Source organism: Mucilaginibacter koreensis (assembly GCF_054783355.1).
Window position 1 is genome coordinate 115,344 of the sequence record NZ_BAAGQS010000001.1, and the last position, 57,671, is coordinate 173,014.

Here is a 57,671-nt window from a genome sequence, read left to right on the forward strand (position 1 = left end):
GAAGCCCTGTACTTCAAGTTCAGGTATAACCTCCAATAGTGGTTTTCTAAACGTTTCTTCGGAGGTACGGCCCCAGTATTGCAGCATGCGGTCATTGGCCAATTCAATTACGTGGTTGGTGCCACGGTAAATGGCAATAGCCACCGGTGCATCAGTGAGCAGATTACGCAATTGGCGCTCAGCATAGCTGCGGGCCTGGGTAATTTTAATTTGTGTGCCAATTTTTGTTAATAATTCGGCAGCCGAAAATGGTTTTACCAAATAATCATCGGCACCGGCCTGCAGGCCGTCAATCCGGGCCTCTTCACCGGCGCGGGCAGACAGGAAAATGACAGGCAGCTGAGCCGTATCGGCAGTGTTCCTGATGCGTTGCAGCATAGTTTTTCCATCCATCACCGGCATCATCATATCACTCAATACCAGGTTGGGTTGGTGCAGGTTAATTTTTTCAAGTGCCGCTTGCCCGTTAACAGCCACTTCAATGGTATAATATGGCTCTAAAAGTCTTTTCAGGTAAGCCGTCATATCGGCGTTATCATCAACAATCAGAATAGTGATTGATCGATCAGCAATGATATTTTGGTCAGATACGGTTTCACTGTTAACAGATGATGCTGTGCTTTGCGCATCAACGCTTTCATTTTGCAATAAGCTGATGGCTTCTTGTATAAATGCACCTTTTAACGCCGTAGAGTCTGTAACCCGCTCTGCTTCCAAAAGGTGTTCTTGTGGCAAATGGGCTTTACCAACAGGTATTTTAACGGTAAACATACTGCCTTTACCTTCTGTGCTTTCCACCGAAATTTCACCTGTATGCAGGTGTACCAGTTCGTGTACCAGCGAAAGGCCAATGCCTGTACCCTCGTGCGTGCGTCCGGCCGAATTTTCAACGCGGTGAAAACGCTCGAACATATACGGTAATTCATGTTCAGGGATGCCTACACCTGTATCCTGTACTTTGAGTACCGCAAATCTTCCCTGTTGGTTCAGGCTCACTGTTATGCTGCCCTGCAGGGTGTATTTAAAAGCGTTTGAAAGCAGGTTAAGGACAATTTTTTCCCACATCTGCCGGTCAACGTAGGTGGCATCAGGCAAAGTATGGCATTCCACCTGCAGTTCCATGCCGGCTTTTTCAATAATGGAGCGGAAACTGCTGGCCAGATCAACAGTGAGTTCACATAAATCCACTGGCTGATAAGCGGCCTGTACTCGGCCGGCTTCAACACGGCTGTAATCCAACAAATTATTTACCAGTTTCAACAAGCGAAGTGCATTGCGATGGGTAGCCTCCAGCGGTTCTTTAATATCATTTACCAAAGTTTCACGCTGCAGCAAATCTTCCAACGGGCCCAGCATTAAGGTAAGGGGGGTACGAAACTCGTGGCTTACGTTGCTAAAGAAGGCGGTTTTTGAACGGTCTATTTCGGCCAGTGCCTGTGCACGTTTTTGCTCCTGCTCGTAAGCGTACACATTTGATACGGCTGTATTGTAAGTGTTAGCCAGCAGATCATAAAAGTTGAGGTAGGCTGTGTCAATAGCCCGGCGGGCGCTTACCCCTGCAACCATAAAACCAAAAGGCGTTTCCTGTCCCCAAATACGTACCGGCAACAGCATAGCCGACTGTGGTGTTTCAGGGTAAGGCTCGCAACTGAATGCCCCAAAGCGGGTGGTTAGGTGATCCACTTCTTCCATTAAGCCGGATTGCAGCACTTTATGCAAGGGCCAGGTTTGAGGATCTTCCTCATTCAAATCTATTTCTGCTGGGGTAAGTGTTGTACCCAATGGCAAACCTGCCGAACTGATGAGATGTGCTTTCCCGGTTTCTGCATTCAGCTGATAAAACAGCATAAAGGGTACATCCAGCACATAATCCTGATATTTCTCTTCCGTGGTGCGGCCAATTTCCTGAACCGATTTTGCTTTGCCAATAGCCGCGCCCAAATCACGCAGGGCTTGCGTGCGGCGGGCACTCAGCATCTTGTCGGTGGTTTCGGTAATGGGGTGGAAGATGCCGCCTACGTTGCCAGATTCATCACGGATCGGGGCGAAGGAGAATGTCATAAATGCTTCTTCCAGGTAACCGTATCTTTCCAGAAACATGCGTTGATCCTGTATATAGGTGCCCTCACCCTGCTGCCCCCGGGTAAATTTATCACCAACCACCTCCAGTGCCGACTCCCAGCATTCACGAAAGTTCATACCCATGGATTGTGGGTGCATCTCGCCACAAATAGGGCGATAGCTGTCGTTATAAATCTGTATGGTTTCCGGTCCCCAGGCAATCAGGATAGGAAAGGTAGAGGAAAGGCATAAGCTGACAGAGGTGCGCAAACTTTGCGGCCATTGTTCGATAGGGCCTAAAGGAGTGGTTGACCAATCCATGCTGCGAATGAGCTTGCCCATTTCGCCACCGCCGGATAAAAATTGTTCAGTACTTTCGGACTGGGTGAATTGCATATGTATACATGAATCCCTTAGTAAAAAGGGTTGCTGTTGTTAAAATATCAGTTAGGAGAGGTGGTAAATTTAGTAAATATATAAACATAACCTGCATTTAAACAACCATTGCTTTGTATGATTGATAATGGGTTGAACACTGAAAGCGAAAAGGAATATTCTTTAAATATAGCCAGGTGTTCACGTTCACGTGTCGTGAACACTCGTGAACGCTTTTTATGACTTTTAAGTAAGTGAAAATTAACTGAAGAAATTTGAAATTGACTATAAAAATTTAATAATCAATTACATAAATATAATTTTAGCCTTTTATTTATAGTTAACAAGAATTAGCGTGAACGCTCGTGAACAGGCGTGAACACCCGTGAACGTTCATGAACACCTTGCGCTGTGAACACCGAGGCGAAAAGATTTAAAAGCAGTGGAAGTTATAAAGGAAACATTTAATAAAACACACTCATTGTTGAAATATTTTTACAAGAATGTAAATTGATAATATTGCCAAGCCTACAGACATGTATTGCTTGAAAGAGGGAGAGTGAACAAAGTGTTTAAATTTGCTATGGGGAATGAAGGATAACAACGTATACACAAGTTGATAACTTACATAAGTGCAAATTACTGGTAAAGCAAATATGATAGCGTGGCCTAACATAATTTTATAGCATTACAACTCTTAAAAACTATTTTTCAAAAATCTTATCACCTTGTTATTAGTATTTATTTTCCGCTCAAACGTCCGCGCTCGAGCGGAAATAAACCTGCATTATTGTGCTTGCAACAAGCGCATATACCCTAATTTTAGCAACTCAACGGCATGGGCCTTGTCCCGGCTGGTGATAATATAAAAGCTAATCCAGCCCGAGTTTTTAAAAGAGTGATGGTCTTGTATCCGGCCATCAGGCATCAGTTCCTGTTTTAAGCGGCGGCTCAACAGCATATCCAGCAGGCCATTGCTATGGATGTGGCCGATTTCGCGCCGGCCCAAATTGAATTGCAGGCCACCATATTTATGGGTTTGCATGCTCACACCGGGCCATGTCAGCACTTGCTGCTCTATATCATCTATCCAATCCAGCAAATGCGGCCGGGTAAGGTAGGTGTAAAATTTCAGGTAATAGTCAAACAGCCAGGCGAGGCCGTACACATGCTTTAAAAAACCAAAATAACGGATGGTGAACAGAAACATATTTACTGCGGGGTTTCGCTCAGTTCTTTAATATAATCCATTACACGCAGGTGCACATTACGGGTTACACTCTTAGCCCATATATCATAATACCATACCGGAAATACATGCAACTCGTACCAACTGTTACCAATTAAGGTGGTGGTTTGGTTGCCGTTATCTTTCAAAATAAATTGTCCGCGCAAAATATCAATATGACCCATAATTTCCGGGTCACGGGGTTGGCTGGTGATGTCAAACGTAAGGTTAACGTTGGGTTGGTAGATAACAATTTTTTCATCAAACACATAACCGTTGCTGAAAATACACTTGCGGTTGGCACCTACGTGTAAGCCATCAGCCGTAGACTGTACCGGGCTGGGCATACCCATCTGAAACAGCCAGTATTTATTGGGGTGCGTATTCTTTTTATAGGCGGTTACGTGTTTCCATACTTCGCTTACCGGTGCATTAATGACCACCTCGTCTGATACTTTATTCACATAACGATGATTGGAAACGGAATCAGCAATAAAAACAACTACCAGTAGGGATACAATGCTGATATTTAGATTTTGATTATTGCGCTTAAACATATTGCGACCCATAAACGCCCCTGCCAATATGAAAGCAACAAGCAGCGGCGATACGATAACAAGGCAGACGATACCCTCACGCAAAAAAAATGTACTCATTAAAATGGCAATAACGGTGTTGGTTAAAGAATATCCAACCAACTGACTGCTGCTTAATTCCAGTTTGCGCCAAAACCAGGCACTGATGATACCCATCAACATAGGAATAATTACAAACTCGGAAAATACCAGTACGCCTGCATCCGGTTTAAACATAGCAGTAATACCAATAATTATAAAAGCAGTAAAGTTGCTAACAACGTAGCCCAATAATTTAGAAGTGAGCAGGCGGTTCATGATAGGTGACAATTTTAATGGTGAATGATATAGATTATGAATATCACAAATGTATAGTATGTTTTGAATTTTCAAAAATAAATGAAAATTAAATTTGATGAAGGGTTATTGTTGATCATATTTGATATCGGGATTTTTGATTTGGTTTTGTAACAAGAAGTGAGTGGTAATATCCAATATTTATAACAGTATAGGCGCGCAACCTTTAATTGAAAAGCCTCGTCTTTCTGCTTTGTCAACACTATACTTTACATGAAATTAAAATCGCTAACCTCATTTTTTCTTTTTCAATTGGGCTTACTGGCTACAGCCGCTCATGCGCAGCAATTATCAACTTCTGACAGCATTGATACTTTCATCAAAACCAAAATGCAGCAGCGCCATATACCGGCTTTGCAGGTTGCGGTGGTGCGTGGCGGCAAAATAGTTAAAGATACCACCTTTGGTACTGCCAACCTGGAATACAACATTAAAGCCACTAACCAAACCATATTTTCTGTTAATTCTATTACCAAGGCATTTGTAGGCGTGGCGGTCATGCAGCTTGTTGAAGAGCATAAGCTTAAAATTACCGACCCCTTATCCCGCTATCTGGACAGCCTGCCCGATGCCTGGAAAAACATCACTCTGCAGCAGGTGCTCACTCATGTTTCCGGTCTGCCGGATATGATTGATGCCGAAGAGCAGGTGATGGGCCACAATGACGAACAGGAAGCCATGCGTACTGTAAAGGCATTACCCATTGAATTTAAACCGGGCGACAAATTTCGTTACAATCAAACGGGCTATGTACTCATCGGGCAAATTATTACCAAACTTAGCGGCATGCACTTTACCCGGTTTATTGAAGAGCGGCAGTTTAAGGTGGCAGGTATGACTTTAACCCGCTTTGGCGACTCTTACGATGTCATCCCCAATTATGCAGGGGCATATACCATGACCCGCCAGGTAGGCAGCAGCTTTGTACGAAACCCCACACCCGGCCAGGCATATATGCAATTCCCGGTATTTTTCAGAACAGCGGCCGGTATTCAATCTACCGCTACTGACATGGCAAACTGGGTGATTGCATTAAAAAGCGGCAAGCTGCTCAAGCAACCGTCAAGTATTGATTTGCTGTGGAAGCCGGCTGTATTAAATAATGGTAAAATAGGCGGTTTTAACCGGCTTACCAACGGCTATGCACTGGGCTGGCCAACCATAACCCGCGAGGAGCATCCGGCAGTTGGCCCGGTGGGCGGCGGCAGATCAGCTTTATTTGTTTACTTGAAAGATGATCTATCTATTATTGTTCTTACTAATTTGCTGCAAGGAAATCCTGATCAGTTTATTGATGAGATTGCAGGCTATTACATTCCTGCTATGCATGAGGCTAACGGTTTTGGCTTGCCCAAAAGTTTGAAGCTGTTAAGAGCGGAACTACTTAAGCAGGGTTTTGACCAGGCCATACCTGTTGCCGCTCGTTTAAAAAAGAAAGAACCCGCTTTCAGCCTCACCGAAAACGAACTGAATGGCTGGGGCTACCAGCTTTTGAGTCAAAAAAATATACTGGCAGCTGTATCTGTTTTTAAACTAAATGTAAGTCTGTATCCTAAAAGTGCCAATGCTTATGATAGCTTGGCCGAAGCACTGGAGGTTGCGGATAACCGTTCGGAGGCACTTGAAAACTACCGGAAAACGTTGATTTTAGAGCCAGGTAATAAGCATGCTGCTGATAGGGCAGAGGCATTGAAGGTGAAGTAGTTCTTATTAAGGTCTGTTGGAAACATTCAAATACAATTAACGTATCTTTCCGGCAACGTATTAAATTGATAATGATGAAATATTTTTTCCTGGTTTTCTTTCCTGTACTATTGGTTACAAAGGCTAACGCCCAGGTTACATCGTTTACGCTTGATGATAGCAAATTTGACAAACCATTAATGGCCATCCTCGACAGTATCAATCAGCTCGATCAGCAGCCTCGTTATGCATTAATGGATGCAATGAAAAAAAAGGCCGAACCGCACATGATTGACAGCCTGAAACAAATTGTCAAAAAAAATGATGCTGAAAATCTGGTCAAAGTTACTTCGCTTATTGACCGTTATGGTTGGCTTGGGCCGCAAAGAGTGGGAATGCAGGGAAGCCAGGCTTTATTTTTAGTCATACAACATGCGGCTTTACCGGTACAGCAAAAGTATCTGCCATTGATAAAGTCGGCCGAGCAACGTGGCGAAATACTGTCAAGCAATGTTGCCTTATTGGAGGACCGGATAAATATGAGAACAGGTAAAAAGCAGATTTATGGTAGTCAGGCTTTTACAGACAACAAAACCGGACAAACCTATTTGTATCCGATTGCTGATATTAAAACATTAGATGAAAGGCGTAAAAAAATGGGTCTGGAACCTATAAAAGATTACGCGAAACGGCTGGGTATCGAATGGGATGCTGTAGCCTACGAAGCGATACTGCCACAAATAGAAGCCATAGCTGCCGCGCGCAAATTTTAAAATAAATTGAATAAGTATATTTAGATTTTAACACGCTCAATCATCAAAATAACAGCATAGTTACGGCCAAAACAATGTGATATCAGCGATGTTGATATTGTTTTTGACCAATATATTATTGCTGATACTTATGATATTAAGAAACAACAAGCGTGCTAAAATCAGCACGCTTTCTTCTTTATGCTATATCAGAGCTGTAGGGCTGGTATGTAATATTGTATGCCTTTACTCTTGGCAAAAAGTTAACTGTTTGGTTGTTGCTGATTAACAGGTGCGATTTAGCTTAGATGGATATGGCATCAACTACACAGCCGGTAATCAGTAAACATATTACACGTTCTTTACTGGCCCTCAACTTTTTCATGGCCGATATGCAGGCAGGCATAGGCCCCTTCCTGGGCATATATCTGTTGGCACATCACTGGCAAAGCGGCCTCATTGGTTCTGTAATGACCATTGGTGGCGTTGCCGGAATGTTGATGACTGCCCCTGCCGGAGCGCTGATAGATGCAACCCGCCATAAAAAATGGTTTGTAGTTATTCCGGGTATATTTACGGTAGCCGCTTCGGGCATTGTGCTGTTGTCTCAAAACTTCTGGGTGGTATCGGTATCGCAGGTGGCTACGGCTATTGCAGGGGCGGCCATAGTACCGGCAGTAACCGGTATTACTTTGGGGATATTCAAACAAAAAGGCTTTAACAAGCAAAATGGCCGCAATCAGGCATTCAATCATGCCGGCAATGTGGTTGGCGCTGCATTATCCGGCTTTTTAGCTATGAAATTTGGGATGATGGCCGTGTTTATTCTGGCGGCCTGTTTTGGCATATTGGCTATTGCCTCAGCCTTATTCATACCGGCAAATGCCATTGATGACAAGGCAGCCCGCGGCCTGAAGGGTGATGAAGGTACCGATGAGCAAGCCAGTGGCTGGAAAGTGCTGCTGCAATGCCGACCGCTGCTCATTTTATCGGCGGCACTCGCCTGTTTTCATTTAGGTAACGGCGCTTTGTTGCCCATGTATGGTATGGCTGCTTCGGCAAAAGGCAATGTTAACCCTGCTATGTTTGTAGCGCTTACTATTGTAATTGCCCAGCTGGTGATGGTGGTAGCCTCATTAGCAGCGCTAAAAATAGCCGATAAAAAAGGATATTGGCTGGTGATGCTCATCTCATTTTTGGCACTGCCGCTGCGGGGCTTTATAGCTGCGCACATGATTGGCCCGATAGGTTTATACCCGGTGCAAATTTTGGATGGTGTAGGGGCAGGGCTGCAAAGTGTTGCCGTGCCTGCATTGGTAGCTCATATTTTAAATGGAACGGGCCGCATTAACGTAGGCCAGGGCGCAGTAATGACGGTGCAGGGGCTCGGTGCAGCATTAAGCCCTGCCATTGGCGGCTGGCTGGCGCAGGGTATGGGCTATAATACATCTTTTTTGATATTGGGCAGTTTTGCAACCATATCTGTATTATTATGGCTCATTTATGCAAAACCTATGAAAGATGCCTGTAATCACCACAAAACTCAATTGGCTTAAATTTTACTATTAGTTTTAATGACACACTATTTGATATGGATTATATCAGCCCTGGCTATTGCAGGTGTTATCATTCGGCCTTTTAAAATAATGGAGGCTATATGGGCGGTGGCAGGCGCTGTATTGATTTTGCTGTTTGGCTTAATTACTCCGGCAGCGGGCTGGGCCGGTGTGGCTAAAGGGACTGATGTTTACCTTTTTTTGACAGGGATGATGCTTCTGGCTGAAACCGCCCGTGAGCATGGGCTTTTTGACTATTTTGCTGCCCGGGCCACACGCGCAGCTGATGGCTCAGGCATAAAACTTTTTGCGCTTATTTACCTGGTGGGTGTGGTGGTTACTATATTTTTATCAAATGATGCTACCGCGGTGGTGCTTACCCCGGCAGTAGCAGCTGCTGTTAAAGCAGCTAAAGTAGAAAAGCCTCTGCCTTATCTGCTTATTTGTGCCTTTGTGGCCAATGCCGCATCTTTTGTGTTGCCTATATCCAACCCGGCTAACCTGGTTATTTATGGCAGCCACATGCCTGCCTTGCTGCACTGGCTGAGTTTATACCTTCTACCTTCATTTGTTGCTGTTTTGTCTACCTATTTGCTACTATTTTTTCTACAGCGTAAACATTTGCACAAGCGTATTGAAAGCGATATTGAAGTGCCCCAGCTTTCAAAAGGTGGGCGCCTGGCTTTGGGAGGTATTGTATTCACAGCTGTAGTTTTACTGAGTGCGTCGTTTTTAAAATGGGATTTGGGTTTGCCTACAGCGATAACCGGAATTTTGACCATGCTGATAGTTGTACTGTCTACCCACAGTTCGCCTTTGCCTTTAATCAAAAAAGTATCCTGGTCAGTATTGCCTTTGGTGGCAGGTTTATTTGTGATTGTGGAGGCGCTGAATAGTACCGGACTTACCCGTTTACTGAGTAATGTATTGCAGCATCAGGTTTCACAATCTGCAGATGGGGCCGTATGGCTGAGCGGATTGGGTGTGGCTTATATTTGTAATCTGGTAAATAATCTGCCTGCCGGCTTAATTGCAGGTAATGTGGTTCAGGTGAGCCATATTTCAGAAAGCGTAAGGAGCGCCATATTAACCGGTATTGATTTGGGGCCAAACCTATCGGTAACAGGTTCGCTGGCCACCATATTATGGCTGATTGCCTTACGCCGTGAAGCGCAGAGCTGCACGGCATGGCAGTTTTTCAAATTAGGAATAGTAATCATGAGCGGTGCATTATTGCTTACACTGGCAAGTTTAATTTTGGTACATCCACATAGCTAAAAACAAATATTTCCGGGTGGTCATAAACAGAAATGGGCGCTGTATTTGCACAGCGCCCATTCATGTTTAATAAAATAACTTAAATTACGAGTTCTGCATCTCCGGGAACATTTGCTCCATCTCATCAGCGCTGGGGCCGTAGCTGCCAGGTATCGGGATGTTCAGCAGGCGCAGAAATACACTTAATTGTGCCCGGTGGTGTATGAGCTGATTAAACGACATACGGATAGAGTCATATTTGCTCAAAGTATCAATCACATAATCGCCGGCACGCATGCTCCAGGTTTCATTCAGTAATACTTCGTCGGTAGTGTTCTCAAGCTCAGGAACGCTTTTTTGATAGTAGTTTTCCAATGCTTCAAGCGCTTCGGCTTTGCTGTTTACCAAAACAGGTTGGTGCGGATTGTTGGCAAAATCTATTTCAGCAGTTGTCAGTACAATAAATGGCCAGCCCGGTATTTCGGTAATGTGGGTAACCAGTTGCTGTATGGTCATGCTTTTGGTGTGGGGCTTCCAGCCAAATTGATCATCAGGCAGGCATTGCAGCATTTTGCGGGTAATTTCGGTTTCCAGTTTCAGCTCTTTCAGCAGTAATGTAGTTAGCATAAGTGTTGGGATATTTGATTTACAATTCAAATATCCCACCCGGTAATGACAACCCTATGTCAGCAGGAAAAATCAGGAATGAAATTTTTTTAAAGATTCGCTCAGTATGTGATAAATGCGCTCGCGCAAACTGGCGGGCTCCACAATTTGGGCATAATCAGCGAATGATATAAACCAGCGCACAAAACCCTCAGTATGATTCGAAGTTAAAAAAGTCATTTCCATACCTTCGGGTGTTTCGGTTTCATCAATGTAGCCGTGATAATACCGCTGTTCGCCCAAATGCAAGGCTGCTTTCTTATCCACACAAATAACAATTTTTTGCAGGTTGCGTTCCTGGTACTGGCCGTCTAAGTAAATTTTTAGGGTAGGGTGCCGATCTTCAAATTCAGCTGAGGCCAGATGAATATTGGTCATTCGGTCAAAACGGAAATCGCGGTAAGCCTGCCGACTGCGGCACCAGGCTACCAAGTGCCAATAGTTGTCTAAAAAGAATACGCCTACCGGTTCTACCTCCCGCTGAGTTTGCTGCTGGCGGTAATAACTGAAATAATGAAGGCTGATCACTTTCTTTTCGGCAATGCCTGCCAATATGGTTTGCAGCGGATTGATACCGGCCCGCAAATGCGGCCTGCGCCTGGCTTGCAGCACTTCAATGCGGCTTTCCATGGCCGAGAGATAGTCCTTCTCCGTATTTTTAAGCACGGCCTTTACCTTATACATAGCCGATTGGTAGCTGGCGCCATTCAGTTCATCCGTTAGCTGGCCTACCAGTTTTTCGGCAGTAATAAATGCCATGGCTTCATCGCGGGTAAAGGTTACCGGGGGCAGGCGGTAACCATCGGGCAGGGAGTAACCCTGCCCGGCTTCGCCAATTAGCGGGATGCCGCCTTCTTCGAGGGCTTTCATATCACGGTACACCGTACGCAGGCTGATATCAAAGCGGTCGGCAATATCCTGAGCTTTCACCACCCGGCGCGATTGCAGCTGAATCAAAATAGCCGAAAGGCGGTCAACACGGTTCATAAAAAAGAAAAACTTGCTGTATTTGAAACACAGCAAGTTTAGCAATTTAACCGTAAACAACGAGTTCCTTAATCGGCTTTATTCTCCTTTAGTAACTGGTAAGCCTCTTTGGCATCTAAACGGCCAATGGTATCAAAGACCTTACCGGCCTGCTCATTATAATTTTCAAAAAAGTATTCAATCTGGCTCATGATGCCTTGGGGCAAATCTTCTATCGATTTTGTTTCGCTAAACTGTTGTGAAACCTCGGGAACGCCTAAAAAGCGGTCATTACGCACAGTCTCACCATTTTCTTCGGTTTGGTTGGCTTTAATGGCGCCAATAATGCGGCAATCCATACAACAGCCGGAGAATGTTTTAATTTCCGAAATCACGATGATATCGAGCGGGTCGCCATCCTCACCTTTGGTGCCCGGAATAAAACCGAAGTCGAAGGGAAATACCAGTCCGGCCGGCATAATTTTAGTCAGCTTGAAGCAGTTCATTTCCGGTATGTAATTATACTTATGCCCGCTGCCTTTAGGTGATTCTATGATTGTGGTAATGAGTTCCATACTGATTGATTATTTAAAATATGAGTGGATAGCCACAAACGGCTATCAGGTGAAAAGTGAATAAATGAAAGGAACTGCTAACACAATAGCACCTGCCTGCGGCATTATACACGCAGGCAGGTAACTTGCTTGTTTTATTTACGGGATGGGTTTTTCCCGGTAGATATCTGAATTGGAAGAGGAGTCATCGCTATGCGGATGCTGGCTTTCGGGCAGCAGGTGGTCATTAGCTACAGTGTCGGTTTGCGGCTGGTAGCGGCGGCCGTAAAAGCGATTTTGATTAAAGTGCTCATGCTCATAAAAGTCGGCGCCTTTAATTACCTCAGGCTGCGGCACTGCAAAAGCATTGCGGATGGCCAGCTCGCGGTCATGAGTCAGTGGTTTGCCGGTTTCATAGGCTGGCAATGAGGTTAAATGTACCGCTGTTACTTCGGGCAGCAGTACTTCATCATCGTGCTCATGCAACTCAGCAACACCTACCGGAATAGCAATTTTGCGTGAGGCAAGGTTGAAATCATTTTTCCTTAAATCAACTACCATGTAGCGCACGCGGCGAGATGCAGGGTTAAACAGTAGCTCATCAACTTCGCCAATTTTGCGGCGGTTAATATCATATACATCCCAACCTTTAATGTTGGGCTGCCCGTCGGCCATTTCATAATCACTGCCGCCCAAAGCTTCCAGGCGGTTGGTGTCGGTATAATCGTGTTCGGTAGACATTGTTAATCGTTGTTAAGTTTACACATCTTAATTTTATTGTGCGGCACTGCTATCGCGCATGGCCACAATCTGTACGCTTCGATTTTGCTGGCGGCCCGCTGCGGTACCGTTAGTAGCAATAGGCTGCTCTTCGCCCAGGGCCTGTACCGAAATATGGTTTGAAGCAAGTCCTCCGTTGCGTACCAGCCAGTTTTTAACCTCTTCTGCACGCTGCTGAGCTAATTGTTTATTTTTGCTGGCATCACCGGTTGAGTCGGTATGGCCAAAAACGCCTATGCGCGCATCCTTATAACGCTGGTTTAAAGAGGCGGCTATTTGCTTCAGCTTGGCATCGGCGCTGCCTTGTAAGTTACTTTGGTCTTTGCTAAACAAAATGTTTTCGCCTAGGCTGTATACGGCATATTCGCTGTTTTCGCCCACCTGGATATCCCGATCGGTTACTTCCTGGTATTTTGCCGCAGGAGCATTAAAGTTGGCGGTATGCCATTCGGGCTGGCTCACCTGCATAGCCGTTGTAGTTGTGGTAGTACTATCGGTAACAGTGGTAGTATTATTGGTAGCGCCTAACTGGTCGCGGCCTTTCCAAAAATAATAAGCAATGCCCAGTATCAGCAGTAATAGCAGCAGCCATAGCCACCAGGGCGTACGTTTTTTAGGTTGAACAAATAATTCTGCCATAATTTTTTTATTGTTTGAGTGATAAAAATTTTACTTAGGAGAAATGCGTAAACACTTCAATAAGTTTTAAAATGTTTTAAATAGGCTTGGGTGAACTGTGATTAGAAGTAAACTGTAATTGCTTCAAACACTAAGCTAAGCCCGCTTGTTACACTACCTATACAAAACAAAAAAGGCATGAGCAACATCGACGAAAAAGAATCAGGTAACCCTATTGTACCTTTACTGGTAGGCGCAGCAGCAGGTGCCGCCATTGCTTATCTGTTTGCAACCGAAAGCAGCAAAGAAGGTAGCAAACTTTCTGAAACGCTGAATAAAGGTTGGGAAACGCTAAAAGAAAAAGTGCCTTTTATAGAGGATGAAATCAATTCTTTTAAAGAAAAAATAATGGATACCGTTAAATCGAACCTGAAAGCCGAAACTGATCATCCGGTGGATGAAATCAAAGAAGCATAACAAGGTGACGGTAAAACCCTTGACATAACAGAGCATGCAGTTTAATAAACTGCATGCTTTTTTTATTTTGCACCGATACTTAATGGCTGGTACAGCCTATAAATTTTCAGATGACTGCCGAAGAATTACGCCTACAACAACATTATACCCAAACGCACAATTGGCTGAAGTGGGGGCCTTACCTGGCCGAGCGCCAGTGGGGAACCGTGCGGGAAGATTACAGCGCCAATGGCGATGCCTGGAATTACATAACACATGATATGGCCCGCAGCAAAGCCTACCGCTGGGGAGAGGATGGTATAGGCGGCTTTAGTGATGATGGGCAGCACCTGTGCTTTAGCCTGGCTTTATGGAACGGTAACGACCATATATTAAAGGAGCGCATGTTTGGGCTTACCAACAGTGAGGGCAACCACGGTGAAGATGTAAAGGAGCTGTATTATTACCTGGATAGCACACCTACACACAGCTATTGTAAAATGCTGTACAAATATCCGCAGGCTGCTTTCCCTTATGAGCAATTGCTTCAGGAGAATGTCCGCCGGGGCAAGCTCGACCCGGAATATGAATTGATAGATACCGGCGTTTTTGATAACGACCAGTATTTCGATGTATTTATTGAGTATGCTAAGGCAGCCGAAGATGATATTTACATTCGTTACACCGTATTTAATCGTGGTAGCAAAACGGCTCAACTGCACCTGCTGCCGCAAATATGGTTTCGTAATACGTGGGACTGGACAGACGGCACTGCCCGCCCGCAGTTGTATGATCAGGGCAACAACCAGGTAATGCTCAAATCGGCCGAGTTGGGCGATTATTATCTTTATGCCGATGGAAACCCGGAGTTGTTATTCACGGAAAATGAAAGCAATAACCAGCATTTATACAATAGCGCTAACATTACCGCTTATGTAAAAGATGGTATCAATAACCGTGTAGTTAACAATGACAAAAAAGCAGTAAATGCAAAACGCGAGGGGACCAAAGCCGCTGCCTGGTATCAGTTAAATATAAAAGCCAAAAGCAGTGCCGAAATTTACCTGCGTTTAACCAGGGCCAAAAGTACAGATGCTTTCGCTAATGCGGCCCACCTGTTTGATACCCGTATTGCTGAGGCAGATGAGTTTTACAAAACCAAACAAAAGCCGCATGCTATAGACGATGAAAAGCTGATACAGCGCCAGGCTTGGGCCGGTTTGCTTTGGAGCAAGCAGTTTTATACTTATAAAGTAAAGCGCTGGCTGGATGGTGATCCGGGAGAACCAACGCCTCCGGCAGAACGACGGTATCATCGTAACAATCACTGGCAGCATTTCTTGGCGCAAAACATCATGTCGATGCCAGATACCTGGGAGTACCCCTGGTTTGCGGCTTGGGATTTGGCTTTTCATTGTATTGCTTTTGCACCCATTGATGTAAATTTTGCCAAACAGCAGCTATGCCTGTTAGTTAACGCCGACTTTATGCACCCCAACGGCCAGTTACCGGCATATGAATGGGATTTTGGCGATGCCAACCCACCGGTACATGCTTTGGCCGCCTGGAAGGTGTACAAGGCAGAGCGCAAAAGTACAGGACAGGGCGATGTGCAGTTCTTAGAAGAAATTTTTCAAAAGCTACTCATCAATTTCACCTGGTGGGTAAACCGTAAGGATAGCGAAGGCAATAATATTTTTGAAGGCGGCTTTTTAGGGTTAGATAACATCGGAGTGTTTAACCGCAGCGCACCTATACCCGGCGGAGGTTTGCTGGAGCAGGCAGATGGTACCAGTTGGATGGCTATGTACGCCCTCAACATGATGCGCATTGCCATGGAACTGGCCATGCATAATTCGGTTTATGAGAGTATGGCCGTAAAATTTGGCGAGCATTTTCTCTACATCGCAGGCTCTATTGCCGCTACCGGCCCCGATAGCAACGGCCTTTGGGATGACGAAGATGGTTTTTATTATGATTTGCTGAAAAAGCCCGACGGTAGTTTCGACCGTTTGCGCCTGCGTACTATTGTAGGTTTAATACCCATGTTTGCATCCATTGTATGGCAGCAATCCAAATGGGAGAACCTGCCCAAACTGGCAGCCCGGTTGGATTGGTTTATGCAGCAGCGCCCTGATTTGGTGCAACTGGTAAGCCGCTGGAAAGATACGCAGGGCGGAGAGGAGCATTTGTTTTCCCTGCTGCGTGGGCACCGCATGAAAATGCTGCTGCGACGTATGCTCGATCCCAATGAGTTTTTATCAGATTATGGCATTCGTTCCTTATCTAAAGTGTATGAGCAGCACCCATTCGACTATAAGCTGGATGGCGCAGATTACCGCGTGGATTATGCACCTGCCGAAAGCGATACAGGAATGTTTGGCGGTAACAGCAACTGGCGCGGTCCTATATGGATGCCGATCAATTACCTGTTGATAGATTCGCTCTACCGTTTTCATGATTACTATTCGGATGATTTTAAAGTAGAATATCCTACCGGTTCGGGGCAGTACAGCACGCTGCGGCAAATTGGCGAAGCACTGGGGCAGCGCTTAAAACGCATTTTCTTGCGTGATGAAAATGGCGAACGTCCGGTGTTTGGCGGTCATCCTAAGCTAAACCATGATGAGCACTTTAAAGATTATATCTTGTTTCACGAATATTTTAACGGAGATAATGGCAAAGGTTTAGGGGCCAGCCATCAAACCGGATGGACAGCGTTAATCGCCGTTATTTAATGATAAGCCGTTAATGTCATCATCTAATAAAACTTTGCTGCGTTTATGCTTGTCGGAATTTATAGGCACGGCATTATTGCTTTCCATCGGCCTCAGCGTGGTCATATTTGACTGGGGCAATGGTTCGCCGGTTGCTGAATGGGTTCCTGATGTACCTTCAAGGCGCCTGCTTACCGGCTTTCTGTTTGGCTGTACTGGCTGTTTGGTCACGCTTTCGCCGGTAGGTAAAATTAGTGGGGCGCACATCAACCCTGCAGTTAGCATTGCTTTCTGGCTGCGGGGTAAAATGAAAACGCATGCCATGCTGGCCTATGTAGGTAGTCAGATGTTAGGCGCAGTAGTGGGTTGCCTGCCGCTATTGTTTTGGGGCCAACAAGGCAAAAGTGTAGGCTATGGTAATACCGTACCCGGCGATGCCGGCATGATCGCTGCATTTATTGGCGAAGCTATCACCACTGCCTGCTTAATTACGGTGATATTCAGTTTTGTAGGCAGCCCTAAGTTGCGCAATTATACACCTTATACTATGCCTTTTTTGTACAGTTTTATGGTATGGGCCGAGAGTGCCTTGTCCGGTTGCAGCACTAATCCTGCCCGTAGTTTCGGGCCGGCGGTGATAAGCGGTGTGTACACAGGGTACTGGCTTTTTTGGGCAGGGCCATTGGTTGGAGTGGTGGTAGTTGTAGCCTTGTTCAGGTGGCTGCGTTTGCACCATTATTATCAAATAGAAGCAGCAAGGGTAAGCTACCATAATCATCATTCGCCACCAAGTATAAAAACTTCAAATTGATAAAACCTACAGCGAGATAACTGTTATAGTAGTAAAAATAAAAATTGAACAACATGGGCAGATTTGATAATAAGGTAGCGTTGATAACCGGCAGTAACCAGGGCATAGGCGCAGCATGCGCTATCCGTTTAGCCAGCGAAGGTGCTAACATCATACTAAACGGACACAAGTATGATGAGCGGGCCGAGGATATGATTAAGCAGATAACAGACCTGGGCCGTGAAGCCAAGTTTATAGGTTCAGATATCAGCCAGGCACAAAATGTGGCGCAATTGGTAAAAGACGCCATTGCCGCCTTTGGCAGCCTCGATATTTTGGTGAATAATGCCGGCGTAGAACGTAACCATAACTTTTGGGAAGTAACTGAAGAAGAATACGACCTGGTGATGAATACCAATTTTAAAGGGGTATTTTTTGGTACCCAGGCTTTTGTCAATTATGTAAAAGATAATAACCGCAGCGGCGTAATTGTGAACATGAGTTCGGTGCACGAAGAAATTATATTCCCGCATTTTGCGGCCTATTGCGCCAGTAAGGGGGCATTAAAAATGTTTACCCGCAACCTGGCTACTGAGCTGGCTCCGCTTAATATTCGTATCAATAACGTTTGCCCCGGCGCTATTGCTACGCCTATCAATAAAAAGCTATTAAATACGCCCGACCAGTTGGAAAAAGTAACCAAAAATATACCCATGGGCAAATTTGGTGAGCCGGAAGATGTGGCTGCCGTAGTAGCCTTCCTGGCTTCTGATGATGCCAAATATGTAACCGGTTCCAGCTATTTTGTAGATGGCGGTTTAACTTACCATTACGAGGAGCAATAAGTAAGGCTCACTACAATTTAAATAACTTTTCCCTTTTGTCATTTCGACCGTAGGGAGAAATCTTCTTCATCAAGCTGGTCTGCTTTATAAATACCGCACAAAGAAGATTTCTCCCTACGGTCGAAATGACAGTTTAGTGAAGAGTAGTCTTAATTTCTAAGAAAGCAGGTGTAATTTCATCGCCTCAGTATATAACATTTATGAATTTAGCAACTTCCAACTCAAAATAAATCCTATTTTAGCACATATTTCGAATATATGTCAGCTAAACATTTTTTCCTCTTCGCTTTTGTTTTTGCGCTGGGTTTGCAAAAATCAGTTGCGCAAAATCCAATTATCCCGGGTTGGTACGCCGACCCTGAAGGTATAATTTATGGAAAGACTTACTGGGTGTTTCCTACCTATTCTGCCAAATATAAAGAGCAGGTACACTTTGATGCTTTCTCCTCAAAAGATTTGCGCACCTGGACTAAACATGCCAATATTTTAGATACTTCGGCTATTAAGTGGGCACATATGGCCATGTGGGCACCTGCCGTGCTCGAAAAACAAGGTAAGTATTATCTGTTTTTTGGCGCTAACGATGTGCATCCTAACGAGGTTGGGGGTATTGGTGTTGCTGTTGCCAATAAGCCCGAAGGCCCATATAAAGATTTATTAGGCAAGCCACTGATTAACGAAATTGTAAACGGTGCACAACCTATTGATCAGTTTGTGTTTAAAAACTCAGATGGTAGTTATTATATGTACTATGGTGGCTGGGGCCATTGTAATGTGGTAAAACTCAAATCGGATTTTACCGGCATTGAACCCATGGCCGATGGTACCTTATACAAAGAAATTACCCCCGAAAATTATGTAGAAGGTCCATGCATGTTCAAAAAAGACGGTAAATATTATTTTATGTGGAGTGAAGGCGGCTGGACCGGCCCCGGTTACCATGTAGCCTATGCCATTGCCGATTCTCCTTTCGGTCCGTTTAAACGCCTGGGCGTGATTTTGGAGCAGGATCCGAAAATTGCTTCAGGTGCCGGTCATCATTCTGTTATCCATGATCCTAAAACAGGCAAGTGGTTTATTGTTTATCACCGCCGTCCGCTGGGCGAAACTGATGCCAACCACCGGGTAACTTGTATTGATGAAATGCACTTTGATAAACAAGGGCATATCCTGCCGGTGAAGATGACATTTACCGGAGTAAGTAAATAAATCAAAACATGTCATTGCGAGGAGGGACGACGTGGCAATCGCACGGAGGCATTAGCGTCTCTGTACAGCAAGCGGTTGCCACGCTGCCGCTCGCAATGACAAAAGTTAAAATTTGATTTTTCCCATTCCCCGCGCATTTTCGTTAATATTGCTTCAGTCATGAAGCGCTTACTCTCCAATCTCACCTTTCAGGTTATCCTTGCCATTATTTTAGGCGTTATCGTAGGCATCTACTTCCCCAAATTTGCGCCCACGGCTGAATTGATCAGTAAAACGTTTATCAAACTGATTACAATGCTGATTGCCCCCATCATATTTTTTACCATCGTATTGGGCATAGCCGGTATGGATGATATGAAGAAGGTAGGCCGGGTAGGAGGTAAGGCCATCCTGTATTTCGAGGTGGTAACTACCTTCTCATTAATATTAGGTGTTGGTTTGGCTAACCTGTTAAAACCGGGCGACGGTATGGTAGTAACCGCAGCGAAAGATACCGCAAAACTGGCCACTTACCAGCATGCCGCTTCAAAAATGAACTGGACTGAGTTCTTTACCCATATCATCCCCGGCAACGTATTCGATGCCTTTGCTAAAGGCGACATTCTGCAAATCCTGTTTTTCGCCATCTTGTTCGGTTATGGTTTAAGCAAAATGGGCGAAACCGGTAAATCCTTAACGGTGGCATTTGATAAACTGTCGAAAGTGTTCTTCAACATTATGGGTGTAGTAATGCGGGTAGCACCCATTGGGGCGTTCGGCGGTATGGCCTTTACGGTGGGTAAGTATGGTATCAGCAGTTTGCGCCCCATGCTTAACCTGCTGGGTGCGGTTTACCTGGCTATGTTTCTGTTTATTTTTGTGGTGCTGAATGTCATCTGTCACTTGGCGAAATTCAGCCTGCTTAAATACCTTAAATATATTAAAGAAGAAATACTGATTGTATTCGGCACTTCATCATCAGAGCCTGTATTGCCCAGCATGATGGAAAAGATGGAGCGGTTGGGTTGTGCCCGTTCGGTGGTGGGCCTGGTTATCCCTACGGGTTACTCCTTTAACCTGGATGGAACAACCATTTACCTGTCCATGTCGGTTATATTTCTGGCACAGGCATTTCATATTCCGTTGACGTGGGAGCAGCAGTTGACCATTATTGGTATTCTGATGGTCACCTCAAAAGGGGCTGCGGGTGTAACCGGGAGCGGTTTTATCGTATTAACTTCTACTTTATCGGCTATAAAAGTTATCCCGGTAGAAAGCGTTGCTATTTTATTGGGAGTGGACCGCTTTATGTCATTAGCCCGGGCACTAACCAATGTTATTGGCAACGGCGTAGCCACTATTGTAGTGGCCGAAAGTGAAAATGCATTTGATAAGGAGAAATACCGGCAGGCTACCGAAGTTCCGGTTTTGTAAACCTCTCATTCTAATTACTTAAATCATTTTTTGTTGCAGGGTGTTCTTTAGCCATACATCAATGATTTAAGCTTATGAAACTTTTCAATACCTCATTAACTAAACTAACCGGCGCAAAGGCCATAGGGGCTGAAAGTAAGGGGGCAACCGCGGTTGGCGCTTCGGCCATTGGTGCGGCGGCTGTAGGGGCTACTGCTATCGGGGCTTCGGCTTTAGGGGCGTTCGCACTGGGTGCGCTTTCTGTGGGGGCAATAGCTATAGGTGCTTTGGCCATCGGCAGGGTAGCCATCAAAAAGATGATCATTAAAGATTTGCAGGTAGGTACGCTTACGGTTGACAAACTGGTGGTGCGGGAGAAAGAAGAGCAAGCCTTGACTGGTGATGTCGGCAATTAAATTGTTTACGTGTTCAAGTTATACACGGCAAAAAATAATTTGACAATACCCGCAATAACTTTAGCTTTGCCGTACTAAAGCAAAAACCATGAGTGTTCTCGTAAATAAAGATTCAAAAGTAATTGTTCAGGGTTTTACAGGTAACGAGGGTACCTATCATGCTTCGCAGATGATAGCCTACGGTACCCAGGTTGTGGGTGGTGTTACGCCGGGCAAAGGCGGGCAGCAGCACCTGGAGCGCCCCGTGTTTAATACCGTAAAAGATGCGGTAGACCAAACCGGTGCCGATGTATCTATCATCTTCGTACCTCCTGCATTTGCAGCTGATGCCATTATGGAAGCTGCCGAAGCCGGTATTAAAGTAATTGTATGTATTACCGAAGGTATCCCAACCAAGGATATGATTGCGGTAAAAGAATATTTGGTGGGTAAAGAGTCGCGCCTGATTGGCCCGAACTGCCCTGGTATCATCACTGCTGATGAAGCTAAAATTGGTATTATGCCTGGCTTTATCTTCAAAAAAGGTAACGTAGGTGTGGTGTCAAAATCAGGTACTTTAACTTATGAGGCTGTTGACCAGGTGGTGAAAGCCGGTTACGGTATCACTACTGCTATTGGTATTGGTGGAGACCCAATTATCGGTACCACTACCAAGCAAGCAGTTGAGCTGTTGATGAACGATCCTGAAACTCATGGTATCATCATGATTGGTGAAATTGGCGGTGGTATGGAAGCCGAAGCTGCCCATTGGGTAAAAGAGTATGGCACCAAACCAGTAGTAGGCTTTATTGCCGGCCAAACTGCGCCTCCGGGCCGCCGTATGGGCCATGCCGGTGCCATTGTAGGTGGTGCTGATGACACCGCTGCTGCCAAAATGAAAATTATGGCTGAGTGCGGTATCCGCGTGGTTGAATCACCAGCCGAAATTGGTGCTGCCATGGCAGAAGAATTAAGCAAATAATTTGATTTCGGAAATCGGATTTTCGATTTCGGATTTGATAAATATCATGAAAGGTTCTGGTTGAAAAATCAGGACCTTTCATGTTTATAAAGGTTAACTAAGTGGGGATAAACGGTATATTTGAAAAGGTGCCTTAAGTACCCTCTCAACATGACGTTACCCTTTCCGTTCATACACAAAAATATTTGGCTTACTGCTCTTATGGCTCTTGTCATAATAAGTATAGCATTTTTCTTGTTGCACCATGTTTCTGCCGCGCACTTAGATGCAGTGGCTAATGGTTTGCTCGCCGATATGGTGGTTACTTTTCCGCTTGCTTATTATTTTCTGATTGTTCGGCCGCTTCGGGTAAGAAGGTGGAGTATGATGCTGGTATTCAGTTGCTGTTGCTTGGTGGCTTACCTCATTTTGCCGGCGCACCAGCAAGCCTATATTCTGCAACTGCGTAAGCTATCAATGCTGGCCGAGCTTGGATTGGTTGTTTATTGCATAAGTAAGTTTAAAAAAATTAAGGCTGTTTACCGCGATTTGCAGGCTGAGTATTCCGATCCTGCTTATCATCTTTATCAAAGTATGACGACAGTGCTCGGCAATCATGCAGGGATAAAGTTTCTGGCAACAGAGCTCAGCATGCTTCGCTTTGGTTTGTTATTCTGGAAAAAGCAAAAGCAACCAGCGCCGGTATTAAGTATGTGTAGTGTGCATAAAGAATCAGGTTATGGCGCTTTCTTCGGTGTAATTTTAGGTGTATGTATTATTGAGTTGATTGGTATGCACCTGCTGCTGATGCGTTACAGCCCAACATCGGCTTGGGTATTAACTGCATTTAGTATCTATGGAACATTATTTTTAATAGGTGATTACTCAGCCATTGTGAAAAACAGGGTATTGTTAATGGATAATTGCATATTGCTGCGTACAGGCCTGCGATGGCGTGCAATGGTAGGCAGGAACAGTATTATATCTATAACACCCATGGGTTACAACTACCAGTTGGCTGATAACTGTTTTAAAGGCGGTGCAATAAAAGATAATGTGAATGTGCTGATCACTTTTAAAGAACCTGTAAGTATAGAGCGGCTTTACCGGAAGCCGGTTATGGCTAGCCAAATTGCAATGTGTATAGATGATGCAGGCGGTTTTGCTCAAGTGGTGCTTAACAAAAATTAAGCTTAAACTGCCGATATGGCCTGAAACTATCTGTTGGAACGCATTTTGTAAACTGATAATTATGGAATATAATAAGCTTACACCCGAAGAAGAGCGGGTGATTTTATATAAAGGTACCGAGCGCCCATTCACCGGCGCCCTGCTGAATAATAAAGTTGAAGGCGTTTACCTGTGCAAGCGCTGCAATAACCCGCTTTATAAATCAGAAGATAAATTTGAATCGTTTTGCGGCTGGCCCAGTTTCGACGACGAGATACCAAATGCCGTTCGCCGTGAAACCGACGCCGACGGTAGCCGTACCGAAATTTTATGTAATAATTGTGGTGCGCACCTGGGGCACGTATTTATTGGTGAACGTTTTACCGCTAAAAACACCCGTCATTGTGTGAATTCGGTTTCTATGAACTTTGTGTCATTAGATGAATTGGATAAACAAGTAGAGGAGCAGCAGCGCCAGCGAGGGTAAAACATTCTTTGAAGTTTGTACAGAAGTCCGCTGAGTTGCGGGCTTCTTTTTTTTGCTGCTATCCGCTGGTTTGGGTTTGTGCTTTATTGTCGTCTGTTTACTTTTTGCTTGATCAAAAAGTAACAAAAAATCAAGGCAGAAACAACCCTTCCCCGCGCAAGGCCAACGCATGGCCCGGGCGGTTTCTGCCAGCCCACCACGCCTGGGTGAAGGTGCATCTGTTTTAACACGTCATTTCAATGCAGGTCATTGCGAGGAACGGGCGCCATCTCTCTGCTCAGTGCCTTTACTTGACGTATAGGGATTGCTTCGTACCTCGCAATGACGTTTTGGTGGTATGTGCGTACCAGTTGTTTCTTGGCTCTTGATTCTCCTTTCCCCGTCAGCCCCTCAGCTTTGGGCGAAAGGCGGGCAGCACATGGTGGCCCTGCGCGCAGGGTAAAGGCCTTTTAGTGTTTGCACTAACACTCAATAAAGCACAACCCGCACATACGCAAACACTAAAAGGCCTGTGGTGCTGCTCGCCTTTGCAGCAAGGGCCCTGCGCGGCAAAAAGCCTAACAGGGCTGTACTTGATTTTTTGGTTCTTTTGTATCAAGACAAAGGAACACTAACAAAAACAGAACACTAACCCCACAACGCGGATAGCACCAAAATAAAAAAACATATTCGCAAAATCTGTCCCAAATACCATATACACTGCCCACAATTTTTAACACTCCTGTATCATACACCTTACATTAACATACAAAAAGCGGCAATCCATTTGCGTTAACATTGCCTTAACCCTGAGATGCCAAACCTCACAATAATGTCAAACACAGGCGGTAATTTATTTAACTCCTTGTTTAAGAATTTTATCCACTTTCTCCACATTGTTGACAAAGTTGGCAGTAATCGACTGTGAAACAGCGAGTATATATGTGGATAACTTTTTCGATAAAAATTTTACTGACAAGAATGTTAATAACTATTCGGCGAGGGTGGAAAACTCAGAGTTTTCCACCGCTTATCCGGCTATCTTATTGATGTACATTTGTTACATAAGTTCTTTCAAAAGTGAAAATGATGATGTCTTCGAAACAAATACATTGCTAATTATATTAGTAAAATAATGTATCATTGTCGGGAAGAATAGTGCAGGCCGGATTAACAAAAATCTGCTAACATATTGTAGCTCAATAACACTATTATGAGGCTGAGTAAAACTCGGCAGTGGACATCGTCGGCGGTAAACGGAAAAAGAGATTTGTAAAAGATATAAAGGTAAAGTGTCATGAATCAGGAAGAAGAAGTATTATTAAGAGAAAACAAGGACCGCTTTGTGATCCTGCCGATTAACTATCCCACCATTTGGGAAATGTATAAAAAGCATGAAGCCAGCTTTTGGACCGCCGAGGAAATTGACTTGTCGGACGATCAAAAACACTGGGACAACATGAATGATGGCGAGCGTCACTTTGTAAGTCATGTGCTGGCCTTCTTTGCAGCCAGCGATGGTATTGTGAACGAAAACCTGGCCGTAAACTTCATGAGCGAGGTACAGGTACCTGAAGCCCGTTGCTTCTACGGTTTCCAGATCATGATGGAAAACATACACTCCGAAACCTATGCTTTACTGATTGATACTTATATTAAAGATGCGGTAGAAAAAGACCGTTTGTTCCATGCCATTGACACTGTACCATGTGTAAAGAAAAAAGCAGAATGGGCACTACGCTGGATTGATAACGGCAGCTTCGCGGAGCGCCTGGTGGCTTTCGCTGCTGTAGAGGGTATCTTCTTCTCTGGCAGCTTCTGTTCTATCTTCTGGCTTAAAAAACGCGGCCTGATGCCGGGCTTAACCTTTAGCAATGAGCTGATTTCGCGCGATGAAGGTTTGCATTGCGAGTTTGCCTGCTTGCTGTATAGTATGCTGAAAAATAAGCTGCCTCAAGAGCAGGTAACCAGCATCATCACTGATGCAGTAGCCATTGAAAAAGAGTTTGTAACCGATGCATTGCCGGTAAACCTGATTGGTATGAACGCCAAACTGATGAGCCAATATATCGAGTTTGTGGCCGACCGCTGGTTAGTAGAGTTAGGCTGCGATAAGTATTACAATGCCAGCAATCCGTTCGACTTTATGGAAATGATTTCATTGCAGGGCAAAACCAACTTCTTTGAGAAACGTGTAGGCGATTATCAAAAAAGTGGCGTATTAAACTCTCAGCCAGCCAGTCAGGCATTTTCATTAGACGAAGACTTTTAATTTAATCAACTAATTCAACCATACAATATATACATCAACCATGAGCTCTCCTTTACAGGGGGAGTAAGGAGGAAGCCAAAATGTTCGTAATAAAAAGAGACGGAAGAACTGAGTCGGTAAAATTTGATAAAATTACCGCACGTATCGAGAAGTTGTGCTATGGTTTGAACCCGCATTTAGTGGATTCTATCGACGTAGCCAAAAAAGTAATTGAAGGTTTGTATGATGGGGTAACCACATCAGAGCTGGATAACCTGGCAGCGGAAACTGCAGCCTCGTTAACCACCAAGCACCCGGATTATGCACTGCTGGCTTCCCGCATTGCGGTATCTAACCTGCATAAAAATACCATCAAGTCTTTCTCTGAAACCATGCGCAAGCTGCATCAGTATAAAGACCCCAAAAATGGCCGCTCTGCACCATTGATTGCCGATGATGTATGGGACGTAATTGAAGCTAATGCCGAGTTACTGGATAGCACCATTATTTACGACCGCGATTTTGGTTTCGATTACTTTGGTTTCAAAACGCTGGAAAAATCATACCTGCTGAAACTGGATGGCCGTATTGCCGAGCGTCCGCAGCATTTATTTATGCGCGTAGCCGTAGGCATTCATAAACAAGATGTAGAAAGCGCTATTGAAACTTACAACCTGATGAGCGAGCGCTGGTTCACACACGCTACACCTACCTTGTTCAACGCCGGTACACCAAAACCACAAATGTCATCTTGCTTCTTGTTAACCATGAAGGAAGACAGCATTGAAGGTATTTATGATACCCTGAAACAAACTGCGCAGATTTCGCAAAGCGCTGGTGGTATTGGTTTAAGCATTCACAATATCCGCGCTACCGGTTCATACATTGGCGGTACCAATGGTACCAGCAATGGTATTATCCCAATGCTGCGTGTGTTTAATGATACTGCCCGTTATGTAGACCAGGGCGGCGGTAAGCGTAAAGGTGCCTTCGCTATTTATTTAGAGCCTTGGCATGCCGATATCTTCGAATTCCTGGATCTGCGCAAGAACCATGGTAAAGAAGAAATGCGTGCCCGCGATTTGTTCTATGCCCTGTGGGTGTCAGATTTGTTTATGAAACGTGTGGAAGATAACGGTAACTGGAGCCTGTTCTGTCCGCACGAAGCGCCGGGTTTAGCTGATTGCTGGGGTGCCGAATTCGAAGCGCTGTATGAGCGTTACGAGAAAGAAGGCCGTGCCCGCCGTACCGTAAAAGCACAGGACTTGTGGTTTGCCGTACTGGATGCACAGGTAGAAACCGGTACACCGTACCTGCTGTATAAAGATGCTGCCAACAGCAAATCAAACCAGCAAAACCTGGGTACCATTAAAAGCTCTAACCTGTGTACCGAGATTATGGAGTACACTGATAAAAACGAGGTAGCGGTATGTAACCTGGCTTCATTGGCTCTGCCACGCTTTGTGAAAGAAGGTACTTTTGATCACCAAAAATTATACGAAGTCACTTATCAGGCTACGCTGAACCTGAACAAGATTATTGATAATAACTATTATCCGGTACCCGAAGCAGAGTATTCAAACCTGCGCCACCGCCCAATTGGTTTAGGTGTGCAAGGCTTGGCTGATACCTTCATCTGCCTGCGTATGCCATTCGAAAGCGAGGAGGCCCGTCAGTTAAACAAAGAGATATTTGAAACCATCTACTTTGCTTCCATGACGGCTTCTAAAGATCTGGCCATTAAAGATGGTGCTTACGAAACTTTCAAAGGCTCTCCGCTTTCACAAGGTAAGTTCCAGTTTGATTTGTGGGGTGTAACTCCGGAAAGCGGCCGTTGGGATTGGGATAACCTGCGCCTGGATGTAATGAACCATGGTGTGCGTAACTCACTGCTGGTAGCGCCGATGCCAACTGCATCTACTTCACAAATTTTGGGTAACAACGAGTGCTTTGAGCCTTATACCTCTAACATTTACACCCGCCGTGTACTGAGCGGAGAGTTTGTAATTGTGAACAAACACCTGCTGCGCGATTTGGTAGAATTAGGTTTATGGAACAGCCAGATGAAAAATCAAATCATCAGCGCTAACGGTTCTATTCAGGATATCGCCGAAATTCCGCAAGATATTAAGGATCTGTACAAAACCGTTTGGGAAATTAAGATGCGCAGCATTATTGATATGGCAGCCGACCGTGGCGCTTACATTTGCCAGTCGCAATCGCTTAACTTGTTTATCAATTCGCCAAACGCCTCTAAACTGACCTCGATGCACTTCTATGCCTGGAAGAAGGGTTTGAAAACCGGTATGTATTATCTGCGTACCCAAGCCGCCTCACAAGCTGTGAAGTTTACCATCGAAAATCAGGGTGGCAAAAACATGGACCCGGTAATTCCAGCCGAAGTAGCACAAATGCAGGATGACGTAAACGCCGGCCCAAGCTGCTCAATGGAAGAGGGCTGTGTTACCTGCTCTGCCTAAATAAGCAACCTTTCTAATACAATAAATCTCTGAGCCCTGAAGTTGATATACTTCAGGGCTTTTTATCTTTGTATCTCATATGAGCACCCTATATACCAAGCACGAAATTGTTTTTTGCGACCGCTGCCAATCCCGCTTTGAGTGCAAGGCCAATGCCTACACCAAATGCCAGTGCAGCACCGTACATCTCACCATTAACGAAGTGCAGTACGTAAGTGAGTTGTATGAGGGATGCTTGTGTGCCAAGTGTTTATTGGAGTTGCGGCAGGAGTATAGAGAGGAAATGGGATTGTAGGTATTATTTTTGTCTTTTGGTGTTTCATGAGGACAAGATTGTCGTTTATGAAAGTCAGTGGATGTTCTTTTTCTTTTTCCGCAAAAGAAAAAGAACCAAAAAGAAAACTCGTGGCTGCGTCTTTTTCTTTGAGGTGTGCAATGAGTGGGCGGCCGGTAGTAGTGGCCGAAAAAGCCAAGGCCACAAGGGGGGGTATGTGTGTACAGTGGTTGCAGTTGCCTGAATCAAAATTTACAGAATTTAAGAATGAGCAGAATGCGTTGTGACGCTTAGTTCATCCCACACGTCATTGCGAGGTACGAAGCAATCTCTATGCACCTTGTCTTAGTCGGGCGTTGAGAGATTGCTTCGTACCTCGCAATGACGTGATTGTGATAGGCGTGATATCAGTTGAGTTGTTTCTTGATTCTTTGCTCTTGCTTCTTTCTTCCTCCTCTTGTCAGCCCCTCAGCTTTGGGTGAAAGGCGGGCAGCACATGGTGGCCCCGAGCACAAGGGAGAGGCCTTTTAGTGTTTGCACCAACACTCAATAAAACACTGTCTGTTCATACGCAAACACTAAACAGCTTGTGGTGCTGCCCGCCTTTGCAGGGCGGGCCTCGTGCGGCAAAAAAGCCTAAGCGGGCTGCACTTGATTTTTTGGTTCTTTTGTATCAAGACAAAAGAACACTAACGAAAACAGAGCACTAACCCACAAAGCGGATAGCAGCACAATAACTTAACAGAAAAAAAACCAGCCTACCCTTTTACATACACTTCACCTTTATAAGGATGTATGGTAGAATAAAAAGTATACCCTGCTACATGCAGCAGATAATACGTCATGATATCGCACCAGCAAATTTCATCATGAAACATGGGAACTTTGGGGAATTTTCCTTCCTGGCGGCTTTCTTCTTTGTTGTAATTGTACTCACCTTCGTGCTGACGTATCCACTCCCGAAAGCGGTCAAACTCATTGGGATCTGAAAAAACGATTTTGAAATGAGTTTCTTCCTTCACCGACTTTAAGTCGTCATTTAAGTAATGATGAAACTTATGGCGATGGCGTATAATTTTTGCGGTAAACATAGCTTTGGGTCTGTAATATGCTTAACCGTAACAAAAAAATGCAGAGGGCGTTTTAAATTGATGACGGAATTCAATAATTGGATGGTTTTTTTATTTAACTTATCAATTATTTTTAAACCTAATGTCAGCTGTCTTAATTATTGCCATTGCTTTATGGACATACCCAATACTCGCTTGGCTGTCAATTAGACTTACTAAAGACAATCTTCTATGGCGTAAGCGGATATTATTAACTCCGTTGGTATTAAGTGGCCTTGTGATATTATGCGCAACACTAAACGTTAGTATGATTTCAGAAAATGCTAATTTTTTAGCATGTACGATAATTTATTTTTCCGCTGCTCAATTATTACTGCTACTATTCACATTTAAAAGCGTAATTCTAAAAATTCTTTCTGGGTTATTAATGTTTTGCGTTTTTGGGGCGGGATATATAACATCAACCGTTGGTTTATTAGGCTTGATGTTTATGATAGGGGATATGCAAGCTGTTAAAACTGTAAAATTGAGTGATAATTTGGTTTACAAGCAATACAATATAGGAAACGCCTTATCTGATTATAGAAATATTGAAATAGAAATTTATCGAAGATCAAAATGGATTCCGGTTTTTGAAAAGAGAATTTTCGCAAAACGATATAATTTGCTGTTTACTAATGGTCATAAATTGCCAGTAGTTGAAAATTATCCGGTATTACATGCTTACAACTTTGCAGTTAAGTACCTGAGTGAACAACAACAAATGGTCTTAATGGATACAGTAAAGAAAGATACCATTAATCTAAAACCAATCACTTCCGCCCGCTAATCACCGCCCACATCACATTCTTCCAAATCACATCCACATCCTTAAACCCGGTGGCTTGCAACTGCTGTAAGTGCCATAATACCGGCGTGTGGTAATCATGTGCATCCTGATGGGCCATCCATATTTGCCAGTCGGCTTCGGTAGAGCCTAATTTAAAAGCTTCCTGCTGCCAGCGGGCAATGTGCTTTTGATAAATTTCTTCGGTAGCGCCCCGGGTTTGGTCGGCAAAAGTAAATACGCCGCCGGGTTTGAGCAAATTGTGAATTTGCCCGTACAATTCGGCCTTCTCGGCATCAGGTATATGGTGAATGGCAATGCTGGAAATCACCAAATCAAAGCTTTCGGGTGCAAATTGCAACCGGCTGAAATCTTGCTGGTGATAATAAATGTTGGTATGCCCGGCAAAGCGCTGGCGGCATTCTTCTAAAATATCAGCAGATAAATCGAGCGCATGAATTTCAGCGTTCGAAAAGTAATGTAAAGCGGCTGCCGTCAAATTACCTGTACCGCACCCTAAATCTAAAATTTGTTTAGGCTGTAAATTATGCGGTAGGTAGTGAAACAAGTTGTAAAACATTTCCTCATACCGGGGCACACAGCGGCTAATCATTTCGGTATACCGGCCGCTCAGTTCATCATAAAAGCTTTCAACACTTTGCATTGGGCTAAGATAGTTCATTGGTTCATTAGTTCATTGGGCTTTCAAGTGATGATATTTATCTAATAATTCACCAATGAACTATTGAACCAATGAACCAACCAAACAATTTTCTTATCTTCACGCCGCTAAAAACAAAGCCCGAGAAACGGAATGAAACTGTTAGAAGGAAAAACCGCGCTGATTACCGGTGCATCAAAAGGAATAGGCCGCACTATAGCGGCAAAGTTTGTGGAGCATGGCGCTAATGTGGCTTTCACATATCTGTCATCAGTAGAAAAAGGCCAGGCCCTGGAGCAGGAACTGCAGGCCGCCGGTACCAAAGTAAAAGGTTACCGCTCTGATGCTTCTAAATTTGCAGAAGCCGAACAACTGATCACCGACATATTAGCCGATTTTGGTACGTTGGATATTGTGGTGAACAATGCCGGTATCACCAAAGATGGTTTATTGATCCGCATGACGGAGGAGAACTGGGACGATGTATTGGAAGTAAACCTGAAATCTATCTTTAACGTTACTAAAGCTGCTTCAAAACCTATGATGAAGGCCCGTGCCGGTGTATTCATCAATATGAGTTCGGTGGTAGGTGTAAAGGGTAACCCAGGTCAGGCCAATTATGCCGCTTCAAAAGCAGGTATCATTGGTTTTACCAAATCTATCGCCAAAGAGTTGGGTTCACGTAACATCCGTGCCAACGTAGTGGCTCCGGGTTTTATTAAAACCGAAATGACCGAAGTGCTGGATCCGAAAGTGGTGGAAGGCTGGACACAAGACATCCCATTGAAACGCGCTGGCGAAACCGAAGATGTAGCTAATGCCTGTATCTTCCTGGCTTCTGATATGGCTGCGTACATCACCGGTCAGGTAATTCCGGTAGATGGCGGGATGCTGTAGGGAAGTCAAAATTCAAAAATAACTTCTTGTCATTTCGCCGTAGGGATAAATCTTCTTTGACAGACAAGTCTACTGCAGACTGGCTTGGTAAAAAAGATTTCTCTTATGGTCGAGATGACATTTTTGTTTATACTATGTTCTCATTTGTATGGATAAAGCCACAATCCAAAACCGCATCCTGCAAATGGCCACCGAGCGCGGCACCGATAAAACCATTTGCCCGTCAGAAGTAGCACGGGCACTGTTTCCGGTAAACTGGCGTAATCATATGGATGAGATCAGGGATGCTGCTTTTGAGCTGAGGGATACCAAGCAGGTAATGATTACTCAAAAAGGAGAAGTTCAAACCAACAATAACCTAAAAGGCCCTATCCGGATAAGAATCATTAACCGGTAACAGAAAGACATAAAGCATGTGAGAAGTCTGTACGGCTTTCACTTAAAAACAGCATATTTGGTTTACCATATGCTGTTTTTGTTTTCTATAAGCTGGGGCGCTGTCTCCGGGTGGTGGTCGCTGCTTTGCCTGGCCCTGGGTGCACTGTATGCCTGGGTGTTCTACCGCAGTCCGGTGTATGTGAATAACCCCGTTCGTATAGCGCTGGCAATTATAAGAGGAGTAACCGTTAGTCTGATTAGCTTACTGGTGGTAGCCCCCTTGGTTAAAACCACAGCCTACCGGCCGCAAAAGCCGCTTATCTTAATTGCACAGGATAACTCCTCATCCATCACAGCTTTTCATCCGGCAGGCTTTCAAACCACAAAATTTGTACAAAGCTTAGCGGCTCTTCAGCAGCAATTGGGCAGCGATTATGAAGTGCAATTATTTCATTTTGATAAACGCCTGTCTGCTGGCTTGTCTGACCGTTTCGGTGGCAAGCAGACTGATATATCCTCTGCCCTGCAGCAATTGAATGAGCGCTATGTAAACCAGAATGTGGGTGCAATAGTGCTGGCTACTGATGGTGTTTATAACACCGGTGCAGACCCTGAGGCCCAGTTACAGCAATTAAAAACCACTTTGTATACCATAGCCTTAGGTGATACTACGCAACGGCGCGATGCACTCATCAACAACGTTAACTATAACAGAACTGCGCTTTTAGGAAATGATTTTATTATTGAAGTGCTGGTCGAGGCCTTGCAATGTAACGGGCAAACACTGCGGTTAAATGTTAGTGAAGACGGCCGGCCTGTACATACACAAAGCTTGCCGGTGAATACCAGCAATTACCGCAAAACGGTTTCACTTAAACTCAATGCTGATAGTAAGGGGTTACACCGTTTTTCTATCAATATCTCGCCGGTAGCCAATGAAGTAACTACGGCCAATAATAGCCAAACTATTTATATCGAAGTGCTGGATGCCCGCAAAAAGGTGCTGTTGGTGTACCAAAGTCCGCATCCTGATATAAGTGTAATTAAACAGGATATTGAGCAAAATAAAAACTATGAGGTAAAAGCAGTATCTGCAACGCAGTTAAATACGATAAAACCGGCCGACTATCAATTACTGATTTTACACCAGCTTACAGCGGCTAATATATCTGCTTTGCAACCGCTGATGAGTAAGCGTTTGCCGGTGTGGTACATGCTGGGGGCGCAGAGTAATTTAAATGAGTTTAACCACGAGCAACAGTTATTGCAGGTAAATGCCGGTCAGCAAGCCTTGCAGGAGGTGTTTGCCATGCCGGTTACCGGTTTTAGTGCATTTACGTTGTCTGACTCTACGCTTAAAAAGCTAAGCAGCAATTTGCCGCCTTTAATGGCTCCCTTCGGTAATTACCGCGCCGGGGCAGGAGCACAGGAGCTGTTTAAGCAAAAAATAGGTACCGTAAATACCAGCTACCCTTTACTGCTGTTTAGTAAAACCGATAACCGCCCTTTGGCCGTGCTGGCAGGGGAGGGTTTATGGCGATGGCAGCTGGCAGAGTTTGCCATTTACGGCAACCACCATGCTATGGAAGAATTGCTCACGCAAAGTGTACAATACTTAACAGCTAATGCCAACCGGCAGCGTTTTCGGGTGTACACCGCCAAAGCCATTTTTGACGAAAGCGAAGATGTGCTATTGAATGCGGAATTGTACAATGAGGCTTTAGAATTGGTAAATACGCCCGAAGTAAGCCTCACCTTAAAAAATAAACAAGGCAAAGTATACAGTTATCAGTTCAGTCGTGACGGGCAAAGTTATCAGTTAAATGCCGGAGTTTTGCCTGCAGGAGATTATACTTACACCAGTACCACCAAGCTGGGCAGTACGCCGTTTTCGGCAAGCGGACAGTTCAGTATACAGGCTTTAAATTTAGAAAGCCGCCAAAGTAAGGCAGACCATGCTTTACTTAACCGCATGGCTAAGCAAACAGGAGGCAAAATGGTAATGCCATCGCAACTCAATCAATTGGCTGACTTGATTAGGCATAATGACAACATTAAAACCATTGAATATGCCGATGAGCATTACGCTGAAGCTATTGACATTAAATGGTTATTAGGGTTAGTCTTAGCACTGCTATCTACTGAATGGATTGTGCGCAAGCGCGAGGGAGAGTTTTAATATTGTTAATTACCGCGTGCATCTAAGTTATTGTCATTGCCATGCTATCGCTCGCTATAACAATAATTTTGAGTAAAGAATAGGCTTACACTTCTGCCGGTTTTCGTTTCAACAATTTCAATACTATCAGTCTGGTCTCTTGAAAACCCAGTTTATAGATGCTGAAGAATGAGAATTTATAATATTTATTCAAGGTATAGTACCCCATAATTACACCCACCAATACCGGGAAGATAGTAGCGAAGGCTACACCATATACGTTATGGGTAATGTAAATGCCAATTAAATCGGTAATTACATTGGCGGCCAGCATGGCCAGTATTTTATAAAGGTTAATGCGGGGCATATTAATGGAATCAATCGTGACACCAAAAAAGCGGTCGGCAGGGTAAAGCAGGGCAAAAGTCATGAACAGGCGGAATACATTGGCCGCCTCAGTATGCACGTATTTACCACCGCCAATCAATTGTATGCCAAAATCGGCCAGCCCAACCGCAATCAGCACCATTGGGATCAATGTGATGGTGAGTAAGCCTACATATTTCTTCATGGTGTAAATTACCTGTGCTTTGTCGCTTTGGTTATAAGCTTCAGACAAGGCAGGCATACCTGTAGCCACAAAGCTGCGCAGCGGGATTTCTACTACCTGCATCAGGCTTTGCCCTAAGTTGTAAATAGCAATAGCCGCCGGCCCGGCTGCACCCAGTGCAAAGTTGATGATGTATACATCTGATACTTTGAACAAGTTAGCACTCAGGGTAGAGGTAACGCTGAATTTGCCAAAATCGAAAATCTCCTTAATGGTGGCCTTGCTGCGTTTATTAAAGGTTTCAATGTGGGTCCAGCCCATTAGCAGGCAGTAAATACTGGCAAACAGGTTAGAACCTAAAAAGGTATACATCAGTGTTTGCAGGGTAAGCTTATGCATTACTACCAACACAATGATAGCCACCAGCATGGTACCCTGAGTAGCAATGCGGATATACAAAATACGATCGAACCGTTGCTTGCCTTGCTGCACACAAGCCGCCAGGAAGGCAGGAAGCGTAATCAGGTAGGTAATGCCAAACCACTTTAAAAAGAAATCGATACTGACATCATTGATCAATTTCAAAACAAAAAATAAGGGCACATTAATTAGGGCAAAGCCGATGGTGATTAAAGTAGCGATATACCAGGTAGAACCTGTTACCTCATCGGCCCGTTGCTGATCGGTGCCGGCATAGTATTTAATGAAAGGTACAATCAGGAACCCGGAGCGGAAGGTATCTACCAATACAAAAGAGGCTTGAAAGAAAACATAAATACCTACTGTGCTTTTGGGCAAAATGTGCATCACAATGGCCATAGTTACCATAGCCACTACCGCCATTATACCATTACCGGCTAAGGATAGAAAATGCTTGTTTTGTATAGCGGCAATGATTTTTGAAAACATAGAGGCAAATAAAGCAGCCCGAAATGGTTCAAGGCTGATAGTTTACAATTTTACAAGTTTAATCACCATTTGGTGAAGGTGATTCAATGTTTACGATAAATATAGAACAATGTTCAGCAGCTTTTACGATCAACCGGCTGCCAGGCCGGGTTTAACTACGGTAAAGGCTTCATAAATAGCTTTTACGCTGTTTTCCCAGCTATGCGTGTTGGCAAAAGCTATACGCTCTTGCTGCAGTTGGGGTGTATTTTCTTTTAAAGCTTTGTCAATCAATTCAACATAATCATCCCCGGTTATAGCCAAATAGGTATGATTTTCAAAAATGCGCATGCCCTCGGTACGGGTTGCTACTACGGGTTTGCCCATAGCCAGGTATTCATCTATTTTGCGCGGATAGTTACCGATGGTAACCTGATTCAGTACCTGCGGGTTCAGGCACACATCAAAGCTGCTGATGTAGGCCGGTACCTCGGTGCCGGGTTTGGCACCCAAAAACTTTACATTTTCTATCTGGTGCAGTTGGCTGGCCTTAAATACATCATCTTCGGGGCCTACCAAGGCAATTGTCCATTCAGGCTTTTGGCGGGCAATATAAGCCAGTAAATCAATATCCAGCCGTATGCTTTGCAAAGCGCCTACATAACCTATAATCGGACCTTTTGAAGCAGCTATATCTGCCGGCAAGGCAATGGTTTGGTCATAGTTGGTAAATACCTCCAAATCGCAGCCCTGGCCTACATAGTAGGATTGTGGGTTATGCTTTCTGCAATAATCGGCCAGATACGTGGAGTTTGCCGTACATACATCACTTTTGGCAATCAGGGCCGGCTCCAGTACAGCGCCATGAAACTTCCAGTAATCTACGGTCAGCAAGTAATCGCGCGAGTAATACATACAGGCTGCAGGCTTCAGTAATTCAGGCAGGTAAAAACTTTTGAAAATATCACTATCGTTAAACAGCAGGTAATCTTTAAAACCTAAAGCACTGATTGCCTTTTGTATTGATTTTGCAAAGCGCCGGTTATTTATCTTGTTGAAAAAGTTAAACAAGCCGTGCTGATGTATCCAATTGATCGATTCTAATAGCGTATCCGGATAGTAAGTCCACAGGTTATCATGCACCTTGATTAAGCCATTTTGCCGGCGGCTGATTACCTCCTTCCTGAACTTTACACGTTCATCATGGCTACGTTTAAAGCGGGTAATGCGGTCTAAAGCCGAATTTACATATAACACTCGGTTGTGCTTGCTAAACTCTTCGGCAATGTTTTTGCAGTTACTGCCAATCTCCACATCCCAGGGTTGCTGGCCTACAATAATAATATCTTTATTTCTGATGATGGGCTCGGTACTCATGCTTCAACAAGTTGAGGTAGTGTATTCTCCGGTAAACGGCTGCTGTTGCGTTTTGCTATCTGCTCTTTATCTAAACGGTAAGTGATATTAATTAAGGCCAATAACAGGTAAAATATAATGTTCGAAGGAAATTGTACGATGGCCTCCTGCGGAAAGTTACCAATGTTATAGGCAAATACCATGAGCAAACAAGCCAGGCAGTAACTCTTTAGTTCAGGATCTTTAATTTTATAATAATTATTGATGCCAGTTTTCATGGTAATAAACATGAGGCTGCAAAAGGCAATTAACCCCAGCCAGCCCAGCTCTACCGCCACGCGGATATAGCCACTATCGGGCGGAAAACTGGCCAGGAATGAACCCGGCGAGAACCGCTGCCCCCACACACCTGTAGCACCCAAACCGCCACCCATGGGGTGGGTAAGTATATAAGGCTGTATGCGCTTTTGGTTACGTTTACGCACAATGTACGAAGCATCGTTATTTGGTTTAAACGTACTTTGGAAACGGACAATAGTTTGATTGCCGGTAGGAATAAATATTAGTATCACAAAGAACACGGCAAACACAATAGCTGCTGCCAGTATCTTTTTATTGAACTTTAAAATAGCCAGCATAAACATGGCTACCGGCAACAGTACGTTTGCCCCGCGGGTACCCGAATACAACATACAGTTCAGGAAAAACAAGGTCATGATGCCGAGTACAATCACCTTCCAGCGCTTGAGATTACCTGTCATCAAACCGATGCACAGGGTGCTGGAAATAACAGCGTTGTAAGAATAAGACACCGGATCGGAATAGATAGAAAATTTACGCCAGTGGCCGCCAATGAAGAGGAGTTCGCGAAGAATAGGAGCCGAATTGAGGTAAGCTTCTTCGGTGGTTGAAAAGCCGAAATACTCTTGTTTAAAGGCATACAGCGCAGCAAATAAACTAATACCAATCCATGTTTTTATCAGCAACCGAATGAACTTAACCGAACGTATCTGGTACATAAATATAAAATACGTTAAGGCTACAATTGCTACCGCGCGTACGGTATACAACCAGGCCAGGCGCGAATCGGCTGAGGGGTTGCCCACTTGCAACAGGTTATAGCCAATCCAGATGAGCACTATAGTTGAAATCGGGCTTTTAAACAACTCCCACTCGTATTGCTTGGTTATCTTTTGCCTGATGAGCACTCCTATAATTAGCAAGGCCTGTAAGCCGTCCATCAGTGTACCGAAAGGGCCGGAAATACCAAGCCGGGCAATGAAAAATAGGGAATGAGCAGAAAAGAACAACACAAGCATGCCAAACTGCGGGTACATTACAGTGGCGTAAATTGCCGGTAAGCCAAACAGCACCACTAAAAATAAAATACCGAACAACGTGCCGCCGTAAGCCATACCTACGCCAATAAACACGGCTACTGCGGTGAGTAGCGTAATGCCTGCAGGGTTAAGCAGCTTTTCGGTAATAAATATTTTTTTTAGTGATTTGGCCACTATAAAAACAGAATTTTAATAATAAAAAAGTAAGTGCTTACAAAGGCCACGGCAATGGCTACTTTACGGGTAATTTTATCTATGCGCGCCTGCTCGGCCGGGTCAATCCGGTTGTTGCGCAGGGCTTTTTCTGTAGGGTTAATTCTCATGGCGGTTAACGTTTTAAGGTTTCGTTATTACTGCTGTTGTACGAGTGAGTGGTAGCCACCGAATGCTGGTTAGCCTTACGCACTTTTAGCAGCGAGAGTACCTGATAAAAGATAAATTTCGGAATATTTACCAGCGACTGATAAATGCGCCTGTCGGTAGGTGATTTGGCCAGTGAAATATAGAAACCTAAAGTGAATAAAATAAAGCCCAGTAGCCACACCAGTACTGCCGGTAAGCTGATAAAGAAATTTGCCAGCATACAAACCACAGCCAGCAACAAAAAGATAAACAGCGGCGGGCGCAGCAAAATTAAACCGAACAAAAACTGGTTGCGGTTAAAACGGCTCATACCTTTAAAGAACAAGGCAAAGCCATACTTGAAATACTTAAACCAGGTATTGATCCAGCGGGAACGTTGCTTCACCAACTGATCAGAATGGGTGGTTTTCTCGTCATATACCACCGCTTTACCTGCAAAAGCAATGCGCTCGTTGCGGTTGAGGATGGCATTTTGAAGTACTTTATCAAAACCGGCACCGGTTACATCCAAATGCTCCAGGCAATCGCGATACAGTTGCACTGTAAAGGCCATGCCCGAGCCCGACAGAGTAGCTGATGAACCCAGGTTAAACAGCAATTTACCATCATAATAATGGTAGTAAATATCACGTGCTGCATCCAGGCAGGCATAGGTGGTATTCAGATTTTTAGCTTCGCGGATACCTTGTACGGCTTTAAAGCCTAAATTGAAATAAACATCCAGCTGCTTTAAATAATCCGGCTCTACCAGGTTATCACTATCAATAATAGTAAGGCGTTCGTGCGGGCGCTTAAAGCGGTGGATGGCGTAAAAGTGCGAACGGGTATTGCTGGCCAGCGTTTCCTCGGGGCGTAAAACAATTACACGCTCATCTTCAAAGTGCAGGCTGCTGATGTCGCATTTATCGGCTACAACGTAAATCAGGTAGTTGCTGTAATCCAGTTTCAATAGCGAATCTACCACATCGGGTATACCTGTTACCTGCTGATAAGCGGTTACAATGATAGCATAATCGGCTTCGGCGGGTGGGGTAGTGTTAGCCGTCAGGTAAGCTTTAGGCCGCTTAAGGCTATACCATACAAAAAGTAAAAAGGGTAAAAATAAATTATACCCGATAATTACCTGAAATGCTATCCATATCACTTTAATAATTGCCATGCGCTACACTTTTAAATGGTGAATTATTCGCGTACATCGGCTACCTGCTGGTCTTGTTCTACTTCATTGAGTATCCAGCCGGCAAAGCGCTTGTTTAATGATTTTAAATATCTCAGGTTTGGTTTTTGTGTATCTTTTATACTGTTGCCGGCTTTAAATACGGTAAAAACCTTATCGGCAAACAATGTCCACTCTTTTGATTTATTGAGCGTATTTAAGGCTGATGACTCAATAATAATCACATCAAACATTTCTTTCAGGCGGTTCAGGCGCTCTTTAATGCGCTTTTCATCGCTTACTTCCAATATTGAGATGTCGCCGTTCTTATTGCCCAAAATGGTAATTTTTGAGTTGGTAACCAGGCTGGTATCAGGTAAGGTGCCTTTCAAATAATCTTCGATAAACAAACGGGCATTTACCGTGCGGGTAATACCCGTGTTGGCAAAATTACCATCAATCAGCAACACGCGTTTGTTAATTAATGAATAAGCATAAGCCAGGTTCATGGCCAAAAAGGTTTTCCCCTCACTCTGACTTAAACTATTAATCAATACCACCTTGCGGCCTGCCAGGATATTGTCTATCTCGAAACGGATAGATTGCAGCAGGTTACGGAAAAGTCTCATTTCGCCATCGGTATCGGTGTCATTCCAAACTTTACGTAAATCAACTGTAGAGCCGCCCAGCCTGTACAAATAGCCTACCACCGGTACTTTGGTGCTGTTGGCCAGTTCGCGCGGAGAGTGTACACTTTTATCCAGCAAGAACAAGCCAAATAAAATCACTACCCCAAATATGAAAGTGACAATACCACTGATAATGACCAGCAGCATTTTTTTAGAAGGCTGGGCCTGTCCCGGCATACCGGTTTGTATCTGGCGCAGCTGAATGGCAAAATCAGCCTCCATACGGGTTTGATTGTAACGGGCCAAAATGTTGGTGTACTCTTCGCGGGCTAAAGCAATAGAGCTTTCGTAAGCTTGAATTACAGCTTCATTGGGTACCAGTACAGTCAGCTTTTTGTTAAGCTTGGTTAACTCGTTATTGATGGCTCCAATACTGTTGCGCGATAAATCATACTGCACCTGCAGGTTCAGCTTTTGCTGAATTAAATTGGCTTTGGTATTTAATGGGTTAACAATATACTTATCGCCAGACTGATTGATTTGGTTGGCGATAACACGGGTAAGTGAATCGATACGCGGGCGGTAGCTTTCTTCAAAACCGCTCTCAATATATTGCTGGTTTAATGCTTCGAGCTGTGTACGACTGTTTAAAATCTGCTGGTTAATACGGGTTAATGAAGCCTCCAGGTAGCGGCGGTCATTAGGGCGAAACTGCTTGTCAATGCTATTCATGGCCGCATAGTTAGAAACGGATTCGCGTTTGGCTTGCGCTAAACGGGTTTCAAAATCAGCAATCTGGCCATACAGGGTACGGGCCTCTTCTTCCAGGTTCAGTACCTGGTTACGAATTTTATAATTTTTCAGCGCCTCGGTGCGGTGGTTCAGGGTATCCATTTTGGTTTGTACCTCTTTACCCAAAAAGGTGACGGCCCGTACCTGGTTGTTTTTAACTAACGAGGTGTAATAGTTAATAAACTCATTGGTTAAAGTATTTACCGTTAAAGCAGAAAGCTGCGGGTTTTCTGATTCGTATTCAATATTGATAAAGTCGCTGGCGTCAGCACGGTAAACGCTCAGTTTCTTTTTCAACGATTCTCCATCGTAACCCATTGAAGCTAAAACTTTTTGCAGTCCGCTTTCATCAGAACTGAACAGCGAAAGCGGCTCACGTTTGTTATACTTATCAGTATATACGTCAATGGCATGGTCGCGCGCATCCTCGTTTAACTGGAGCAGCAATTTGCTGGGTTTGCGGAAAGGGTGATCGCTTTTTAAATCATGCAGCATCAACTGGTATGATACCTGATCCAGCATTTTTTTAGATTGGATAATCTGGATCAGGTTGCTGAACTCCTGCGATACCTGCGAATCCTGGATGAGGTCGGTGGCATCGCTGATGGTGCTGCCGCTTTGTTTTTGGGTTTGGTCAACTATACCGGTAGCAATCTGCGATTGCGACATATAGGTATCTGCCTGGTTACGCACCAAAAAAAAGGTAATGATGACTGCCACAACCGGCACAATTACAAGCGTTAGCTTGTGCTTATAAAGCAGCTTGAAAAAGTTACGCAGTTCCATTACTTAATGTTTTCAATCTTATCGCCTAACAATGACTCTAACTGGGCTTTTGCGATCAGTAAATTGGCTTCACCCTGATATTTCAGATCAAGCTGGGTAGCAAAGGTGTTTTGTGCCCGGTTATAATTGTCAAAAGTATCTTCGCCTTTTTGATAGCGGTTTTTGATCTCTTGAACCGAGTTGCTGGCGTCAATTACCGCCTGTGTTAAATTTCTGAGGCCCACCAGCAGGCGGATATAGGTATAATAACGGGTGCGTACTTCGGTAGAAAGGGTAATCAGGTATTCGTCGCGGTCGCGGTTGGCTACCACCAGTTCTTCTTTGCTTTGGCGAATTTGATAGGGCTTTTGCAATATGGTACCCAAATTTAAAAATAAACCTGCCTGTATACCGTTAAAATAACTGTAAGCCGGCTGCTGCGGATTTACCACCGTGGTTTGGCTGGGCTGGTACAGGTATGAAAATGTAAAGGAATCAAACCAGGATATTTTGGCTTTGCCGATGTTGTTACGGGCAATGTTTACGCGGGCCGTGTTTGCTTTTACACGCGGATAATAAGCCTGTGCAACAGCAACCAACCGGTCAATATACTCTTCTGATATATTAGGAATAATGGAGGTTTGCGCAGTGGTAATCTGCGCAGATGCGGTTTGCGAAATAAAAAACCCGGATAGCAACAGTAAAAAAAGCGGGGTATAAAGTTTATTCATCTAAGTCTACAATCTACTTAATTCAGGCTAACTGATAATTCGGTTATCTGTTTTGGCACTGCTTTTTATCTGCATACGAAATAAGGCGCCTTTTTGGTTTCCTTAATTTATACAGTACCGTGCTAAAATAACGATTAGTATATCAAATTATGAATAATTGTTGGTAAATTATGTGAAACGTGCTGTAAACGGATTGAATTTAAAGCAGGAGTTAACTCATACTTTTAAAGCTGGTCAAGCAAATCGAAAATTTCGCCCTCACCATCCGGAATGAACTTACGGCCGAATAAATCTGCAGAATTTTTAAGGGCATCGTAATCCTCAATGCCTAATGTTTTGGGGTGCCCGCCCCCGGCCGACCAGTCAATGTAGCGGCAATCATCGTTCACAATCTCGTTTTTATAAGGCGAGTTGAGCAGCAGGGTTTGAAAAACAATTTCATCACCACCCCAAGTAAAAGTAAAAAATCGCCACAGCTTTCTGCTGTTTTCAACTTTTCTGAGTACATATTCGGCTTTGTCAGGCGTCAGCATCCAGAACATGCTTTTGCCATAAGGTTTCATGCCGAAAGGTATTTTACGATCGGGTAAAACAGCATTAACAATACGTTGCATTAAATGCTTCCCCGGAATATTAAAATTGGCAAAATCATACTGCCGCAGCCTGATTTTGGCTTCAATCCAGTCTTTATCAATATCCGAGTATTCGATATATTGCTTTCCGTAATTGCTCCTTAAATAATCAACTATATACGCTGAAGATTTAATAGGATAATCCTGCCCGCTCAATAAATTGAAGTAATCGTATTTTTTGCCGCTTTCCAGTGCTTCCTTTACACAGCTGAACACAGCCCTGGTGGTATTAAAGCCTGCCCAGCGCACATCAATGCGCTTTGATACTAAAAAAACATTGGGGTATTTGGTAAGATAGCGGTAAGTTTCAATGTCCTTTTTCTTATCTACGTGTATGTAGTAATCAAAATGTTCGTGGCCCAATCTTTCAATCAACCGTTCGGTAAGCCGGGGATTGGTATACGTAACAATAAGGTTGGCAACTTTCATTGATATATATCTTCGGGCAAGGTTAACGAAGGTAGCAGTAATCTCTTAGTATCGGTTCATGGATTAAACCATAAACAAAAAAACAGATAATTTACAGGTTTCAATATAAAGCTATTAAAGTGATAATCAGTATATCTTTACTTCATGATAAATGAATTGTAATAAAAATGTTACTTTATAATAATCTATTAAGTACCATTTTTAGGCTGTTTAAATCGTAAAAAAGCGTGAATTAATATTAATGGTATTGTTGAATTTGTGTACAGGTGCTAAAAAGTGATAAAATTTCTGCACAACCTTGTACCAATTATTGTTACTAACGAATGAAGTTGAAAACACTATGGTATTACCTGTCATCAGTAATAGTGGTAACGCTCGTTATACTTATTACTTCTGCAACATTTAATACTCATCCTCAGCGCAACCAAAAGCGTACCGCCGGCATTGTAAAGTTTAATAAAGCTTTGGCTGAGGCAGGGATGGTATACACTCCGGTTGCAGGTTTTAAAGAAGCAGGCAATTACGCACAGGGAAATAGTGATTTTGATTACGGACTTACCTTACCCGGACAGGATTTTGAAATTTGGTTTCAGTTAACACCATTGAAGCAAAGCTGGCAATCTTATGAGCGCGCACAAGCCGAAAATAAACAGCCGGGCATCAACCCCGATTCGGCTTACCTTAAAGCGGGCAAATTTAAAGCAGAGGCCCTGAGTGCCGACGGTACTTATTTTGAGCGGAACCTGCGGCCCAACACCCTGGATGAATATAACGCAGATGCCGGTAAAACTTATTTAGTGGACATAAAGGACTCGCCTGCAACCAAGCACTACAGCTATGCTTTGTTAATTACCCTGCAAAAAAACCATGTGGGTAATGTGTTGGTCATGTGCCTCACCAATGACCGCGGCCCTGCATTTTTCAGAAACATTAACCGGCTTAAAAACTGTCTTAAATTTAAATAATACTAATATATTTAGTATATTTGAGTGGTGTGAAATTGAGCAGAAAGCACTACTTTTGGCAGTTGGTGCCTTTTAGCTCACTGCATCCCTTAATTATAAAATTGATTTATGGCAGAGAATATAAATTACAGTGAAGACAGTATCCGCTCGCTCGACTGGAAGGAGCACATCCGCCTGCGGCCGGGGATGTACATTGGTAAACTGGGCGATGGCTCAGCTTATGATGATGGTATTTATGTATTGCTGAAGGAGATTGTAGATAACTGTATTGATGAGTTTGTAATGGGGGCCGGCCGCACCATTGAAATTAACCTGAGCGACCATAAAGTAAGCGTGCGCGATTATGGTCGTGGTATTCCGCTGGGCAAAGTAATTGATTGTGTATCTAAAATTAATACCGGCGGTAAATATGACAGCAAAGCTTTCCAGAAATCAGTAGGCTTAAATGGTGTAGGTACTAAGGCCGTAAATGCACTATCTACCCAATTTGTGGTACAATCGTACCGTGATGGCCGTACGAAGGTGGCCGAGTTTGCCAAAGGTGAGATTGTGCGCGATGAACCTGAAAAGGAAACTACGCAGCGCAACGGTACGGCAATTCAGTTCTATCCGGACGATTCTATTTTCCGTAACTACCGGTTTATCCCTGAGTTTGTGCAGAACATGATTTGGAATTATGTGTTCCTAAACGCCGGTTTAACCATTAATTTCAACGGGCAGAAATTTTTCTCTGAAAACGGTTTAAAAGACCTTTTGCTGCGCCATACCGATGCCGAAAACCTGCGTTATCCAATTATCCACCTGAAAGGGGAGGATATTGAAATAGCCATGACGCACGGTCAGCAATACGGCGAGGAATATTACTCATTTGTAAACGGGCAGCATACCACCCAGGGCGGTACCCACCAGGCAGCCTTTCGCGAGGCAGTAGTAAAAACCATTCGCGAATTTTACAAAAAGGAATTTGATGCAGCTGACGTGCGTTCCTCTATTGTAGGTGCCATTGCTGTTAAAGTGCAGGAGCCGGTATTCGAGTCGCAAACAAAAACCAAGTTAGGTTCCCTTAATGTTGGTCCTGATGGGCCGACGGTTCGTGGTTTTGTGAACGATTTTGTAAAGAATGAACTGGACAATTTCCTGCATAAAAACCCGGCAACGGCCGATGCTTTGTTAAAGCGCATCCTGCAATCAGAACGCGAGCGTAAAGATATTGCCGGCATTAAAAAGCTGGCCAATGAGCGGGCTAAAAAAGCATCGTTGCACAACCGCAAACTGCGCGATTGCAAACTGCACTTTGAAGATAACCACGAGCGTAAACAAGATACTACCTTGTTCATCACCGAGGGCGACAGCGCCAGCGGTTCCATCACCAAATCTCGGGATGTGCTCACCCAGGCGGTATTCAGCTTGAAAGGTAAGCCTTTGAACTGCTTCGGGCTCACCAAAAAAGTGGTGTATGAGAACGAAGAATTTAACCTGCTGCAGCACGCCCTGAATATTGAGGATGGTTTAGATGGTCTGCGCTATAATAACATCGTCATCGCTACTGATGCCGACGTGGATGGTATGCACATCCGTCTGCTGCTGATGACCTTCTTTTTGCAGTTCTTCCCCGATTTGGTGAAGGCCGGGCATGTGTCTATCCTGCAAACACCGTTGTTCCGGGTGCGTAACAAAAAGGAAACTATTTATTGCTACAGCGACGAAGAGCGCCGCAATGCGATTGCCAAACTGGGCAACAAGCCCGAAATTACCCGCTTTAAAGGTTTGGGAGAGATCTCGCCTGAAGAGTTTGGATTGTTTATTGGTAAAGATATGCGCCTGGATCCGGTAATTCTGAAAGATGCCAATATTAAAGGCTTGCTGGAATATTTTATGGGCAAAAATACCCCAACCCGCCAGCAGCATATTGTAAACAACCTGCGGGTAGAAAAAGACGACGAAAGCGTAAACCCGCTGGTGGCTGTCCCGGCTTCCGAAGAAGTAACTTTGGAAGTGGCTTAAGCGGTTACATTCATCAGATATTAAGGAGCGGAAAGATATTTCGCTCCTTTTTTTATTTATAAACCATAGTTGCATTTTGCGCTGTCAGGGTTGCGTGGTAAATAAAATAATGCTATATTGTTTGCCCTTCTTTTTCAGAAGGCGCTACAAGATGACTAACCACGAAATAAAAATAGCTTTTGAAGAGTATGCCGAACTGAGCGAACTTCAGTCTAACGATTATACTTTGTGCCAGGAAGCTGTAAAAGCGCTTACTCATTCACATTCGCCCTATTCACGCTTTAAAGTAGGGGCTGCCCTGCGCCTACAAAGCGGCCGCGTTATATATGGGAGCAATCAGGAAAATGTGGCTTATCCATCAGGTTTATGTGCCGAGCGGGTAGCTTTATTCCATTGGGGTGCCAACCACCCGGACGACCCGATTGAAGCCATTGCCATTACGGCTCATACCAACGATTTTTTGCTCACCCAACCGGTAACGCCTTGTGGCTCCTGCCTGCAGGTGCTGGCCGAATATGAAAAGAAACAGAAGCAGCGTATCCGCATTTTACTATATTGCCAAAACGGACCGGTATGGATTACCAATGGTATAGAAAGTTTCCTGCCCTTCCTGTTTTTTGAAGACCGCTTAATTCCACAAGTATGAAATTAAAATTGATAGGGTTGCTGGCAGGTATACTGTTCAGCACTGCTACGTTCGCCCAAACAGGCTTTCCGTTTGATAACGAGATACGTGAGTATAAACATCAGGATAGCCTGGGTATGCCTAAGCCGGGTGGGTATCTGTTTATTGGGAGTTCTTCCATTCGTAAATGGACGGATTTAGATAAACGCTTTGCAGAACAACCCATTATTAAGCGTGGCGTAGGTGGCTCCGAGCTGTGGCAATGGATTAAATATTACATGCCTTATGTGGTGTATCCTTATCAGCCCTCCAAGATATTTTTGTATGCCGGCGAAAATGATATTGCCGGTGGCCGCACAGCCCAGCAAGTAGAGGCTGATTTTGAAACATTTTGGAAACTTACCTGTCAGCACCTGCCTAAAGCTGAAATTTATTTCATGTCGATAAAAATGAGCCCGGTGCGTGCCAAATCTTACAATGAAGTTTTACTGGCCGATCAGCTGATTAAAAAATACTTAAAGGGCAAACCTCATGGTCATTACATTGATGTAAATACAGTGCTATTTAACCCCAAAACATTCCTGCCCGATTCATCACTGTTCAACTCCGATTACCTGCACCTCAACAGTAAAGGTTATGATCGCTGGGAGCAAGTGCTGAAAAAAGATATACGCAACTAATTAACGCAAAAAGGCCGCATAAGCGGCCTTTTTCCATCAAACAAAATAAAACACTATGATTTGTAAACAGAGTGTACGTTGGTAATTTTCCAGCCGGTGCTGGTGTTGGCAATGGTTACATAGTTAGTGCGAACGAAATCTGAATATTTCATGGTCACTTTTACTACGGTCACATCGTCGTTGCTTTCAACCACTGAGGTGCTAACGGTGCAGTTTTGCTCTACATTTTTATTGTCTTTCAGGTATTGCATCACCTCTGCTTTGTCAGAAGTAATTACTTGTTTACCATGCACTGAGCTAAACTGTACATTTTTGTCCAGCACATCTTCAATGCCGGTAAGCTGGCCATGGCACATTGCGTTTACGTAAGTGTAAACAGCGTAATCATGCAGAGGTAAAACAGGGGCATTGTCATTTGCTTTTGCAGCAGTAAAGCCAATAAATAATACTAAGGCGGTTAAGATTGATTTTAAGGTTTTCATGTTATGTAATGTTAAGGCGGTTAAAAAATTAATTTTGTTATTTATACCCATAAGACAGTGCCTCACTACGAAACGTTACAAGAAATTTGGTTTATTTTATAATTTAACATATCTTAACAAATTTTTTAATCTGATTTTTAACCTACTTTATTGATTGTCAATTACTTATCATCATGGTAGAATTTCAGGCCATTATTTTAAAATTTGGTGAACAGGGCGAAAAAACCGGTTGGACGTATATTGATGTCTCTGCCGATATTGCTCAACAGCTGAAACCGAACAATAAAAAATCATTCAGGATAAAAGGTAAAGTAGATAACTTCCCTATCCAAGGCTTGGCTTTAGTGCCTATGGGTGAGGGTAACTTTATCCTCTCTTTGCGTGCCGAGTTATTAAAAGCCATGGGCCGCCGCCATGGTGCTACCGTTAACGTAATGCTAGAAGTGAATGATGATTTTAAGTTTATTGTTCCCGCAGAACTAACCGAATGTTTTGCGGATGAGCCTGAAGCCGAAGCTTATTTCAAAAGCCTGGCCGAATCGCACCGCGGCTATTTTATCAAGTGGATTGACAGTGCCAAAACAGCGCCAACACGTGCCAGCCGTGTAGTGCAAACGGTAAATGCCTTAGCGCAAAAAATGAATTATGCGCAAATGCTTAGGTCGTTAAAAAAGTCTCAATTTTAAGCTGCTTTCACACTATTTTATAGCGGAATTTAGCCACGTTTTCATTATATTTGTCTGTTAAATCCCACCAGAAATTGCTCTTAACAGCGCGTTTTTTAAAGGTAAGTTCAATCGCAAATTACCATCAATTTTAAAATATCTTAATCATTAAGATTGAGTTGTAATGCCGATGAATTTGTCCATTTAACCAGGGAGGGAGAAAAGATATTTAATAACATGTCAGATACACCAGATAACAACGAAGTACTTCATAATGTGATTCCGTTAGACGGATTGTATGAGAACTGGTTTTTGGATTATGCCTCTTATGTGATCTTAGACCGTGCCGTACCGCACATTAATGATGGCTTGAAACCGGTACAGCGCCGCATTCTGCACTCGCTGAAAGAAATGGATGACGGGCGCTTCAATAAAGCAGCCAACGTCATCGGTAATACCATGAAGTATCACCCGCACGGTGATGCTTCCATTGGCGATGCCATGGTGCAGATAGGCCAGAAAAACTTATTGATTGATTGCCAGGGTAACTGGGGCGACCCTATTACCGGCGACTCTGCCGCGGCACCCCGTTACATCGAAGCGCGCTTATCGAAATTTGCCAACGATGTAGTGTTCAATCCCGATACTACCGACTGGCAGGCCAGTTACGACGGCCGTAACCGCGAGCCGATTACACTGCCCGTAAAATTCCCATTGCTGCTGGCACAGGGTGCCGATGGTATTGCCGTTGGTTTGGCCACCAAAATTATGCCGCATAACTTTATTGAGTTGCTCGATGCAGCCATTGAAGTGTTGCGCGGCAACCGCCCGAACCTGGTACCCGACTTCCCTACAGGCGGCTCCGCCGATTGTTCGTTGTACAACGAAGGGCAGCGCGGTGGTAAGATACGTGTGCGGGCTAAAATAGTTGAGCGTGATAAAAAGACGCTCGCCATTACCGAAATTCCTTTTACCACTACCACAGGCGGGCTGATTGACAGTATCATATCGGCCAATGACAAGGGTAAAATCAAAATTAAAAAGATTGAAGATAACACCGCCCAGCATGTAGAAATTATAGTGCACCTGGCACCGGGTATTTCGCCTGATGTCACCATTGATGCGCTGTATGCCTTTACTGACTGCGAGGTTTCTATATCGCCCAACACCTGCGTAATTCAGGATGACAAGCCGCGCTTCATGAGTGTGAACGACATCCTGACCGAGAGCGCCAACCATACCCGTGGCCTGCTGAAGCTGGAACTGCAGATCAGGCTGAATGAGTTGATGGAAAAGATATTTTTCAGCTCATTGTTGAAAATATTTATCCAGGAGGGTATGTATAAGCATCCGGAATACGAAAACTCCGGTAACTTCGAAGTGGTGGTTGAAGTGCTGAACAAGTTGTTCGCCCCGTTCCTGGATCAGTTTTATCGCCCTATACTGCCTGAGGATTACAAAAAACTGATCGACAAGCCCATGAGCAGCATCACCCGTTTTGACGTGAAAAAAGCGGATGAGCAGATGAAAGCCTTGGCTCAGGAAATTAAAGAAGTTAAGCATAATCTGAAGCATCTTACCGATTATACCATCAATTGGTTTCAAAAACTGAAGGACAAGTACGGTAAAGGCCGCGAGCGTAAAACCGAACTGCGAACCTTTGATAGGGTAGAGGCAGCCCAGGTGGCGCTGGCCAACACCAAACTCTATGTAAACCGTGAAGATGGCTTTATTGGCAGCGGCCTGAAAAAGGACGAATTTGTGTGCGATTGCTCGGATATTGATGAAATCATTGTGTTCCGTGGTGATGGCCGTTGCATCATCACCAAGGTGCAGGATAAGGTGTTTGTGGGTAAGGATATCATCCATGTAGCCGTGTTCAAAAAGAACGACGAGCGCACTGTATATAACATGATTTATAAAGACGGTGAAAGCGGTACCGCTTTCATTAAGCGCTTTGCCGTAATGGGCGTTACCCGCGATAAGGAATACGATCTCACCAAAGGCAGTAAAGGTACCCGGGTATTGTACTTTTCTGCCAACCCTAACGGTGAGGCCGAAGTAGTGAACGTGCAGTTGCGCGCGCATTCTAAACTGAAGAAGCTGCAGTTCGACGAAGATTTTGCTGCCATTGCCATCAAAGGCCGCAGCTCTATTGGTAACGTGGTGACTAAGTATCCGGTGAAGAAGATTGTGTTGAAAAGCAAAGGCGTATCTACCCTGGCAGGCCGCAAAATATGGTTCGACCCAATATTGAAACGCCTGAATGCTGATAGTCGTGGTGTGTTCTTGGGTGAGTTTGATGGTGATGACAAGATACTGCTGGTGCATCCTAACGGCAGTTACGAACTGAGCACCTTCGACCTGAACAACCATTTTGACGATAAGCTGCTGCTGATGGAGAAGTACGATGCTGAAAAGGTATTCTCGGTAGTGCATTACGATGGTAAATCGAAAAACTACCTGGTGAAGCGCTTTATGTTTGAAAACATAGCTGTAGGCCGCCAAACCAGTATCATCAGCGAGGAGCCGGGCTCAAAGCTGGTGGTGATCTCAGGCGCAGCCCAGCCGCTGGTGAAAGTAGAACAGCTAAAAGGCAAGGCCTTAGTGCAGGAACTGGTTGAACTTAACCTGACCGATTTAATTGAGGTAAAAGGTATGAAAGCTATGGGTAACCGCCTCTCGGCCCATACCGTTAAAACGGTAGAATTGCTGGCCGAGCATGATGATGCCGGCGATGTACCCGACCCGGCACCCGATTCGGTTGAAGACACCGAAATTGTGCAAACCCCGGCCGATAAAAAAGGCGAGGATACTGCACCCATTAAGCTGCCCAAGCCCATCAGCTTTGAGGTAACCAACCCGGATGCAATAAAAGAAGATGAGAACAGCCAGTTGGGGTTGTTTTAATCAGATACCTACAAACATAAAACGCCGTGGCAAACATCCACGGCGTTTTTATTTTAAAAAGCTTTTTTGTCATTTCGACTGTAAGGAGAAATCATCTTCATTTAGCGGGTCTACTGTAGATTTATCGCTTGAAGAAGATTTCTCTTTACAGTCACAATAACAAAGTGAATAACTACTTACATTTTACCCATATACACCACCGCATCATAATAAAACGTTACCTGCCCGTTTACCTGGTATAATGAAAATATATTGGTGAGTTGCTGAAAGAAGGCAAATCCCTCATCGGTACCCGGCTGCGGCACAAAAGAAGAGGAGCGGGACCGGCCGGCCAAGCCATCGGCATCAAAATGTTGTTCGTGAGCAAAAATTTTCTTTTCAAAACCTTCCGGTCCGAAGAAGCTTTGCAAGTCTTTATAACTATCATAAGTCTCCTTGGTATCTCGGTACTCCGGCTGCTGTTTAAGCAATTGTTCATAAGCCACGTTAAATTCATCAGCATCGGGTTTGCGTACATTCCAAAATAAAGCAACATAGCCGCCTGGTTTTAATATGCGCTGAAATTCGGCTTTGGTTTCCTGCTGTTTAAACCAATGGAAGGCGGTACCGGCAACAACCAGATCCACGCTGCCATCAGGCAAGGTGGTGTGTTCCGAACTGCCATTAACAGATATAAAGCCCGCCTGCTCTTTCAGGTAACCTTCGGCACCTTTACGCATTGGCTCATTGGGTTCAATACCGTAAACCTGATAACCGCGTTCCAAAAACAACTTTGAAGAAATACCTGTACCTGAGCCAATATCGGCAACAGCAGCGCCTTGTTGTACCTGGCTTTGATTTAAGATATAATTAATAGCTTCAGCAGGGTAGCCGGGGCGGTATTTAATATAATCTTCAACCCGGTCTGAAAAGCGTTGTGTAGGGTTAATCATGGCCTGAAAATTAAATGCTGATATAATAAGCGGCTTCAAACACATGGCCGGGCACCAGTTTCTGGATGCCTTCTTTTTCGCTGATATTGCCCGAAAAGCCTTCTGCATCAGCGCATCCCAGCCAGGGTTCAATACATACAAAATCGGCACCTGGCTTGGCCCACAAGCCCAGGTAATTAAAATGCGGAAACTCCACCGTAAGCGAATGCTCGTGCCGGGTGCTCTTAATACATACCTGGCGCGACTGCATGTTTTTAAACACCAGCGCATCCTGGTTAAATAACTCGCGAGTTAACGGTAAGCATTTATTTTCAACTTTTACAGGCTGTGTTTGGCCGGTAAAATATCCTTCCGCCGATAACAGGTGCGTTTCCAATGCTTCCTGCATTTCAAATTCGAGGTAGTAATCTTCGTAATTTTCACCAGCAGAAAAAGGCACATTGAAAGCCGGATGTCCGCCTACCGAAAAATAAACAGGTTGCTGGTCATGGTTCAATACTTTATAAGTGACCCGCAGTGCGTTTTCAATCAAATCATACATCACCTGGAAGCTGAACTTATAAGGGTAACTTACCAGTGTGCTTTCGTTGTAATGTAATGAAAATAAGGCATGGTGTTTACCGGTTTCAGCTACCCTGAACTCAGATTGCCGGGCGAAACCATGGCGGGGGAGGTGGTAATCTTGTCCGTTAACACGCAACTGGTTATTGACCAGACCACCCACCACCGGGAACAGGTTGGGTGCATGCCAGGGCCATACCTGCGGGTTGGCCTGCCAAAGCTGTTCAATTTGTGCAGCCTTGTTATATATAGAAGTTAACTGTGCGCCTTGCGGACTGATGGTTACCCGCAAGTACTCATTTTCAATAACCGTCATGTGTAATGATTTTTCAGTTTGCTTGTATCAGCACAACAAGCCAGGCGGCATCATGTTTCCGTTTGGCTTGTTGCGATTTGTAGAATCACAAAAAAGGGAATCAATTATTGATCCCCAAGTTTAATTTTTGCTTTAATTATTGAGTCTTTTTGTGCGGGTGTCAATTTGTAATTAAAGTTGAACAAGGCACCTTCAAAATCGCCATAGGAAGAATTGGGAATCACAATGTATTTGCTGCCGAATTGCTGCATCAACTGCTGTGTGGTTTTCGTCCGGTTGGCTTCGGCCGGGCGGTTGTCATACAAGGCATCAAAATCGGGCAGGTTATCGCCGCACAGCAGTACAATTTCGTAATCTTTCAATATCTGCTGCCGGCGGCTTTCTTTACTCGACGGGCCGTTTTTGAGTAGCAAGTGGGCATCATCAGCAAAAGGGAAATTATACAGGCGCAGATTTTTTAAAGTACCGGCGCGTTCATCTTCGTCGCGGTTGGTCACGTAAAATACACTAACGCCTTTTGACGCCGCATATTTAAAAAATGAAGGTGCACCGGGTACGGTATCGCATTGGGCTTTGGCTGTCCACTGTTTCCAGGTGGCCGCATCATATTCCTGATTGCGAATGGCGCGCTGGGCATCATAAGGGCTGTTGTCCAGTACCGTTTCATCAATATCGGTTACTACAGCCAAGGGGCGGTTGCCCTTATGTTGCAAAGCTTCGTTCAGTCGTAATTTGGCAATATTGTAAGCCTGAAAGCACAAGGCCTGGTATTCGGCTGCCCGCTGCTGATATAAAGAGGCCCAAACTTTGCCGCCATTGGCGATAGATAAGCCCTGAGGTGAAGAAAGCGTGACTGCTTTTTTGCTGCCCGCACAGGCGGCCAGTAGCAGTAAACCGGTTAAAAATGAACTATGTAGCTTTTTCATGCACTGTTGATTGCTTTTTTACGTGAATTTATGCAGCAGCTCATTAAAGCATTTACTGAAGTATTTTGAGCTCAATTGTATCCGCAAATTCTTTTGGCAAACTTATTCATCTTGGGCCGAATAACAAAGGCGCCCTGCGGTTTCAACAACTGTTGGTATTGACTGAGGCTAATTGTTTCCAGTTTAGTAAAAATGATTCGTAACGAAAATATCTGATAGTACAACTGGCAATACTTATAAATATTAATGCTGATTATAACGTAATTTGCAGTGTTGCTTCTTAACAAAAACCTGCTTTGTAATGATTACCTGTAGCTACCGTTCCATTGTTATATTTTGCTGTTTACTATTAGCTTTTACGCAAACAAGCACTGCACAATCTGCCCGTACCGTAACCGATTTTGATGCCGACTGGCGCTTTTACCTGGGCGATGCCCCTACAGCTTCACAACCCCAGTTTAATGATGCCGGCTGGCGCCAGCTGAACCTGCCGCACGACTGGAGCATAGAAGGTAAGTTTGATAAAGACAACCCGGCCCAGCCCGAAGGCGGCGCTTTGCCCGGCGGCATTGGCTGGTATCGTAAAACTTTTCAGATGAATAATATACTGTCGGGACAGCAGGTGTATATTGATTTTGACGGCGTGTATCAAAAAAGCGAGGTATGGATCAATAATCACCGGTTGGGTATGCGGCCTAATGGTTATATATCATTCAGGTATGATTTAACACCCTGGCTGCAGCAGGGTAAAAATGTCATTGCCGTTCGGGTAGATAATTCGGCCCAGCCCAACTCCCGTTGGTATTCCGGCTCGGGTATTTACCGTAATGTATGGCTGGTAACTACGCAAAGCATTGCTGTTAACCATTGGGGCAGCTATGTGACTACGCCCAAAGTTAGCAGTGCGCTGGCTACCGTGAAGCTTAAATTGAACATCAGTAATAAAACCGGCAGTGCAACGGCAGTACAAGTACGTACTGTGATTAAGAATGCAGCAGGGGCAGCAGTAGCTTCGGGTAGTATTGCAGAACTGAATTTAACTGATTCGGTAACCGAGGCTACACAGTTCTTTACCATTAACCGGCCAAAGCTATGGTCGGTTGACAAGCCGTATTTATACACGGCAGTTACACGGGTTTATCAAAATCAAAAGTTAATAGATGAATACACCATCCCTTTGGGTATTCGCTATTTCAATTTTGATGCCGATAAGGGCTTTAGCCTGAACGGTCAGCCTTTAAAAATATTAGGCGTTTGTAACCACCATGATTTAGGCAGCTTGGGCGCAGCTATTAACACCCGTGCGCTGGAGCGGCAGTTACAATTGCTTAAAGCCATGGGGTGTAACGCCATCCGTACCTCACACAACCCGCCGGCACCCGAGTTGCTTGACCTGTGCGATCGTATGGGCTTTATTGTGATGGATGAAGCTTTTGACTGCTGGCAAAAACCCAAGGAGAAATATGATTATCATCTGTATTTTAAAGAATGGCACCGGCAGGATTTGGTGGACCAGCTATTGCGCGACCGCAACCACCCCAGCGTAATGATGTGGAGTATAGGCAACGAGATACTCGAGCAATGGGACAGCACCGGTACTGCCTTAGCGCGCGAGCTGACCGGCATAGTTCGCCAGTATGATGACCGCCCTGTTACCGATGCCAACAATAACCCTTCGCCTGGTAACTATATCATTAAATCGGGTGCTATGGATTTGATTGGCTACAATTACGCGCACCGGCAGTATGCTAAATTTCAAACCACTTTTCCGGGTATGAAATTCATCGGCACGGAAACTATTTCGGCGCTGGAAACCCGTGGGGTATATGATATGCCCTCAGATAGCATACGCCGCTGGCCGAACAATAATGAATACAAAAACGGGGTAGGTAAGATGAATGACGACTATACCGTATCAGCCTATGATAATGTATCAGCCAAGTGGGGATCAACCCATGAGGAAACCTGGAAAGAAATTAAAAAGTACGATTTCCTGTCGGGCATGTTCATCTGGACGGGCTTTGATTATCTGGGCGAACCTACGCCGTACAGGTGGCCGGCGCGGAGTTCGTATTTCGGTATTATTGATCTGGCCGGTTTTCCGAAAGATGTGTATTACATGTACCAAAGCGAGTGGACCAACAAGCCGG

General features: G+C 44.3%; 50 protein-coding genes (2 of these 50 cut by a window edge). 28 read left to right on the forward strand and 22 right to left on the reverse strand.

Annotation, left to right across the window (positions count from 1 at the left end; all coding sequences use genetic code 11):
* From ACYVNW_RS00515 to ACYVNW_RS00525, 3 genes are all read right to left on the reverse strand, one after another.
* Nucleotides 1–2,457, reverse strand: the 5' portion of a protein-coding gene (locus tag ACYVNW_RS00515; RefSeq protein WP_460677871.1) for an ATP-binding protein. 1,254 nt of this gene lie to the left of the window's left edge; 2,457 of the gene's 3,711 nt are visible here — the first part of the coding sequence; the start codon lies at nt 2,455–2,457; its stop codon lies beyond the left edge, outside the window.
* A gap of 766 nt (nt 2,458–3,223) precedes the next feature.
* Nucleotides 3,224–3,646: a luciferase domain-containing protein gene (locus ACYVNW_RS00520; protein ID WP_460677872.1), complete on the reverse strand. Its 423-nt coding sequence runs from the start codon at nt 3,644–3,646 to the stop codon at nt 3,224–3,226.
* A gap of 2 nt (nt 3,647–3,648) precedes the next feature.
* Nucleotides 3,649–4,557, reverse strand: coding sequence for an SRPBCC family protein (locus ACYVNW_RS00525; protein ID WP_460677873.1), 909 nt, complete (start codon nt 4,555–4,557; stop codon nt 3,649–3,651).
* Between the two features lie 252 nt (nt 4,558–4,809).
* Between ACYVNW_RS00525 and ACYVNW_RS00530 the strand changes: the two genes are divergently transcribed.
* The 4 genes from ACYVNW_RS00530 (at nt 4,810) to ACYVNW_RS00545 (ending at nt 9,865) form a co-directional block, all read left to right on the forward strand.
* A complete protein-coding gene (locus ACYVNW_RS00530) occupies nt 4,810–6,300 on the forward strand; it encodes a serine hydrolase (protein ID WP_460677874.1) in 1,491 nt (496 codons plus the stop codon).
* Nucleotides 6,301–6,371: 71 nt separating this feature from the next.
* A complete protein-coding gene (locus tag ACYVNW_RS00535) occupies nt 6,372–7,052 on the forward strand; it encodes a DUF6624 domain-containing protein (RefSeq protein WP_460677875.1) in 681 nt (226 codons plus the stop codon).
* 293 nt (nt 7,053–7,345) lie between these two features.
* Nucleotides 7,346–8,587, forward strand: a complete 1,242-nt coding sequence (locus ACYVNW_RS00540; protein ID WP_460677876.1) for an MFS transporter — start codon at nt 7,346–7,348, stop codon at nt 8,585–8,587.
* Between the two features lie 18 nt (nt 8,588–8,605).
* On the forward strand, nt 8,606–9,865 hold the full coding sequence (locus tag ACYVNW_RS00545; protein WP_460677877.1) for an arsenic transporter: 1,260 nt from the start codon (nt 8,606–8,608) through the stop codon (nt 9,863–9,865).
* Between the two features lie 84 nt (nt 9,866–9,949).
* Here the strand turns inward: ACYVNW_RS00545 and ACYVNW_RS00550 are convergent, their stop codons facing one another.
* The 5 genes from ACYVNW_RS00550 to ACYVNW_RS00570 all read right to left on the reverse strand — a co-directional run bounded on the left by ACYVNW_RS00550 (nt 9,950) and on the right by ACYVNW_RS00570 (nt 13,449).
* Complete coding sequence (locus tag ACYVNW_RS00550; RefSeq protein WP_460677878.1) at nt 9,950–10,471, reverse strand: DinB family protein; 522 nt, start codon at nt 10,469–10,471, stop codon at nt 9,950–9,952.
* A 72-nt stretch (nt 10,472–10,543) separates the two neighbouring features.
* A complete protein-coding gene (locus ACYVNW_RS00555; RefSeq protein WP_460677879.1) occupies nt 10,544–11,497 on the reverse strand; it encodes a helix-turn-helix transcriptional regulator in 954 nt (317 codons plus the stop codon).
* 68 nt (nt 11,498–11,565) lie between these two features.
* The gene (locus ACYVNW_RS00560) at nt 11,566–12,051 is read right to left on the reverse strand and encodes an inorganic diphosphatase (RefSeq protein ID WP_460677880.1); all 486 of its coding nucleotides are present in this window, start codon (nt 12,049–12,051) and stop codon (nt 11,566–11,568) included.
* Nucleotides 12,052–12,189: 138 nt separating this feature from the next.
* Nucleotides 12,190–12,771: a PRC-barrel domain-containing protein gene (locus tag ACYVNW_RS00565; RefSeq protein WP_460677881.1), complete on the reverse strand. Its 582-nt coding sequence runs from the start codon at nt 12,769–12,771 to the stop codon at nt 12,190–12,192.
* A gap of 33 nt (nt 12,772–12,804) precedes the next feature.
* A complete protein-coding gene (locus tag ACYVNW_RS00570) occupies nt 12,805–13,449 on the reverse strand; it encodes an OmpA family protein (RefSeq protein ID WP_460677882.1) in 645 nt (214 codons plus the stop codon).
* A 177-nt stretch (nt 13,450–13,626) separates the two neighbouring features.
* Between ACYVNW_RS00570 and ACYVNW_RS00575 the strand changes: the two genes are divergently transcribed.
* From ACYVNW_RS00575 to ACYVNW_RS00635, 13 genes are all read left to right on the forward strand, one after another.
* On the forward strand, nt 13,627–13,905 hold the full coding sequence (locus ACYVNW_RS00575) for a hypothetical protein (protein WP_460677883.1): 279 nt from the start codon (nt 13,627–13,629) through the stop codon (nt 13,903–13,905).
* A 110-nt stretch (nt 13,906–14,015) separates the two neighbouring features.
* Nucleotides 14,016–16,622 carry an MGH1-like glycoside hydrolase domain-containing protein gene (locus ACYVNW_RS00580; protein WP_460677884.1) on the forward strand — a complete coding sequence of 869 codons (2,607 nt, stop codon included), beginning with the start codon at nt 14,016–14,018 and terminating at the stop codon, nt 16,620–16,622.
* A gap of 13 nt (nt 16,623–16,635) precedes the next feature.
* Entirely contained in the window at nt 16,636–17,412 is a 777-nt protein-coding gene (locus ACYVNW_RS00585) for an MIP/aquaporin family protein (protein ID WP_460677885.1), read from the forward strand.
* 53 nt (nt 17,413–17,465) lie between these two features.
* Complete coding sequence (locus ACYVNW_RS00590) at nt 17,466–18,236, forward strand: SDR family NAD(P)-dependent oxidoreductase (protein WP_460677886.1); 771 nt, start codon at nt 17,466–17,468, stop codon at nt 18,234–18,236.
* 258 nt (nt 18,237–18,494) lie between these two features.
* The gene (locus tag ACYVNW_RS00595) at nt 18,495–19,445 is read left to right on the forward strand and encodes a glycoside hydrolase family 43 protein (RefSeq protein WP_460677887.1); all 951 of its coding nucleotides are present in this window, start codon (nt 18,495–18,497) and stop codon (nt 19,443–19,445) included.
* Nucleotides 19,446–19,604: 159 nt separating this feature from the next.
* The gene (gene dctA, locus ACYVNW_RS00600; RefSeq protein ID WP_460677888.1) at nt 19,605–20,858 is read left to right on the forward strand and encodes a C4-dicarboxylate transporter DctA; all 1,254 of its coding nucleotides are present in this window, start codon (nt 19,605–19,607) and stop codon (nt 20,856–20,858) included.
* Nucleotides 20,859–20,932: 74 nt separating this feature from the next.
* On the forward strand, nt 20,933–21,253 hold the full coding sequence (locus ACYVNW_RS00605; RefSeq protein ID WP_460677889.1) for a hypothetical protein: 321 nt from the start codon (nt 20,933–20,935) through the stop codon (nt 21,251–21,253).
* Between the two features lie 88 nt (nt 21,254–21,341).
* Nucleotides 21,342–22,214, forward strand: a complete 873-nt coding sequence (gene sucD, locus ACYVNW_RS00610; RefSeq protein ID WP_460677890.1) for a succinate--CoA ligase subunit alpha — start codon at nt 21,342–21,344, stop codon at nt 22,212–22,214.
* Between the two features lie 201 nt (nt 22,215–22,415).
* Nucleotides 22,416–23,384 (forward strand): hypothetical protein, encoded by a 969-nt coding sequence (locus ACYVNW_RS00615; protein ID WP_460677891.1) that lies wholly within the window; start codon nt 22,416–22,418, stop codon nt 23,382–23,384.
* Between the two features lie 61 nt (nt 23,385–23,445).
* Nucleotides 23,446–23,850 (forward strand): methionine-R-sulfoxide reductase, encoded by a 405-nt coding sequence (locus tag ACYVNW_RS00620; RefSeq protein WP_460677892.1) that lies wholly within the window; start codon nt 23,446–23,448, stop codon nt 23,848–23,850.
* 1,276 nt (nt 23,851–25,126) lie between these two features.
* Nucleotides 25,127–26,101, forward strand: coding sequence for a ribonucleoside-diphosphate reductase small subunit (locus ACYVNW_RS00625; protein WP_460677893.1), 975 nt, complete (start codon nt 25,127–25,129; stop codon nt 26,099–26,101).
* Nucleotides 26,102–26,181: 80 nt separating this feature from the next.
* Nucleotides 26,182–28,560, forward strand: coding sequence for a ribonucleoside-diphosphate reductase subunit alpha (locus ACYVNW_RS00630; RefSeq protein ID WP_460677894.1), 2,379 nt, complete (start codon nt 26,182–26,184; stop codon nt 28,558–28,560).
* Nucleotides 28,561–28,639: 79 nt separating this feature from the next.
* Nucleotides 28,640–28,855, forward strand: coding sequence for a cysteine-rich CWC family protein (locus ACYVNW_RS00635; RefSeq protein ID WP_460677895.1), 216 nt, complete (start codon nt 28,640–28,642; stop codon nt 28,853–28,855).
* 737 nt (nt 28,856–29,592) lie between these two features.
* Here ACYVNW_RS00635 and ACYVNW_RS00640 read toward each other — a convergent pair.
* The gene (locus tag ACYVNW_RS00640; RefSeq protein ID WP_460677896.1) at nt 29,593–29,925 is read right to left on the reverse strand and encodes a hypothetical protein; all 333 of its coding nucleotides are present in this window, start codon (nt 29,923–29,925) and stop codon (nt 29,593–29,595) included.
* A 121-nt stretch (nt 29,926–30,046) separates the two neighbouring features.
* On the opposite strand from ACYVNW_RS00640, the gene ACYVNW_RS00645 reads away from it, so the two are divergent.
* Complete coding sequence (locus tag ACYVNW_RS00645) at nt 30,047–30,733, forward strand: hypothetical protein (protein WP_460677897.1); 687 nt, start codon at nt 30,047–30,049, stop codon at nt 30,731–30,733.
* Here the strand turns inward: ACYVNW_RS00645 and ACYVNW_RS00650 are convergent.
* The gene (locus ACYVNW_RS00650; protein WP_460677898.1) at nt 30,717–31,394 is read right to left on the reverse strand and encodes a class I SAM-dependent methyltransferase; all 678 of its coding nucleotides are present in this window, start codon (nt 31,392–31,394) and stop codon (nt 30,717–30,719) included. The two genes, ACYVNW_RS00645 and ACYVNW_RS00650, sit on opposite strands and share 17 nt — an antisense overlap.
* Before the next feature lie 150 nt (nt 31,395–31,544).
* Between ACYVNW_RS00650 and fabG the strand changes: the two genes are divergently transcribed.
* From fabG to ACYVNW_RS00665, 3 genes are all read left to right on the forward strand, one after another.
* Nucleotides 31,545–32,288 carry a 3-oxoacyl-[acyl-carrier-protein] reductase gene (gene fabG, locus ACYVNW_RS00655; RefSeq protein ID WP_460677899.1) on the forward strand — a complete coding sequence of 248 codons (744 nt, stop codon included), beginning with the start codon at nt 31,545–31,547 and terminating at the stop codon, nt 32,286–32,288.
* A gap of 148 nt (nt 32,289–32,436) precedes the next feature.
* Nucleotides 32,437–32,685 (forward strand): DUF3253 domain-containing protein, encoded by a 249-nt coding sequence (locus tag ACYVNW_RS00660; RefSeq protein WP_460677900.1) that lies wholly within the window; start codon nt 32,437–32,439, stop codon nt 32,683–32,685.
* 69 nt (nt 32,686–32,754) lie between these two features.
* Nucleotides 32,755–34,845, forward strand: a complete 2,091-nt coding sequence (locus ACYVNW_RS00665; protein WP_460677901.1) for a hypothetical protein — start codon at nt 32,755–32,757, stop codon at nt 34,843–34,845.
* A gap of 85 nt (nt 34,846–34,930) precedes the next feature.
* On the opposite strand, the gene ACYVNW_RS00670 is transcribed toward ACYVNW_RS00665, so the two are convergent.
* The 8 genes from ACYVNW_RS00670 to ACYVNW_RS00705 all read right to left on the reverse strand — a co-directional run bounded on the left by ACYVNW_RS00670 (nt 34,931) and on the right by ACYVNW_RS00705 (nt 44,455).
* On the reverse strand, nt 34,931–36,283 hold the full coding sequence (locus ACYVNW_RS00670) for a lipopolysaccharide biosynthesis protein (RefSeq protein WP_460677902.1): 1,353 nt from the start codon (nt 36,281–36,283) through the stop codon (nt 34,931–34,933).
* 129 nt (nt 36,284–36,412) lie between these two features.
* Nucleotides 36,413–37,639, reverse strand: coding sequence for a glycosyltransferase (locus ACYVNW_RS00675; RefSeq protein WP_460677903.1), 1,227 nt, complete (start codon nt 37,637–37,639; stop codon nt 36,413–36,415).
* Nucleotides 37,636–39,132, reverse strand: a complete 1,497-nt coding sequence (locus ACYVNW_RS00680; RefSeq protein WP_460677904.1) for an O-antigen ligase family protein — start codon at nt 39,130–39,132, stop codon at nt 37,636–37,638. Before ACYVNW_RS00680 ends, ACYVNW_RS00675 begins: the two co-directional genes overlap by 4 nt.
* Entirely contained in the window at nt 39,132–39,281 is a 150-nt protein-coding gene (locus ACYVNW_RS00685; RefSeq protein ID WP_460677905.1) for a hypothetical protein, read from the reverse strand. The genes ACYVNW_RS00680 and ACYVNW_RS00685 overlap by 1 nt, the downstream gene beginning before the upstream one ends.
* 5 nt (nt 39,282–39,286) lie before the next feature.
* Nucleotides 39,287–40,480, reverse strand: coding sequence for a glycosyltransferase (locus ACYVNW_RS00690; RefSeq protein WP_460677906.1), 1,194 nt, complete (start codon nt 40,478–40,480; stop codon nt 39,287–39,289).
* Nucleotides 40,481–40,503: 23 nt separating this feature from the next.
* Nucleotides 40,504–42,684 carry an exopolysaccharide transport family protein gene (locus ACYVNW_RS00695; protein ID WP_460677907.1) on the reverse strand — a complete coding sequence of 727 codons (2,181 nt, stop codon included), beginning with the start codon at nt 42,682–42,684 and terminating at the stop codon, nt 40,504–40,506.
* Nucleotides 42,684–43,394, reverse strand: coding sequence for a TolC family protein (locus tag ACYVNW_RS00700; protein ID WP_460677908.1), 711 nt, complete (start codon nt 43,392–43,394; stop codon nt 42,684–42,686). The genes ACYVNW_RS00695 and ACYVNW_RS00700 overlap by 1 nt, the downstream gene beginning before the upstream one ends.
* A gap of 224 nt (nt 43,395–43,618) precedes the next feature.
* Entirely contained in the window at nt 43,619–44,455 is an 837-nt protein-coding gene (locus ACYVNW_RS00705; RefSeq protein WP_460677909.1) for a beta-1,6-N-acetylglucosaminyltransferase, read from the reverse strand.
* A 323-nt stretch (nt 44,456–44,778) separates the two neighbouring features.
* Here ACYVNW_RS00705 and ACYVNW_RS00710 point away from each other — a divergent pair, with 323 nt between their 5' ends.
* The 4 genes from ACYVNW_RS00710 (at nt 44,779) to ACYVNW_RS00725 (ending at nt 48,729) form a co-directional block, all read left to right on the forward strand.
* Nucleotides 44,779–45,420, forward strand: coding sequence for a hypothetical protein (locus ACYVNW_RS00710; RefSeq protein WP_460677910.1), 642 nt, complete (start codon nt 44,779–44,781; stop codon nt 45,418–45,420).
* A 108-nt stretch (nt 45,421–45,528) separates the two neighbouring features.
* Nucleotides 45,529–47,424: a DNA topoisomerase IV subunit B gene (locus ACYVNW_RS00715; RefSeq protein ID WP_460677911.1), complete on the forward strand. Its 1,896-nt coding sequence runs from the start codon at nt 45,529–45,531 to the stop codon at nt 47,422–47,424.
* Between the two features lie 151 nt (nt 47,425–47,575).
* Nucleotides 47,576–48,070: a cytidine deaminase gene (locus ACYVNW_RS00720; RefSeq protein WP_460677912.1), complete on the forward strand. Its 495-nt coding sequence runs from the start codon at nt 47,576–47,578 to the stop codon at nt 48,068–48,070.
* Nucleotides 48,067–48,729 carry a GDSL-type esterase/lipase family protein gene (locus tag ACYVNW_RS00725; RefSeq protein ID WP_460677913.1) on the forward strand — a complete coding sequence of 221 codons (663 nt, stop codon included), beginning with the start codon at nt 48,067–48,069 and terminating at the stop codon, nt 48,727–48,729. The genes ACYVNW_RS00720 and ACYVNW_RS00725 overlap by 4 nt, the downstream gene beginning before the upstream one ends.
* Before the next feature lie 53 nt (nt 48,730–48,782).
* Here ACYVNW_RS00725 and ACYVNW_RS00730 read toward each other — a convergent pair whose 3' ends face one another.
* A complete protein-coding gene (locus ACYVNW_RS00730) occupies nt 48,783–49,211 on the reverse strand; it encodes a nuclear transport factor 2 family protein (protein ID WP_460677914.1) in 429 nt (142 codons plus the stop codon).
* Nucleotides 49,212–49,384: 173 nt separating this feature from the next.
* Here ACYVNW_RS00730 and ACYVNW_RS00735 point away from each other — a divergent pair, with 173 nt between their 5' ends.
* Complete coding sequence (locus ACYVNW_RS00735) at nt 49,385–49,897, forward strand: YdeI/OmpD-associated family protein (protein ID WP_460677915.1); 513 nt, start codon at nt 49,385–49,387, stop codon at nt 49,895–49,897.
* Nucleotides 49,898–50,113: 216 nt separating this feature from the next.
* Nucleotides 50,114–52,786 (forward strand): DNA gyrase/topoisomerase IV subunit A, encoded by a 2,673-nt coding sequence (locus ACYVNW_RS00740; protein WP_460677916.1) that lies wholly within the window; start codon nt 50,114–50,116, stop codon nt 52,784–52,786.
* Between the two features lie 176 nt (nt 52,787–52,962).
* On the opposite strand, the gene ACYVNW_RS00745 is transcribed toward ACYVNW_RS00740, so the two are convergent.
* From ACYVNW_RS00745 to ACYVNW_RS00755, 3 genes are all read right to left on the reverse strand, one after another.
* Nucleotides 52,963–53,718: a class I SAM-dependent methyltransferase gene (locus ACYVNW_RS00745; RefSeq protein ID WP_460677917.1), complete on the reverse strand. Its 756-nt coding sequence runs from the start codon at nt 53,716–53,718 to the stop codon at nt 52,963–52,965.
* 10 nt (nt 53,719–53,728) lie between these two features.
* On the reverse strand, nt 53,729–54,595 hold the full coding sequence (locus tag ACYVNW_RS00750; protein ID WP_460677918.1) for an aldose 1-epimerase family protein: 867 nt from the start codon (nt 54,593–54,595) through the stop codon (nt 53,729–53,731).
* 104 nt (nt 54,596–54,699) lie between these two features.
* Complete coding sequence (locus tag ACYVNW_RS00755) at nt 54,700–55,521, reverse strand: 5'-nucleotidase, lipoprotein e(P4) family (protein ID WP_460677919.1); 822 nt, start codon at nt 55,519–55,521, stop codon at nt 54,700–54,702.
* 301 nt (nt 55,522–55,822) lie between these two features.
* On the opposite strand from ACYVNW_RS00755, the gene galB reads away from it, so the two are divergent.
* Nucleotides 55,823–57,671, forward strand: the 5' portion of a protein-coding gene (gene galB / locus ACYVNW_RS00760) for a beta-galactosidase GalB (protein ID WP_460677920.1). The gene runs 575 nt beyond the window's last position; 1,849 of the gene's 2,424 nt are visible here — the first part of the coding sequence; its start codon is at nt 55,823–55,825; the stop codon falls past the right edge of the window.

Excerpts from the sequence above, each read along its gene's own strand:
- ACYVNW_RS00520 (WP_460677872.1), bottom strand. The coding sequence starts at position 3,646 with ATGTTTCTGTTCACCATCCGTTATTTTGGTTTTTTAAAGCATGTGTAC.
- ACYVNW_RS00525 (WP_460677873.1), bottom strand. The coding sequence starts at position 4,557 with ATGAACCGCCTGCTCACTTCTAAATTATTGGGCTACGTTGTTAGCAAC.
- ACYVNW_RS00530 (WP_460677874.1), top strand. The coding sequence starts at position 4,810 with ATGAAATTAAAATCGCTAACCTCATTTTTTCTTTTTCAATTGGGCTTA.
- ACYVNW_RS00535 (WP_460677875.1), top strand. The coding sequence starts at position 6,372 with ATGATGAAATATTTTTTCCTGGTTTTCTTTCCTGTACTATTGGTTACA.
- ACYVNW_RS00540 (WP_460677876.1), top strand. The coding sequence starts at position 7,346 with ATGGCATCAACTACACAGCCGGTAATCAGTAAACATATTACACGTTCT.
- ACYVNW_RS00545 (WP_460677877.1), top strand. The coding sequence starts at position 8,606 with ATGACACACTATTTGATATGGATTATATCAGCCCTGGCTATTGCAGGT.
- ACYVNW_RS00550 (WP_460677878.1), bottom strand. The coding sequence starts at position 10,471 with ATGCTAACTACATTACTGCTGAAAGAGCTGAAACTGGAAACCGAAATT.
- ACYVNW_RS00555 (WP_460677879.1), bottom strand. The coding sequence starts at position 11,497 with ATGAACCGTGTTGACCGCCTTTCGGCTATTTTGATTCAGCTGCAATCG.
- ACYVNW_RS00560 (WP_460677880.1), bottom strand. The coding sequence starts at position 12,051 with ATGGAACTCATTACCACAATCATAGAATCACCTAAAGGCAGCGGGCAT.
- ACYVNW_RS00565 (WP_460677881.1), bottom strand. The coding sequence starts at position 12,771 with ATGTCTACCGAACACGATTATACCGACACCAACCGCCTGGAAGCTTTG.
- ACYVNW_RS00570 (WP_460677882.1), bottom strand. The coding sequence starts at position 13,449 with ATGGCAGAATTATTTGTTCAACCTAAAAAACGTACGCCCTGGTGGCTA.
- ACYVNW_RS00575 (WP_460677883.1), top strand. The coding sequence starts at position 13,627 with ATGAGCAACATCGACGAAAAAGAATCAGGTAACCCTATTGTACCTTTA.
- ACYVNW_RS00580 (WP_460677884.1), top strand. The coding sequence starts at position 14,016 with ATGACTGCCGAAGAATTACGCCTACAACAACATTATACCCAAACGCAC.
- ACYVNW_RS00585 (WP_460677885.1), top strand. The coding sequence starts at position 16,636 with ATGTCATCATCTAATAAAACTTTGCTGCGTTTATGCTTGTCGGAATTT.
- ACYVNW_RS00590 (WP_460677886.1), top strand. The coding sequence starts at position 17,466 with ATGGGCAGATTTGATAATAAGGTAGCGTTGATAACCGGCAGTAACCAG.
- ACYVNW_RS00595 (WP_460677887.1), top strand. The coding sequence starts at position 18,495 with ATGTCAGCTAAACATTTTTTCCTCTTCGCTTTTGTTTTTGCGCTGGGT.
- dctA (WP_460677888.1), top strand. The coding sequence starts at position 19,605 with ATGAAGCGCTTACTCTCCAATCTCACCTTTCAGGTTATCCTTGCCATT.
- ACYVNW_RS00605 (WP_460677889.1), top strand. The coding sequence starts at position 20,933 with ATGAAACTTTTCAATACCTCATTAACTAAACTAACCGGCGCAAAGGCC.
- sucD (WP_460677890.1), top strand. The coding sequence starts at position 21,342 with ATGAGTGTTCTCGTAAATAAAGATTCAAAAGTAATTGTTCAGGGTTTT.
- ACYVNW_RS00615 (WP_460677891.1), top strand. The coding sequence starts at position 22,416 with ATGGCTCTTGTCATAATAAGTATAGCATTTTTCTTGTTGCACCATGTT.
- ACYVNW_RS00620 (WP_460677892.1), top strand. The coding sequence starts at position 23,446 with ATGGAATATAATAAGCTTACACCCGAAGAAGAGCGGGTGATTTTATAT.
- ACYVNW_RS00625 (WP_460677893.1), top strand. The coding sequence starts at position 25,127 with ATGAATCAGGAAGAAGAAGTATTATTAAGAGAAAACAAGGACCGCTTT.
- ACYVNW_RS00630 (WP_460677894.1), top strand. The coding sequence starts at position 26,182 with ATGTTCGTAATAAAAAGAGACGGAAGAACTGAGTCGGTAAAATTTGAT.
- ACYVNW_RS00635 (WP_460677895.1), top strand. The coding sequence starts at position 28,640 with ATGAGCACCCTATATACCAAGCACGAAATTGTTTTTTGCGACCGCTGC.
- ACYVNW_RS00640 (WP_460677896.1), bottom strand. The coding sequence starts at position 29,925 with ATGTTTACCGCAAAAATTATACGCCATCGCCATAAGTTTCATCATTAC.
- ACYVNW_RS00645 (WP_460677897.1), top strand. The coding sequence starts at position 30,047 with ATGTCAGCTGTCTTAATTATTGCCATTGCTTTATGGACATACCCAATA.
- ACYVNW_RS00650 (WP_460677898.1), bottom strand. The coding sequence starts at position 31,394 with ATGCAAAGTGTTGAAAGCTTTTATGATGAACTGAGCGGCCGGTATACC.
- fabG (WP_460677899.1), top strand. The coding sequence starts at position 31,545 with ATGAAACTGTTAGAAGGAAAAACCGCGCTGATTACCGGTGCATCAAAA.
- ACYVNW_RS00660 (WP_460677900.1), top strand. The coding sequence starts at position 32,437 with ATGGATAAAGCCACAATCCAAAACCGCATCCTGCAAATGGCCACCGAG.
- ACYVNW_RS00665 (WP_460677901.1), top strand. The coding sequence starts at position 32,755 with ATGCTGTTTTTGTTTTCTATAAGCTGGGGCGCTGTCTCCGGGTGGTGG.
- ACYVNW_RS00670 (WP_460677902.1), bottom strand. The coding sequence starts at position 36,283 with ATGTTTTCAAAAATCATTGCCGCTATACAAAACAAGCATTTTCTATCC.
- ACYVNW_RS00675 (WP_460677903.1), bottom strand. The coding sequence starts at position 37,639 with ATGAGTACCGAGCCCATCATCAGAAATAAAGATATTATTATTGTAGGC.
- ACYVNW_RS00685 (WP_460677905.1), bottom strand. The coding sequence starts at position 39,281 with ATGAGAATTAACCCTACAGAAAAAGCCCTGCGCAACAACCGGATTGAC.
- ACYVNW_RS00690 (WP_460677906.1), bottom strand. The coding sequence starts at position 40,480 with ATGGCAATTATTAAAGTGATATGGATAGCATTTCAGGTAATTATCGGG.
- ACYVNW_RS00695 (WP_460677907.1), bottom strand. The coding sequence starts at position 42,684 with ATGGAACTGCGTAACTTTTTCAAGCTGCTTTATAAGCACAAGCTAACG.
- ACYVNW_RS00700 (WP_460677908.1), bottom strand. The coding sequence starts at position 43,394 with ATGAATAAACTTTATACCCCGCTTTTTTTACTGTTGCTATCCGGGTTT.
- ACYVNW_RS00705 (WP_460677909.1), bottom strand. The coding sequence starts at position 44,455 with ATGAAAGTTGCCAACCTTATTGTTACGTATACCAATCCCCGGCTTACC.
- ACYVNW_RS00710 (WP_460677910.1), top strand. The coding sequence starts at position 44,779 with ATGAAGTTGAAAACACTATGGTATTACCTGTCATCAGTAATAGTGGTA.
- ACYVNW_RS00715 (WP_460677911.1), top strand. The coding sequence starts at position 45,529 with ATGGCAGAGAATATAAATTACAGTGAAGACAGTATCCGCTCGCTCGAC.
- ACYVNW_RS00720 (WP_460677912.1), top strand. The coding sequence starts at position 47,576 with ATGACTAACCACGAAATAAAAATAGCTTTTGAAGAGTATGCCGAACTG.
- ACYVNW_RS00725 (WP_460677913.1), top strand. The coding sequence starts at position 48,067 with ATGAAATTAAAATTGATAGGGTTGCTGGCAGGTATACTGTTCAGCACT.
- ACYVNW_RS00730 (WP_460677914.1), bottom strand. The coding sequence starts at position 49,211 with ATGAAAACCTTAAAATCAATCTTAACCGCCTTAGTATTATTTATTGGC.
- ACYVNW_RS00735 (WP_460677915.1), top strand. The coding sequence starts at position 49,385 with ATGGTAGAATTTCAGGCCATTATTTTAAAATTTGGTGAACAGGGCGAA.
- ACYVNW_RS00740 (WP_460677916.1), top strand. The coding sequence starts at position 50,114 with ATGTCAGATACACCAGATAACAACGAAGTACTTCATAATGTGATTCCG.
- ACYVNW_RS00745 (WP_460677917.1), bottom strand. The coding sequence starts at position 53,718 with ATGATTAACCCTACACAACGCTTTTCAGACCGGGTTGAAGATTATATT.
- ACYVNW_RS00750 (WP_460677918.1), bottom strand. The coding sequence starts at position 54,595 with ATGACGGTTATTGAAAATGAGTACTTGCGGGTAACCATCAGTCCGCAA.
- ACYVNW_RS00755 (WP_460677919.1), bottom strand. The coding sequence starts at position 55,521 with ATGAAAAAGCTACATAGTTCATTTTTAACCGGTTTACTGCTACTGGCC.